The sequence below is a fragment of the Corynebacterium auriscanis genome, from assembly GCF_030408435.1.
GTDB lineage: Bacteria > Actinomycetota > Actinomycetes > Mycobacteriales > Mycobacteriaceae > Corynebacterium > Corynebacterium auriscanis.
The window spans coordinates 863869-921539 of sequence record NZ_CP047046.1; the positions used below are offsets into that span (position 1 = coordinate 863869).

General features: G+C 59.5%; 43 protein-coding genes and 2 pseudogenes (2 of these 45 only partly in view). 19 read left to right on the forward strand and 26 right to left on the reverse strand.

Going from position 1 to position 57671, the window contains the following annotated elements:
- A protein-coding gene (panB, locus tag CAURIC_RS03625) for a 3-methyl-2-oxobutanoate hydroxymethyltransferase (RefSeq protein WP_035113327.1) crosses the window boundary here: on the reverse strand, positions 1-110 show its 5' portion. The gene continues 727 nt to the left of window position 1, outside the view; only the first 110 of its 837 coding nucleotides appear in the window; the start codon lies at positions 108-110; its stop codon lies off the left edge, out of view.
- Between the two features lie 59 nt (positions 111-169).
- On the opposite strand from panB, the gene CAURIC_RS03630 reads away from it, so the two are divergent.
- From CAURIC_RS03630 to CAURIC_RS03640, 3 genes are read left to right on the forward strand one after another with little or no spacing between them, the layout of a single operon-like run.
- Entirely contained in the window at positions 170-1507 is a 1338-nt protein-coding gene (locus CAURIC_RS03630; RefSeq protein ID WP_070434163.1) for a glutamine synthetase family protein, read from the forward strand.
- 42 nt (positions 1508-1549) lie between these two features.
- Positions 1550-4720 (forward strand): bifunctional [glutamine synthetase] adenylyltransferase/[glutamine synthetase]-adenylyl-L-tyrosine phosphorylase, encoded by a 3171-nt coding sequence (locus tag CAURIC_RS03635; RefSeq protein WP_035113328.1) that lies wholly within the window; start codon positions 1550-1552, stop codon positions 4718-4720.
- A 34-nt stretch (positions 4721-4754) separates the two neighbouring features.
- Positions 4755-5390 (forward strand): hypothetical protein, encoded by a 636-nt coding sequence (locus CAURIC_RS03640; RefSeq protein ID WP_052094832.1) that lies wholly within the window; start codon positions 4755-4757, stop codon positions 5388-5390.
- Positions 5391-5405: 15 nt separating this feature from the next.
- Here the strand turns inward: CAURIC_RS03640 and CAURIC_RS03645 are convergent, their stop codons facing one another.
- The 7 genes and pseudogenes from CAURIC_RS03645 to CAURIC_RS03670 all read right to left on the reverse strand — a co-directional run bounded on the left by CAURIC_RS03645 (position 5406) and on the right by CAURIC_RS03670 (position 13080).
- The gene (locus CAURIC_RS03645) at positions 5406-6218 is read right to left on the reverse strand and encodes a sortase family protein (RefSeq protein WP_035113330.1); all 813 of its coding nucleotides are present in this window, start codon (positions 6216-6218) and stop codon (positions 5406-5408) included.
- A gap of 51 nt (positions 6219-6269) precedes the next feature.
- On the reverse strand, positions 6270-7505 hold the full coding sequence (locus CAURIC_RS03650; RefSeq protein ID WP_052094835.1) for a glycosyltransferase 87 family protein: 1236 nt from the start codon (positions 7503-7505) through the stop codon (positions 6270-6272).
- A complete protein-coding gene (locus tag CAURIC_RS03655) occupies positions 7495-8691 on the reverse strand; it encodes an aminotransferase class I/II-fold pyridoxal phosphate-dependent enzyme (protein ID WP_052094894.1) in 1197 nt (398 codons plus the stop codon). Before CAURIC_RS03655 ends, CAURIC_RS03650 begins: the two co-directional genes overlap by 11 nt.
- 114 nt (positions 8692-8805) lie before the next feature.
- Positions 8806-9063, reverse strand: a pseudogene (gene bsaP, locus CAURIC_RS11115) (biotin synthase auxiliary protein BsaP); the annotation flags it as partial.
- A 3-nt stretch (positions 9064-9066) separates the two neighbouring features.
- Positions 9067-10071: a biotin synthase BioB gene (gene bioB, locus CAURIC_RS03660; RefSeq protein ID WP_035113470.1), complete on the reverse strand. Its 1005-nt coding sequence runs from the start codon at positions 10069-10071 to the stop codon at positions 9067-9069.
- A gap of 96 nt (positions 10072-10167) precedes the next feature.
- On the reverse strand, positions 10168-12300 hold the full coding sequence (locus CAURIC_RS03665) for a YhgE/Pip domain-containing protein (protein WP_290183351.1): 2133 nt from the start codon (positions 12298-12300) through the stop codon (positions 10168-10170).
- Between the two features lie 3 nt (positions 12301-12303).
- Positions 12304-13080 carry an ATP-binding cassette domain-containing protein gene (locus CAURIC_RS03670; protein WP_265914462.1) on the reverse strand — a complete coding sequence of 259 codons (777 nt, stop codon included), beginning with the start codon at positions 13078-13080 and terminating at the stop codon, positions 12304-12306.
- 253 nt (positions 13081-13333) lie between these two features.
- Here CAURIC_RS03670 and thrC point away from each other — a divergent pair, with 253 nt between their 5' ends.
- The gene (thrC, locus tag CAURIC_RS03675; protein ID WP_035113331.1) at positions 13334-14803 is read left to right on the forward strand and encodes a threonine synthase; all 1470 of its coding nucleotides are present in this window, start codon (positions 13334-13336) and stop codon (positions 14801-14803) included.
- Between the two features lie 90 nt (positions 14804-14893).
- Here thrC and CAURIC_RS03680 read toward each other — a convergent pair whose 3' ends face one another.
- Both CAURIC_RS03680 and CAURIC_RS03685 read right to left on the reverse strand, forming a co-directional pair.
- Positions 14894-17227, reverse strand: coding sequence for a choice-of-anchor M domain-containing protein (locus tag CAURIC_RS03680; RefSeq protein WP_035113332.1), 2334 nt, complete (start codon positions 17225-17227; stop codon positions 14894-14896).
- 96 nt (positions 17228-17323) lie between these two features.
- Positions 17324-18802, reverse strand: a complete 1479-nt coding sequence (locus tag CAURIC_RS03685; protein ID WP_035113333.1) for an MFS transporter — start codon at positions 18800-18802, stop codon at positions 17324-17326.
- Between the two features lie 175 nt (positions 18803-18977).
- Here CAURIC_RS03685 and CAURIC_RS03690 point away from each other — a divergent pair, with 175 nt between their 5' ends.
- On the forward strand, positions 18978-20264 hold the full coding sequence (locus CAURIC_RS03690; protein ID WP_035113334.1) for an NRAMP family divalent metal transporter: 1287 nt from the start codon (positions 18978-18980) through the stop codon (positions 20262-20264).
- Positions 20265-20437: 173 nt separating this feature from the next.
- Here CAURIC_RS03690 and CAURIC_RS03695 read toward each other — a convergent pair whose 3' ends face one another.
- The 5 genes from CAURIC_RS03695 to glnA all read right to left on the reverse strand — a co-directional run bounded on the left by CAURIC_RS03695 (position 20438) and on the right by glnA (position 28665).
- Positions 20438-22237: an acetyl/propionyl/methylcrotonyl-CoA carboxylase subunit alpha gene (locus tag CAURIC_RS03695; protein ID WP_265914467.1), complete on the reverse strand. Its 1800-nt coding sequence runs from the start codon at positions 22235-22237 to the stop codon at positions 20438-20440.
- 16 nt (positions 22238-22253) lie between these two features.
- Positions 22254-23861 (reverse strand): 5-oxoprolinase subunit B/C family protein, encoded by a 1608-nt coding sequence (locus CAURIC_RS03700; protein WP_052094898.1) that lies wholly within the window; start codon positions 23859-23861, stop codon positions 22254-22256.
- An 11-nt stretch (positions 23862-23872) separates the two neighbouring features.
- The gene (locus CAURIC_RS03705) at positions 23873-24631 is read right to left on the reverse strand and encodes a LamB/YcsF family protein (protein WP_265914470.1); all 759 of its coding nucleotides are present in this window, start codon (positions 24629-24631) and stop codon (positions 23873-23875) included.
- A gap of 151 nt (positions 24632-24782) precedes the next feature.
- Positions 24783-26696: an FAD-dependent oxidoreductase gene (locus CAURIC_RS03710; protein WP_353959090.1), complete on the reverse strand. Its 1914-nt coding sequence runs from the start codon at positions 26694-26696 to the stop codon at positions 24783-24785.
- A 532-nt stretch (positions 26697-27228) separates the two neighbouring features.
- Entirely contained in the window at positions 27229-28665 is a 1437-nt protein-coding gene (glnA, locus tag CAURIC_RS03715; protein ID WP_035113335.1) for a type I glutamate--ammonia ligase, read from the reverse strand.
- A 342-nt stretch (positions 28666-29007) separates the two neighbouring features.
- Between glnA and CAURIC_RS03720 the strand changes: the two genes are divergently transcribed.
- A complete protein-coding gene (locus CAURIC_RS03720) occupies positions 29008-29484 on the forward strand; it encodes an RDD family protein (protein ID WP_035113336.1) in 477 nt (158 codons plus the stop codon).
- A gap of 235 nt (positions 29485-29719) precedes the next feature.
- Here CAURIC_RS03720 and CAURIC_RS03725 read toward each other — a convergent pair whose 3' ends face one another.
- From CAURIC_RS03725 to sucB, 5 genes are all read right to left on the reverse strand, one after another.
- Positions 29720-30355 (reverse strand): LysE family translocator, encoded by a 636-nt coding sequence (locus CAURIC_RS03725; protein WP_035113337.1) that lies wholly within the window; start codon positions 30353-30355, stop codon positions 29720-29722.
- Between the two features lie 267 nt (positions 30356-30622).
- Positions 30623-31396, reverse strand: coding sequence for a DUF4191 domain-containing protein (locus CAURIC_RS03730; protein WP_035113338.1), 774 nt, complete (start codon positions 31394-31396; stop codon positions 30623-30625).
- A gap of 204 nt (positions 31397-31600) precedes the next feature.
- Complete coding sequence (gene lipA, locus CAURIC_RS03735) at positions 31601-32647, reverse strand: lipoyl synthase (RefSeq protein ID WP_035113339.1); 1047 nt, start codon at positions 32645-32647, stop codon at positions 31601-31603.
- A gap of 71 nt (positions 32648-32718) precedes the next feature.
- Positions 32719-33429 (reverse strand): lipoyl(octanoyl) transferase LipB, encoded by a 711-nt coding sequence (gene lipB / locus CAURIC_RS03740; RefSeq protein WP_035113340.1) that lies wholly within the window; start codon positions 33427-33429, stop codon positions 32719-32721.
- Between the two features lie 342 nt (positions 33430-33771).
- Positions 33772-36027 (reverse strand): 2-oxoglutarate dehydrogenase, E2 component, dihydrolipoamide succinyltransferase, encoded by a 2256-nt coding sequence (gene sucB, locus CAURIC_RS03745; protein WP_035113341.1) that lies wholly within the window; start codon positions 36025-36027, stop codon positions 33772-33774.
- A 117-nt stretch (positions 36028-36144) separates the two neighbouring features.
- Here sucB and CAURIC_RS03750 point away from each other — a divergent pair, with 117 nt between their 5' ends.
- Positions 36145-36534 (forward strand): hypothetical protein, encoded by a 390-nt coding sequence (locus tag CAURIC_RS03750; protein WP_035113472.1) that lies wholly within the window; start codon positions 36145-36147, stop codon positions 36532-36534.
- Positions 36535-36658: 124 nt separating this feature from the next.
- Here CAURIC_RS03750 and CAURIC_RS03755 read toward each other — a convergent pair whose 3' ends face one another.
- Positions 36659-38434, reverse strand: coding sequence for a leucyl aminopeptidase (locus CAURIC_RS03755; protein WP_052094840.1), 1776 nt, complete (start codon positions 38432-38434; stop codon positions 36659-36661).
- A gap of 191 nt (positions 38435-38625) precedes the next feature.
- On the opposite strand from CAURIC_RS03755, the gene CAURIC_RS03760 reads away from it, so the two are divergent.
- The 3 genes and pseudogenes from CAURIC_RS03760 to CAURIC_RS03770 form a co-directional block, all read left to right on the forward strand.
- On the forward strand, positions 38626-39747 hold the full coding sequence (locus CAURIC_RS03760) for a branched-chain amino acid aminotransferase (RefSeq protein WP_290183359.1): 1122 nt from the start codon (positions 38626-38628) through the stop codon (positions 39745-39747).
- Positions 39748-39884: 137 nt separating this feature from the next.
- Positions 39885-40586, forward strand: coding sequence for a helix-turn-helix domain-containing protein (locus tag CAURIC_RS03765; protein WP_235700636.1), 702 nt, complete (start codon positions 39885-39887; stop codon positions 40584-40586).
- Positions 40587-40880: 294 nt separating this feature from the next.
- Positions 40881-41339 (forward strand): annotated as a pseudogene (locus CAURIC_RS03770) (IS30 family transposase); the annotation flags it as partial.
- Between the two features lie 158 nt (positions 41340-41497).
- On the opposite strand, the gene CAURIC_RS03775 reads toward CAURIC_RS03770, so the two are convergent.
- Together CAURIC_RS03775 and CAURIC_RS03780 are read right to left on the reverse strand one after the other, a co-directional pair.
- On the reverse strand, positions 41498-42502 hold the full coding sequence (locus tag CAURIC_RS03775; protein ID WP_035112991.1) for a nicotinate-nucleotide--dimethylbenzimidazole phosphoribosyltransferase: 1005 nt from the start codon (positions 42500-42502) through the stop codon (positions 41498-41500).
- 132 nt (positions 42503-42634) lie between these two features.
- Complete coding sequence (locus tag CAURIC_RS03780) at positions 42635-43429, reverse strand: DUF3043 domain-containing protein (protein ID WP_235700637.1); 795 nt, start codon at positions 43427-43429, stop codon at positions 42635-42637.
- Between the two features lie 211 nt (positions 43430-43640).
- On the opposite strand from CAURIC_RS03780, the gene CAURIC_RS03785 reads away from it, so the two are divergent.
- Positions 43641-43985 (forward strand): HesB/IscA family protein, encoded by a 345-nt coding sequence (locus CAURIC_RS03785; RefSeq protein WP_035112993.1) that lies wholly within the window; start codon positions 43641-43643, stop codon positions 43983-43985.
- Between the two features lie 189 nt (positions 43986-44174).
- Here CAURIC_RS03785 and CAURIC_RS03790 read toward each other — a convergent pair whose 3' ends face one another.
- The gene (locus tag CAURIC_RS03790) at positions 44175-45503 is read right to left on the reverse strand and encodes a PspC domain-containing protein (RefSeq protein WP_172644023.1); all 1329 of its coding nucleotides are present in this window, start codon (positions 45501-45503) and stop codon (positions 44175-44177) included.
- Between the two features lie 114 nt (positions 45504-45617).
- On the opposite strand from CAURIC_RS03790, the gene CAURIC_RS03795 reads away from it, so the two are divergent.
- Positions 45618-47045 carry an ATP-binding protein gene (locus CAURIC_RS03795; protein ID WP_052094699.1) on the forward strand — a complete coding sequence of 476 codons (1428 nt, stop codon included), beginning with the start codon at positions 45618-45620 and terminating at the stop codon, positions 47043-47045.
- A 40-nt stretch (positions 47046-47085) separates the two neighbouring features.
- Positions 47086-47778 carry a response regulator gene (locus CAURIC_RS03800; protein ID WP_035113101.1) on the forward strand — a complete coding sequence of 231 codons (693 nt, stop codon included), beginning with the start codon at positions 47086-47088 and terminating at the stop codon, positions 47776-47778.
- Between the two features lie 20 nt (positions 47779-47798).
- On the opposite strand, the gene asnB is transcribed toward CAURIC_RS03800, so the two are convergent.
- A complete protein-coding gene (gene asnB / locus CAURIC_RS03805; protein ID WP_290183360.1) occupies positions 47799-49736 on the reverse strand; it encodes an asparagine synthase (glutamine-hydrolyzing) in 1938 nt (645 codons plus the stop codon).
- A gap of 109 nt (positions 49737-49845) precedes the next feature.
- On the opposite strand from asnB, the gene CAURIC_RS03810 reads away from it, so the two are divergent.
- The 3 genes from CAURIC_RS03810 (at position 49846) to ctaF (ending at position 53414) form a co-directional block, all read left to right on the forward strand.
- Positions 49846-51609 (forward strand): pyruvate dehydrogenase, encoded by a 1764-nt coding sequence (locus tag CAURIC_RS03810; RefSeq protein ID WP_290183361.1) that lies wholly within the window; start codon positions 49846-49848, stop codon positions 51607-51609.
- Positions 51610-51829: 220 nt separating this feature from the next.
- Positions 51830-52948, forward strand: a complete 1119-nt coding sequence (ctaC, locus tag CAURIC_RS03815) for an aa3-type cytochrome oxidase subunit II (RefSeq protein ID WP_070434793.1) — start codon at positions 51830-51832, stop codon at positions 52946-52948.
- A gap of 34 nt (positions 52949-52982) precedes the next feature.
- Positions 52983-53414 carry an aa3-type cytochrome oxidase subunit IV gene (ctaF, locus tag CAURIC_RS03820; RefSeq protein WP_035112997.1) on the forward strand — a complete coding sequence of 144 codons (432 nt, stop codon included), beginning with the start codon at positions 52983-52985 and terminating at the stop codon, positions 53412-53414.
- A gap of 252 nt (positions 53415-53666) precedes the next feature.
- Here ctaF and trpD read toward each other — a convergent pair whose 3' ends face one another.
- Positions 53667-54821, reverse strand: a complete 1155-nt coding sequence (gene trpD / locus CAURIC_RS03825; protein ID WP_084588062.1) for an anthranilate phosphoribosyltransferase — start codon at positions 54819-54821, stop codon at positions 53667-53669.
- A 607-nt stretch (positions 54822-55428) separates the two neighbouring features.
- Here trpD and ctaE point away from each other — a divergent pair.
- From ctaE to qcrA, 3 genes are all read left to right on the forward strand, one after another.
- Entirely contained in the window at positions 55429-56040 is a 612-nt protein-coding gene (gene ctaE / locus CAURIC_RS03830) for an aa3-type cytochrome oxidase subunit III (protein ID WP_035113509.1), read from the forward strand.
- A 76-nt stretch (positions 56041-56116) separates the two neighbouring features.
- The gene (gene qcrC / locus CAURIC_RS03835; protein ID WP_035113419.1) at positions 56117-57013 is read left to right on the forward strand and encodes a cytochrome bc1 complex diheme cytochrome c subunit; all 897 of its coding nucleotides are present in this window, start codon (positions 56117-56119) and stop codon (positions 57011-57013) included.
- Positions 57010-57671: the 5' portion of a cytochrome bc1 complex Rieske iron-sulfur subunit gene (qcrA, locus tag CAURIC_RS03840; protein ID WP_035113418.1), read on the forward strand. The gene runs 544 nt beyond the window's last position; 662 of the gene's 1206 nt are visible here — the first part of the coding sequence; the start codon lies at positions 57010-57012; the stop codon falls past the right edge of the window. Before qcrC ends, qcrA begins: the two co-directional genes overlap by 4 nt.

Consider the following 57671-nt stretch of genomic DNA (forward strand, 5'->3'; position numbering starts at 1 on the left):
GCCGTCAGCATGGCGAATTTCTTGCCCTCGGCCTTGTAACGGTTGAAGTCGGAAATACGCAGTTGCTTGGTGGGGACCAAGTAACCGTTAGAACGTTCAAGGTTAGCCATGCTTGCAGATTGTGCCATAGCCACCGGCGATGTCCGATCAGTGCCCTACAATGGGCTGCATGAATCGCCAACAGGAATATGTCCTCAGCACGCTGGAAGAACGCGACATTCGTTTCGTTCGATTGTGGTTCACAGACATTCAGGGCTACCTCAAGTCTGTGGCGGTGGTTCCGGCGGAGCTTGAGGGGGCGTTTGAAGAGGGAATCGGGTTCGACGGGTCAGCGATCGAGGGATTCTCTCGCATCGCCGAATCGGATAACATCGCTCGCCCCGACCCATCCACCTTCCAAATCATGCCGTTTCCGGACTCGCCGGAGGGGCAGTTGTCCGCCCGCATGTTCTGCGACATCGTCATGCCAGATGGGCAACCGTCGTGGGCCGACCCCCGCCAGGTGCTGCGGCGCCAAATGAAGAAGGCCGCCGACCAGGGCTTTACCTGCTACGTTCACCCAGAAATCGAGTTTTTCCTGTTGAAGCAGAACTCAACCACCGAACACCCCGTGCCCGCGGACATGGGCGGATACTTCGATCAAGCCGTGTCTCAGGAAGCACCGGGGTTCCGCTCGCAGGCCATGAGCACCTTGGAGCGCATGGGGATCTCCGTGGAATTCTCCCACCACGAAACCGCGCCCGGCCAGCAGGAGATTGACCTGCGGTATGCCGATGCTCTGTCCATGGCCGATAACGTGATGACCTTCCGGTACCTCATCAAGCAGGTTGCGCGTCGCAACGGAGTGCGGGCAACTTTCATGCCCAAGCCCTTCGCCGAGTACGCCGGGTCCGCTATGCACACGCACATGTCCCTATTCGAGGGCGAAGAAAACGCGTTCCACGATCCCGATGATGAATTGCGCCTGTCCACCACCGCCAAATCTTTTATCGCGGGCATTTTGCATCACGCTTCGGAGCTCAGCGCGGTAACTAACCAGTGGGTCAACAGCTATAAGCGCATCACCTCGGGCGACGAGGCCCCGCGCGCTGCAGCGTGGGGTGCATCCAACCGCTCGGCGCTCATCCGCCTGCCGATGTATACGCAGAACAAGGCGGCCTCTCGTCGGGTGGAAATCCGCAGCCCAGATAGCGCGTGCAACCCGTATTTGGTGTACACAGTGTTGCTGGCCGCGGGGCTTAAGGGGATCAAGGAGGGTTACGAGCTCCCCAACCCTGCGGAAGAGGACGTCTCGCACATGACGCGCCGCGAGCGCATCGCCGCCGGGTACGCCGATCTGCCCAGTGACCTCAACCAGGCACTCCGTGAAATGGAGCGTTCGGAATTGGTGGCCGATGCTCTTGGCGAGCACGTTTTCGAATTCTTCCTGCGCAATAAGTGGCGCGAATGGCACGAGTACCAATCCCAAATCACCCCATGGGAGCTAGAGCACAATCTGCCCTTTTAACCCCCACCCACGTTTGGTCCGTTAGAGGAGTTGACCCCAGCAATGCACCGCCCTAAAACCTCACGCTCTGACGTTCCCTCCGCGCGTCAATTGGGCTTGAACCATCCCCGCGCCGCCGAGGACTTGGCGGAACTCGGATGGGACCACCCAGACAAAACACCGCTGCTGTGGGGCCTAGCCACTGCGGGCGATCCGGACTTGGCGTTGAACAACGTGATCCGGTTGGTCCACGCGCTCAACGAGGCCGAGGAAGAAGGTGCGGACCTCTCGTGGCACCCACCGGCCTGTACCGGCGGGGGTGTGGCGCAGATGCCGCAGGCGCATTCTATTACCGACGCCACCACGGCCTCCCTCATGACCGCTCTGGAGGGGGACCAGGTTTTTCGCAGCCGACTGCTGGGACTGTTCGGCGCATCCACTATGTTGGGTGACCACATCGTGGCCCACCCAACGACATGGCCTGAGCTGGCCCTCGAGATGCCTTCGGGTGACGACATGATGGAGATTATGTTGCGTTCGGTGGAAGCCGTGCCGGTGGACAGCGGGGCGTCGAAAAGAAAGAGGGTATACCGCTCCGGGCTGCAAGGGGCTGAGGCCGATAAGGCCATGCGGCAGGCCTACCGCAGTTTGTTGGCGCGGGTGGCAGCCATAGATTGTGCGGGGACGTTTGTGCTGCGCACCACGCGGGGTTCGGATGAGGAGAAACTTCCGTTCGAGCGCTTGGGGAGAGCGCTGGCGGATGCGGCCGATGCAGCATTGACCGCGGCACTGGCTGTAGCGTGTAGCTCAGTCTACGGTGGGCCCGATGACAAGGATGCCCAGCCACCCGCGGATCTGGCTGTTATCGCGATGGGTAAGTGCGGGGCACAGGAGCTGAATTATATTTCCGACGTAGACGTGGTGTTTGTAGCGGAACCCGCCGATGCCCGGGCAACGCGCTGGGCGGGAGAGTTCGTCAACATCGGCACGCGCGTGTTTTTTGAGGTGGATGCCGCTTTGCGCCCCGAGGGAAAACAGGGAGCGTTGGTCCGTACGCTGGATTCGCACCTCACGTACTACGACCGATGGGCGAAAACGTGGGAGTTCCAAGCCTTGCTGAAGGCTCGACCCATGACTGGCGACTTGGAACTGGGGCAGAAGTACATTGAGGGGATCGCTCCGAAGGTGTGGGCTTCGTCTGAGCGGGAAGACTTTGTACCCGATGTGCAGGCGATGCGCCGGCGAGTCATCGACAATGTGCCAGAAGAAATTCGCAACCGGGAATTAAAACTGGGACCCGGGGGGCTGCGCGACGTGGAGTTTGCGGTTCAGCTGCTGCAATTAGTCCACGGCCGCACCGATGAATCTCTGCGCGTGCGTTCTACCGTGCGGGCGCTACATGCCTTGATCCAAGCCGGTTATATTGGTCGTGAAGATGGGGCCAACCTCATAGAGAATTACGAGTTCATGCGGTTGCTGGAGCACCGCTTACAGTTGCAGCGCCTCAAGCGTACGCACACGCTGCCGGCGGAAGATGATGTGAAGCCGCTGCGGTGGCTCGCTAGGGCTGCCGGGTTTCGGGCAGACGCGACAGATAATGCAGTGGGGGTACTCCAGGCAGAGGTCAAGCGCACCTCCAAGCAGATTCAGCAATTACATGCGAAGCTGTTCTACCGCCCGCTGTTGTCCTCCGTGGTGGCGATGAGCGCCGATGCGGTGCGCCTTAGCCCGGATGCGGCCAAACGTCAGCTGGCATTTTTGGGTTATGCGTACCCAGACCGCGCGTTTGAGCACCTCACGGCCTTGGCCAGTGGCAGTACCCGAAAGCACAAGTTGCAGGCGATTATTTTGCCCACTCTGCTGGAATGGCTCGGGGGCACCGTTGATCCCGATTCGGGCTTATTGAACTACCGCAAACTCAGTGAGAAGGCGGAGGACCGCAGTTGGTTCCTGCGCTTGCTGCGCGATGAGAACATCGTGGGCAAACGACTGATGTACATCTTGGGGACCTCGCCTTATGCGGCGGAATTGTTGTTGAACTCTCTCGATTCCATCAAGCTGCTGTCCGATGGTGCTAGCGGGCCAAAATTCTTGGCGCAGGAACCCGAGGTTGTGACCAATTCGTTGGTGGCTGCGGTCGCCCGGCAGCGAGATCCCGATCGTGCTATTGGTATCGCCCGCAGCTTGCGGCGCGCGGAGCTGGCACGTGTGGCCAGCGCCGACTTGCTGGGATTCATGGACGTGGAGCAGGTGTGCCGCTCGCTGTCTCTGGTATGGGACGCGGTGCTGGAGGCCTCGTTGGCTGCTGAAATCCGCTGGTGGGCCGATGAACACGCGCAGAACCCGCCGGCGAGAATTGCCGTCATTGGAATGGGCCGGTTGGGTGGTGCAGAACTGGGATACGGCTCCGATGCCGATGTGATGTTTGTGACCGAGCCAGAAGACGGTGTGGAGGCCAACGAAGCCGTGAAGTGGGCGACCATGATATGCGAGTCGGTGCGGGCCCGGCTGGGCAAACCTTCCCAAGATCCTCCGCTGGAAGTAGATATTGACTTGCGACCAGAGGGAAAACAAGGCGCGGTCGTTCGCACGATGGAATCCTATCGGCGCTATTACTCCGAATGGGGCGAGGTATGGGAAATGCAGGCCTTGTTGCGGGCCACGTGGATTGCGGGCGATAAGGACTTGGGCATTAAATTCCTGCGCATGATCGATGAGTTTCGCTATCCCGACGGCGGCGCGGATCGTCAGACGGTGGCGGAAGTTCGTCGGATGAAAGCTCGCGTGGATTCCGAGCGTTTACCGCGCGGTGCGGACCGCAATACGCACACGAAGCTGGGCCGGGGTGCGTTGACCGATGTGGAGTGGACCGTGCAGTTGCTACAAATGGAACACGGATACAAATCCCGTCTGTTGCACAACACCTCCACATTGGAATCCCTCCGCGAATTGGCGGCCATGGAATTCATCAGTGAGGCCGATGCGCTCACCTTGCGCGAAGCGTGGATCTGTGCCACCAACGCGCGCAATGCGATCGTCTTAGTACGTGGTAAGCGCAAGGACCAGCTACCCGGTCCCAGTGAGGGCCTTCGGCACGTGGCGGCCGCCGCTCATTGGGCGCCGGAGCAAGCCCAGGAGTTCCTGGACGATTACCTCAAGAAAACCCGTAAGTCTCGTCGCGTGGTGGACCGGGTCTTCTGGGGCGAGGACGTGGGGCTGGAGTTCGCGGACTAGCGCCACGAGCCAGGGTTAGGATATGCTAACCCGCATGCACGTTCCCCACACCGTCACGGATTACCGCGATGTCCAACCGATGGTCGAATCGACCACGGACATGGTCGCGGCTGCGCTACAGCGCTCTCCGGTGTGGGAACGTATGCGCACGGCGAGCCTGCCACTGCACGCCCGTGCGGCTTATTTGGAACAGCACTGGGAAGGGCTCAAAGTTCTTAACGACGCCCTCGAGACCGCCGGCTGCGCCACTCAACTGGCGTGTGTGCTCCGCGACTACGCCGATGCCTTGGGGTGCGCGCTGGATCGCGCGCATGCCACGGCCAAGTGGCGCGAGCACCACGTGACCATGCCCAGCATGCTGGAGTTTCGTCGGCGCGTGGCGCAGTTGGTGGAGGCCCGCAACGCCGTGGGTATTGCCGCCCATGCGGTTGTTCGCCTCGCCGCAGCGGGGGCGTGCCCGATGCACGGTCACCCGCACATCTCACCGTGCCCCGCGGTGACCGTGGTGGCGACGGAAGAAGATGAGGAAGCGTTTGCCGAGGAGCTATCGGCTGCCACGCTCATGGTTCTCGCCCACGGTTCGGATGTCTGCCGGAGCTATCCCGTGGATCACGACCGGGATGCTTCCTGCGCGCTGACTGCGGCGAAGATTCGCAATGCCCTGCGCTAAGAGTCGGCTCTGTGATCAGGCCAGCGTGCCCTCAACAATCACGTTATAACCCAAGTCCTGTGCACCCGAGACCGCGCATGCGATGAGGATGATCCGCCCCGGTCGATGCTGCGCCATCACATCGGGATCCACGATTGCCTCGTTCTTATCGGCCAGCCAACTGTTCGTCACCCGCCACGTGCGGGCATGTCCGCTGTTATCCCGCATGGTGATGCGCGAGCCATTCAGTGTTCCCGTGGCGTACCGTTTTACCGGTTTATTGTCCGTGCCATTGATCATCCGTGGTGGCTTGTTCAGGTTCACGGCCGCTGTGACGGTTTCACTGATGGGGTTGAATACTAGGGGTGCGGAACCCCACGCGTGCCCCAGGACGTAGACGGTTCCTTGCCGAGCGCGTTGCGGGGACACGCCCAAGCCATCGACCCAGCGCACCATTGTGGCTTGGGGACCGGCGGGATTGAGAGGAAGCTGGTACGGCATCACGTCGTACGTCGCACCATGAATAGCAGCAGGCCCGGTCATGCTAAAAGCACCGGCCCCATGGGGAGCATCACCAGCATTATTGGTGGCCTGTGCGGAGCGGGTCCGGTTCTTGTGATCTTTCTTAGCGTTGTCCCGGTCGCTTTCGCTTTTGTCCTGCTTGTGGTGTTTTTCCTTAGTCGTGGACTGGTCTTTTTCGCTTTCCGTGGTGGTCGACCCAGTGCTGGCCTGCATATCGGGCTGCCGGAGGGCGGTGGAAAGAACCACTGCTGCCGTGAACAGTACAACCAGCAGCACTGTGAGCAGCACAGTGAACTTTCGACGTGATGTGGGTAGTGGTGGTGGCATGCCCCTTATCTTAAAATAATCCGAGCAAAGGCCAAGAGTTTTCGAGCAGGTTTAGGGTGCTGGCGTTGTAGTGGGGGAGCGTGAGGCGTCGGTAAAAAATAGCCAACCGACGGCTCCGGCCACGCCCAGCAGCACAACATTGCGGGCCACCAAGATCAGCGCAGCAAGCAGGGAGGGGCCTTCAGTGAGCTGCGTGTAGGTAGCGGGGTAGACCAGCAGGGTAAGGAACGTCGCTACCAAAAGCAGTACCGAAACGCGCCATACCGCCCGCGTGTAATGGGTCGCTAGCAACACCGCGACCAAGGGACCCAGCCAGATGAGGTATTGCGGGGACAACACTTTGTTGCCCACGATGAGAAGCATGATGAGAACGGCGCTGAGCCGCAACACATATGCGCCGGACCAGTCATCTTTAAGAAACCGCCAGCCAGCGAAACCGATGGCTACAAGCAGGACCATGACGGTCAGGGCGTTGGCGATAGCTATGCCAACTTCTACACCGGGGCCGGAGATCTCATAGGACTTGCTGGCGGCGTACTCAATCTGCCAAGTCGATGGGCGCAGCGCGGCGGCCAAGATGAATGGGGTGGCGGCCAAGGATTCGATCTGCAGGCCACGTACGTCCTGGTAGGACAGGGGAGAGGTCAGTCGCGCGGGGCCGGACAGCACGACCGTGACCAGGCCCAATGCCACCAAGGACAGCGCGAACCAGATTAAGCGCACCCACGTGCCGCGGGATTTCCAGTGACCCACGAATGTCGCGGCCAGCACACCTGGCCAGAGTTTCGACATGGTGGCGAGTCCCAGCAGGAATGCCGCCACCCGCGGGCGCGTGGCGCACCACAGGGCGGCCACGGCCACTAACACACCAGGGACGAGGTCTAGGCGGGTAAGAATCACCGGATAGGCAGCGCACGTGAATAACAGCCAGAAGATCGCGGGCCAGTGCTCGCGCCCCTCCGGGCGGGGATGGTGCTGGGATAACTGCAGGATAAGGTAGGTGAACAGTCCAGAGACTAGGGCCATCGTCGCCACGAACGCCACCCGGAAGAATGCCGGGTCGTCCGGAGTGAGGACATCGACGATGCGCAACGGCCACGTGCCGGCGTCGGGGTATTCCTGCAACGCGGCTGGGCCCCCTTTGAAGAAAATGTCCCGGTGTAGATACTGCCAAGGGTGCAGGCCCTTGTAGTAGTACGTGACATCTTCCGAGGTCTTGCCCCGCAGGGCCAGCACGGCAATGATCCCGTGGACCAAGCCCCAGGCTGCCCAAAATTTAGCTTTCATTCTTTGCTCCCAGCCAGTCGCACAGTCGGGTCATCGCCTCGTGCAGGGTATCCGGGGCTTTGCAGAACGTCCAGCGCACCAGCGTTTCCGTGGCGCGCTGACCGGCGTCTGTATGGGTAAAAGCGCTGATGGGGATAGCGGCGACTCCCGCCAGTTCCGGCAGAGCCTTGCACCAGGTTTCCGCGTTGTGATGCCCATTCGTTTTATCAGCACGAATCAGGGGTGCGATATCGCTGACTAGGAAGTATGTGCCCTGTGCGCGGTAGACGTCCATGCCTAGTCCGCGCAGGTTCTGTGCGAGCTCGTCACGGCGTTCGCGCAGCGCGCCACACCAGGAATCCGACCACTCGTCGGCGTTGTTGAGCGCCCACGTAATGGCAGGTTGGAACGGGGTGGCGCCGGTGAACGTGAGGTATTGCTTGATCGCCTCTAATTGTGCGATCAAGTGGGCCGGTCCCATCGCCCAGCCGACTTTCCAGCCGGTGACGTTAAATAGCTTGCCGGCACTGGCCACGCTCACCGTGCGTTCCCGCATCCCAGGCAGAGTTGCCAGAGGAATGTGTGAGGCGGCTTGGTCGGGAGAATCCGAGGCATCTGGATCCGGGAAGACGAGCCGTTCGTAGACCTCATCAGTAAGCACGATGAGGTCGTGCTGGATCGCCAGATCCGCAATGAACTGCAGGTCACTGCTACTTGCCACATACCCGGTGGGGTTGTGCGGGGTGTTCAGAATTAGCATCCGCGTTCGTTCGGTGACGGCGCGGGCAACGGCCTCCCTGTCCAGCTCCCAATCCCGGCTAGATTCCACCTTTCGCAGTGGAACTGCGCGCATCTCCGCCCCGGCCAGGGCAATGGCCGCCGGGTAGGAATCGTATGCCGGTTCGAGGACGATGACTTCATTGCCTGGGGAGGTGAGAGCCAAGATGGTGGAGGCCAGCGCTTCAGTGGCGCCCACCGTGATTGCGATGTCCGTTTCCGGATCTAGCTGATGGCCGTAGCGCTTCGCGCGGTCAGCCGCGATGGCCTCCCGCAAGCTGGCCATGCCCCGGGCAGGGCCGTATTGGTTGCACGTGTTTGCGCCGATGATGCCGTCGGCGGCGATGCGACGCATCTCTTCCGGCCCATCTTCATCGGGCGCCCCTTGCCCTAAATTGATGGCGTTGTGCTGGGCGGCCAGCGCCCCCATTACTGTGAAGATCGAGGTGGCCGGGGCAGCATGGTCCTCCTGCGGGTCTTCCAGCGGATCTTCGAGAAGAGCCTTTTGCCGGTCACGCTGCGCGGCTGCGTAGATATCGTCTGCGGTGAACTCACCATGCCGTGAGCATTCCGCACTCCAACCCATGGGGCTTACTTGGACTTTCATGCGACGACCGCACAATCCGCAGTAACGCGGGGGCTCCAAGCCCGCCAGCGCGCCCCGCGAGGGTGCAGGCAGGGCACCGCGGCGGGGGGAGAGCGTGGCGTCGAGGGATGAAAGAGGCTGGCCGGAGTGCATGTCAAAGGCCAGTGGCTCGCCTAAGAGTACGGCCTGGGCAAGAGAGTTGGGCGCAGATTCCATGAGCTACAGAGTAGCGTTGAGCGCCTTGATGGGAAGCTGCAGCTTGCCCAACATGTCGATGTCCTGTTCTGCGGGGCGGCCCAGGGTGGTGAGGTAGTTGCCCACGATGACCGCGTTGATGCCGCCGAGCATGCCTTTTTCTGCACCGAAATCGCCCAAGGTCAGCTCGCGACCACCGGCAAAGCGGAGGATGGTTTTGGGCAGTGCCAAACGGAACGCGCCGATGGTGCGGAATGCGTCGTTGACGGGCATGGGTTCGATGTTGGCGAAGGGGGTGCCGGGGCGGGGATCGAAGAAATTGAGGGGGACCTCCGTGGGATCCAGTTCCTGCAGATCCATGGCGAACTCTGCGCGCTGCTCGAGCGATTCACCCATCCCCACGATGCCGCCACAGCACACTTCCATGCCCGCATCGCGAACCATGGTCAGTGTGCTGATTCGCTCTTCCCAGGTGTGGGTGGTCACCACTTCGGGGAAGTAGCTGCGGGAGGTCTCCAAGTTGTGGTTGTAGCGGTGTACGCCGGCTGCGGCCAAGCGGTCGACCTGTTCTTGGGTGAGGATGCCGACAGAGGCTGCCACATTGATATCAACTTCGCGCTGAATCGCGTCCACCGCCTTTTCCAGCTGCTGCATGAGGTCCTCGGTGGGGCCCTTGACGGCGGCGACGATGCAGAATTCCGTCGCCCCCGTCTTCTGGGTCTGTTTCGCGGCCTCGATTAGCTGGGCGATATCCAGCTGCACATTGCGGACGGGGGATTCGAACAGGCCAGACTGAGCACAGAAGTGACAGTCTTCGGGGCAGCCGCCGGTTTTGAGGCTGATGATGCCTTCGACTTGCACGTCTTCGCCACACCAGGCTAGGCGTACTTCGTGAGCAAGGGCCAGCAGTTCATCGATGTGTTCGTCTTCGAGCTTGAGAACCTCGAGGGTCTCATCGAAGTTCAACCCGATGCCCTGGTCTAGTACTTTGTCCCGCGCGATGGAAAGAATTTCTGGGGTGGTGGTCACAGCGAACACGTCCTCTCGCTAGTTAAACACTGTTCAATATGTTGCTTTTCACCACGATAGCAGTTGCTTCCCGTGCGCAGGCCGGTACCGTGCACATTAGGCCGGCAGAGGCGGATGCAGGCGCTTCATCGTCCACGTGCGCTGCCTGCGCGCACTAATCGTAGTGAGCAACAGGGCACCCAAGCCGATGAATATCAGCAGCACAATGGCGGTAATCAACCGCTCATCATAGAAGCCATATGTGATCTGCCGGAAGCCGTTGACCGCATACGTCATCGGGTTGAACGGGTGGATCCACTGGTAGAACTTGTCCTGCGTTTCCACGGGGTATAAGCCACCGGAGGAGACCATCTGCAGCATGAGGAAGGCTAGCGCCAGCACCTTGCCTGGCCCGGAGCCGAAGATGGCGATGAACATCTGGTTGATTGCCATGTAGACGGCCGAAACCAACATCGCGAATCCGAAAAGACCCAGTAGGCTATCCGGCTTCAGGCCCACTGCCCAAACCGTGACCGCCACCATGATCAGCGCTTGGCCCATACCGATAAGGAACGCTGGCAAGTATCCGGCCAAGACAGCTCGCCATGCGTGTACGCCCGAGTTCACAGTTCGTGCCTGTAGGGGGCGTAGCGTGACGAACACAATGATGCCACCGATGTACAGCGCCAAGCTGAAGAAGAATGGTGCCAAACCGCCACCGAAGGTTTGCTGCCCCGAGTCGTTGAAGCTATCGAGCTCTACAGGGCCACCGATCGTGGAGGCAGCCTGCATCCGCCGGCCCGAATCCCACTTGGGCACCTGTTTGGAGCCCTCGGTGAGTTTGTCGTGAAGTTGGTTGGCTCCATCGTCTAGCTTCTTGGTGCCATCGACGGCCTGGGAGGTTCCGTCTTTCAAACGATTAGCACCGTCCAGTAGCTTCACGTTGCCGTCATCGAGTTCCTTGATGCCGTCGCGCAGCTTCACGGAACCGTCGTGGGCAGTGCCCAGGTTGTCGCGCAGCTTGATTGCACCGTCGTTGATCTGGTCCACGCCGTTTTTCAGCTGACTGAACTGCGCCGGCAGGCCGGCAATTTTATTGACGCCACTGCGCACGGGGGCGTTGGGATTATTGAGCTGGTAGTTCGCGTTGGCGCTGCCATCCGCCAGTTCATCGATCTTGTTCTTAACCACCGACTGCGGTCCCAAACCCTGGGTTTCCAGACCGCGGGCCACATTGTCCAGTTGAACCGCGGCTTGCGTGGCCGCAGGGATGTTCAGCGCACGCAAATCCTTGGCCTGTTTACGCAGGTTGCGAGCTTGCGCTGCTTGGTTTTGCGATGCTTTGGAGGCCTCGGCACGCAGGGTTTGCGCGTGCCCATCGAGTACCTTCACATCCGCGCCGAGGGTATCGGTGGCCTGTGAAAGCTTGTCGAGGTTGCCCTTTTGGGCGTCGATCTGCTTGCTGGCCTCACCCACTCGAGAGGCCAGTTGGCCGGTGCCATCGGTGAGTTGCCGTGACCCGTCGGAGAGTTTGCTGAGGCCGTCTTCCAGTTGCACGCTACCGTCTCGCAGCTTGGAGGATCCGTCTTTCGCCTTGCCCAAACCGTCTTGCAGCTGGCCGGCACCACCGTCGAGCTTCTGGGAACCATCCTTGAGTTGCCCGGCACCGTTGGCCAGCTGCCCTGCGCCAATGGCAGCGCGTTCCAGGCCGCTGCCGGCATCCATGACACCCAACAAAACCTTGTCCACAGCCTGCGCGCTGATCTTGTCACTCACTACGTTGAGTACTTCGCGCATGGCGTTTTGGCCGATGACCGTGGAAAGGTATCCGTTAGCATCGTTATAAGTGCTGATGAGGTGAGCTTTTTCCGGGTTTGCACTCGTGGGTGAACCGACTGCTTGGCTGAAGTTCTCCGGCAGTTCGAGGGAGAAATAGTACTTGCCGTTGGCCACGCCCTTGTGTGCGTCCTCGGCATCGGTGACGATCCAGTGGATCCGGTCGTTATCTTCCAGTCCTTGCATCACTTGCTCTCCGGCGCGGAGTTCTTTGCCTTGGACCTTTGTGCCCTTGTCGCTATTGACGAGCGCCACGGGCACCTGGTCGATCTTGTTGAATGGGTCCCAAAAAGCCGCGAGGTACAGCGCGGAGTACAGCAGCGGCATCAGGCATAGGAAAATCACGGCGACGCGCGTGAGCCGGTTGCGTTTAAGACGGAGGAATTCCGAATTCAGTTTCAATCCCGCGAGCATGGATTATTCCTTTCTTTCCGACGCCGCCACGCTGCTACCGTTCGCGTCATGGTCGGGGGAGTGGTGATCAGTGGAGGGGAGGCCGGTGTGCGTGGGAGTGAAGTGGCCAGCATTTGTGTTGAGTTCGATGACGGCCCGGGGATGAACGCAGTCGTCGATGGGATTGACGGAGTTGACGACGACGGTCATGTGCTGGGACAGGTCTTCCAACCTGTGTAGTAGGAAAATGCGATCGGCGAAGCGGTGAACTTGCTCCAGGTCGTCCATGATAAGCATGTCGATCTCGTGGCCGTGTGCTGGTTTGAGGGCGAGGGCTACGCGGAGTAGCAATTTGTCCAGGGCGGGCAACTGCGAGATGTAGCTGTCGAGTGGCGGTAGATCGCGTTCGCCGTAGAGGTCCTGACAGTAGTACTGCAGGTCTTCTTCGGTGGCGCGACGGAAGAATTGCCACCATGGGCGCTCCCATGAGCGATTCTCATTGAGTACATCGCGAACCGTCACGGAACGTTCGAGCAGATCGATCTGCTCGATTCCGGCCACGGCAACGCGCTTTTGGATGCGTGCGCGTTTTGTTTCGCCTACAACGGTGAGTTCACCGCCGGTGGGCTTCATTCGACCGGCGAGGACGAGGGCCAGTGCTGTGCGCCCCGATCCGCCCGCGCCGGTCAGATTGGTCAGTCCCCCTGCGGGGATGGTGCAGTTAAGTGGTCCAAATACCCGGCCTTCATCACCGATGAGGGAGAGGTCTTGGGCAACTACTGCGGGGGTCTCTTCGATCATCGTGGACCTTCCGTGTGGGAATGCGAGGGACTGCTGGCCCCGCCCCACAGCAAAGTAGTTATAAAAATGTCGTAAATTTGATCTGCAATAAGGCTACGCCTTCGCAATGCGTGGGTCGAATCTGGCGCACCGTTCCTTGCGGGCGTGCGCCGGATGCAATTGGAGAATACATTGGTCACCTAACAATGCGTTATTGCAACATTTCCGCGGGTCACGGCCTATGAAAATGAAGCACCAATTAATATGAACAACCGTGGACTTCATTTCAACGCGCGATGCAGCTAGAACCCCGGTAGCGTTCACCGACATCCTATTGTCAGGTTTGGCGCCAGATGGTGGTTTGTACCTTCCAGCGGAATACCCGCAATTGACCGATGAAACACTCACGCAATGGCGAGAATTACTGCAGGCGGGGAACACCACGGAGCGGACCTCTTACGCTGCCTTGGCAGCGGAGATTCTCAAACTCTTCGTCGACGATATTCCCCCACAAGATCTGGAGGCCATTGCCGCGCGTGCGTACACCACGGACAAGTTCTCCTCCGCGGATATCGTACCCTTGACTACCCTAGAAGACGGAATCCTGCTGGGTCACCTGTCCGAAGGGCCTACCGCCGCATTTAAAGACATGGCTATGCAGTTGCTGGGCGAGCTGTTCGAATACGAGCTGGCCCGCCGCGGGGAGACCCTCAATATTTTAGGTGCGACCAGTGGTGATACCGGAAGCTCCGCGGAGTACGCCATGCGCGGTCGCGATGGCATCCGCGTATTCATGCTCACCCCTGCCGGTCGCATGACACCATTTCAGCAAGCCCAGATGTTCAGCCTGGATGACCCGAATATCTTCAACATCGCCCTCGATGGAGTTTTCGACGACTGCCAAGACATCGTCAAGGAAGTCAGCTCGGATGCCAATTTCAAGCGCGACAATCGCATAGGAGCGGTGAACTCCATCAACTGGGCGCGCCTCATGGCGCAGATCGTGTACTACGTGGCCTGCTGGCTGCGTGCGACGGACTCCAATGATCAGAAGGTCAGCTTCTCCGTACCCACTGGCAATTTCGGAGACATCTGTGCAGGTCACATCGCCCGCCAAATGGGGCTGCCCATTGATCGCCTGATCGTCGCCACCAATGAAAACGACGTACTGGACGAGTTCTTCCGTACGGGTGATTACACGGTCCGGTCGGCGGCACAAACGCACGCCACATCAAGTCCTTCGATGGATATCAGCCGGGCGTCGAACTTTGAAAGGTTCATCTTCGACCTGCTGGGCCGAGATGCCAAGCGCACCGCCGACCTGTTCGGGGTACAGGTTAAACAGGGTGGCTTTAGCTTGGCCCAAGATCCGGTGTTCGCAGCCGCCGCGGAGCGTTATGGCTTCCTTTCTGCTTCCTCTACGCACGCCGATCGGGTGGCTTGTATTGCCGACGCCGCCACGCGGTTGAAGACGTTTATCGATCCGCACACCGCCGATGGCGTGAACGCTGCGCGTGCCGTCCGTGACCAGGTGGATACTCCCATCGTGGTGTTGGAGACAGCGCTGCCCGTGAAATTCTCCGAGACGATCGTGGAGGCCACAGGAAAGGAACCACAGGTACCCGCGCGTTTCGCAGACATCATGAACGGCGGACGTCATGTGAAGGATTTGCCGAATGATGCCACCGTGGTGAAACAGTACATCCTCGATTCCATCGCCCAGACAAAGGAAATCGAGAACTAACTGGGGAGTTCCCAGTCGGTTCTCGATTGGTCGTTCGGCTCAGCCCGTCGGGTGGGGTTTAGCTGTGTAACAGGACCGGCGTGGATCCCACTAGCGGATGAACTTGGAAATCATCGGCCACAGCGCCAGGCCAAGCCCGCCGAGGGCACCGAGGGCGATCAACACCCAGCCCCAGGACGGAACCTGGCTGGAACCGCTGGGCTGTGCCGGTGGCTTGGGGTTGTTGGAGTTACCGTTGTCGCCGTTGTTACCGTTATTGTCGTTGTTGTCGTTATCAGCTGAGCCCTTCGTTCCCTTGACATCAAAGGTGATGAACTCCCACGGTGTGGGCTGAGACAGCTCGGCTGGTGAGCCGGCCTTTGGTACCGCGCGTACCTTGACGGTGTACTTCCCCGGAGCGGTGAACACCCAGTTGATGTGGGAGTGACCTGGATCGGGGTACGTGAAGGTCTTGGTGTTGTCTGCGATGAAGTGCGGGGTTCTGTCTAAGCTGCTGGTCTTGAAGGCAAACCACTGTGCACCGGCGGGGCTCGTGCCAGGGGCAATTTCGAAGTCCACTCCCTTGGGGAACGTGGAACGATCGAGGTGCTCGGTCGAGAAACCGGGCCACACCAAATACTTGTTCTGGCTTTCTGGCAGCAACCAGTATTGCTCGCCGGGTTTACCCAGGAAATCCCACGCGGAACCCTCCGTGGCCTTGCCCTTGCGCACCTTTCGAGCTTGCTCCCGGACCTCCAAGGTCACGGCCTTGGGGTCGCGCACCACGGAGGTGGTGGAGTGTTGACGAGTGTCATCACCAATGGTTACTCGCAGTCCGTCTTTGGTGAGCGCTGGGGCAATGTCCACGTGGCCCTGCGACAGGGTGACGGGGGTTTTGTTCGGAACCGCTGCGGAATCCTCCGCCTTGGGCTCTTCGGCCGGGGCTGATGGGGCCGCGGATTGTGCGTTGCCCAGTTGGGCGGTGCCGTTGAGTGCGTATGGGGCGTTAGCCTTAGAATCCACCTTCACGGTTGTTGCACCTGGCTTCACCCAGGATTGTGGCACAACAGTTAAGCGCCACTCTAGGTCTTTACCTGCGCAATCGGCATCGTATTCACCCGTGCGGTCGGCCGGGGTGGAAACGAAATCCACTTCACAGCTCGGCGCGTGGGAACCGGGACGGTACAATCCGCCCACAACGTGCAGCGATAGGGAATCATCCTTTGGTTTAACCGTCAGGGAATCGAACTCGTCAAATGCGGATCCCTGCTTGTTGGAGATGTGCACATCATTGGATGTGGGCTGGTAGTCGTTGCGCGCCAGGGTAGGGCTGGCTGGACGGGTTGGGGCTGTGGGGAAGGTGCCAGCCTTGGTCGTTTCACCCGTGGTTGCAGCACCCATTGCGTCGTAGCTTAGAGGCGCGGACACCCAGGGTTTGCTTACGGATTGTGCGCTGGGGACGTACACAACTTGGTAGCTGGATGTGCCTGCTCCCAGCATTTCCTCCCATTCCGCCATACCGGCCTTGACCGGTACTTCCGCCAAGTAGTGACCGTCGATGTAGAACACGGCAGTCCCGTTATCGCCAGCATTTCCGGTGGCGAACGTCAACGTGCTCATGTGCTCACGCTGGGCCGGGGCGATGGAGAGCTTCGCACCGGTGGCGGTCTGAGAGCCGTGGGAGGCAGCGGCGTCGAAAGCCTTCTTGACATCCCCGATGTTCTTAGATGATGGTTTGGTGCCACCGACCTGCCACGTTACCGTTTGCGCAGGGCTTTGGATTAGCTTGCCGTCTTTACCTCGGGCCGACGCCGACATTTTCATCACGTACCGACCTGGCTTGGTGAACGTGGTGTCATTGTGGCTGTGGTCACCCGCGGTTAACCAGATGGAGCGGTTGGCCTTGCGCACGCTGCTGAGAAGGTTCGCCACGGGGAAGCCTTCGCCGCCACGGGAGAGCGTCATATCACCGGGACCTTGGAAATCCACCAAGTCCAGCTGGAAGCTACCATCGCGGAACCGCTCTACCGGGATGTTCGTATCTGCACCAAAACCTTGCCACAGCATGTTCTTCAGATCGGCTGGGACAGCCTGAGCCCAGAACAAAGGTTGTCCGGGCTTGCCCAGAATCTCTTCACCGGGTTCATCGGTCACGAGGCGAATGAACTGCTGTTGTTCGGACTTGTTCCTGCCGCGCTGTAGGTAGTAGTGCGGCAGCCAAGATACGGTCTCATCCACCGGAGAAGTATCACCGTAGCTGGACTTCAGGGTGAAGTTGTTCTGACCCTTATCCCAGAATGCCTTTGGGGAATCAACGTGGCCCTCGGACATGACGATTTTCTGGTCATCGGGGCCCGCAACGGCGGTGAGATGCTGGCCCGCAGGTGTGGACAGTGCGATCGCGACGGCTAGCACGCGACGCGGCCAGCGAGAGCTATGAGGCATTAACCAATCTCCTTATCGATAATTGTTATCGAATGCAAGATTAAGGGAAACTGGCGATTAAATGACAACTCATTTCAATAACGGGGGTAAGTGGGGTTAGTTGGGGTGACTGCGACGCTGTCGTAGATCGATACCACCAACCACAAACGCAGCTAGGCACACCGCCATGATCGCGCCATAACCCGCAGCAATACCTGCAGCTGGGGGGTTAGAAGCCATCACTGCGAAGGTGATTGCGGTGACCACCGTCAAGCCCACGGAGGTACCGATGCGCTGGCCAGTTTGCAACACCGCCCCAGACGAGCCGGCATAGGAGAGCGGAACATCGGCCAACGTAAGTGTCTGGTTAGGACTAATAACAGCACCTTGTCCCGCGCCAACGAGGGTCAAAGAGAGCACCAAGAACCATTCGGAGATGCCCCAGCGATCGACAGCCAAGACGATGCCGATGGTTAGCCCGAGCCCAATCAACACCATCACCATGCCAGCCATGACGATGGGCCGGCCCTTTGTAGTGACGTGTTTGCCGGCCCAGTTCGCCGAAAATGCGCTGGATATTGCGGCTGGAATGCCCACGACGCTGGCTACGAGTGCGGAGTGGCCTAGGACGTTCTGGAAATAAAGTGCCAACAGCACCCAGATGCTGGTGATTCCTGCAAACCAAAGGGCTGCCAGCAAGGCGCCATTGCGGAAGCTGGTGTGTGTGAAGATATCCAGATTCACCATGGGAGAATGCCCGGCATTTTCAACTCGACGTTCCCACTTCACCCACGCCAAAACCAAAATTATACCAATGGGCAGCAGGACCCAGACTGCGGGCGAAACTGCTGATTCTGCAAAAGGAATAAGCACTGCCAAAACGGCCGCACCCAAAAGTAGTGCACCCAGGGGGTCAAAAGATTTAATAGTGCGCCTCAGGCCGATGGGGTTGCCTGTGTGTGGATCGCGCACCCTAGCCAGCAGAGGGCGGGGGAACCACCGCAACCCTAGGATCACCGCGAGGATTCCGAAAGGTAGATTAACAAGGAATGTTAGGCGCCAGCCCAAGTCGGGGCCGCCCAGTTTGATGAGCAAACCACCCAGGACGGGGCCGACGGCCACGGCAATTCCCACGGTGGACCCGAAATAACCAAAAGCCCGGCCGCGCTCCTTGCCTTGGAAATACTGCTGAATCATGCCCACACCCTGCGGGTTGAGAAGGCCGGCCCCCACGCCTTGGGCGAATCGTGCAGCGTTCAGGGCGTCGGCATGGGGAGCAAAACCGGCGGCCATGGAACACGTGGTGTACACGATGATGCCCACCAAGAACATGCCCCCGCGCCCGAGTAAATCACCGGCGCGCCCCGCGGCGACCAGAACCACGCCAAAGGTCAACGCATAACCCGAAAGCACCCACTGGATCGCCGAGTTGTCGGCGCTCAAACCGGCCTTGATTGATGGTAAAGCCACGTTGACAATGGACACACTGATCAACGACATAAAGATCGCCGCGAGTACCACACTGAGGATCTTCCAACGATCTGGGTCTTGACCTACGGGGTATGTGGGGGTGTTCGCCTCGGACGTTTTCATCATTCCAGTATGGGCAGGTCCGAATAAGGTTTCAACTCAACTGGACTGCCCTTTCACCGAAAGATCAAGGCGCCGCGAAGGTCCGCGTCAAACTGCGTTGTGCTTGCGGATATTCAGCGTTTAGTATTAACCGAACATTTTTGAAGGCCTCACCTTTCTCTCACAGTAGGAGGAGAATATGGAGAATAACAGTTCTCCGGCGCGCCCCGTGTCCAACGACTCGCACCAGGTCGACGGGCAGGCAACCACCGCTGAGCAGACCCCCACTGCCAATGTGAAGGCGGCGGCGGGCCGCGCTTCCATCCTGGGCGCTATGTTCCTCATGGCTACCAGCGCGATCGGTCCGGGCTTTTTGACCCAGACATCCGTCTTCACCGTGAAGATGGGCGCTGCGTTCGCCTTCGCGATCGTGTTGTCGATCATTGTGGACATCGCCATTCAGCTGAACGTGTGGCGCGTATTGGCCGTGTCCGGCAAGCGCGCAAACGAACTGGGTAATACCGTTGTCCCATACCTCGGCTGGTTCCTCGGCGCGTTGGTTTTCATCGGAGGCCTCGTATTCAACATTGGTAACATCGCCGGTGCGGGCTTGGGCATGAATGCCATGTTCGGCATCGATGCCAAAATCGGTGGCTTGATTTCCGCCGTCATTGCCATTTTGATTTTCTCGTCCAAGAAAGCCGGAATGGCTCTTGACCGCTTGGTTGTTCTGCTGGGCGCTGTCATGATTCTGCTGATGCTGTACGTGGCAATCACTGCGCACCCGCCGGTCGGTGAGGCCCTTAAGCAGTCCGTCATGCCGGAAAAGGTCGACTTTTTGGTTATCACCACCCTCATTGGTGGCACCGTGGGCGGTTACATCACCTTCGCCGGCGCGCACCGCATGATTGATAGTGGACATGTGGGGCCAGAAGCCGTCAAGGACATCACTCGTGCTTCCGTCCTGGGCATCGTCATTACCGGTATCCTCCGCGTACTGCTGTTCCTAGCCATCCTGGGCGTGGTTGCAACCGGTGTAACCCTGGCCCAGCAGAACACAGCCGCGGATGCGTTCCGCCACGCAGCCGGTGACATCGGCTTACGTGCGTTTGGTGTGGTCCTGTGGTCTGCCGCTCTGACCTCCGTCATTGGTGCGGCTTATACCTCCATCACATTCGTGACCAAGCAAACCACCAACGTGAAGTACCGCAATATCGCCACTGCCGTATTCATCTTGGTGTGTACGGTTATCTACTTGGTGCTCAACCAGACTCCGCAGGGCCTGTTGGTTTTCGCTGGCGCGTTCAACGGACTGATCCTGCCGGTCGGTTTCGCCCTTGTACTGTGGGTTGCTGCGAAGCGCAAGGACTTGCTGCACGGGTATCAGTACCCTAAGTGGCTGCTGGTCATCGGTGCAGCGGCATGGTTGCTGACCATCTTCATGGGCGTGAAGTCCCTCACCGGCCTGTCGGCACTGTGGGGTTAGCCTTTGTATTGGGCTAGCCTCCTAGTCTGTGCGCTAGGTGCTGGAAGCACGCATTTTTAATTCTTTATCATTCGACGCCCCACTGGGATCCTTGAGCTAGGGAATCCGTGGGGCGTCGGTGTGTGTGGCACAGGTGTGTGAGGGACAGGTGTGTGGCACAGGTGCGTGAGGGATTAGTCCTCGATCACGGCCAGCACTGTTCCGCGGTCTACCTTCTCGCCAGCTTGGACCTTGATGCTCACGCGGCCAGTGGAGTTGGCGGTAATCGTGGATTCCATCTTCATCGCTTCGATGACGGCGATTGCGTCGCCCTTCTCCACGAAAGAGCCGTCGATGACTTTCCACGCCACCACGGAACCGGCGTAAGGGGAGGTCACTCCGCCTGCGACGTCTCCAGAGTCCCCTGTGGACCCCGGGGAACCGGCCGCACCAGCACCAGCGGCCTCACCGGCACCCGCGGCGCCCGCGCTGCCAGCCCCGCCCAGCAGGCCAACTGGAATGCCGATGCGGTGCAGTTCGCCGTCGATTTCCACCACGAGGGTCTGGCGTTCAGTGTAGGTGTCTTCGATGTCCACGCCGTGGCCCAAGGTGATGCCGGTGCCTGGCTTGTATTCCTTGTCCACCCAGTCGGTGTATACACCCAGCTGGCCGTCTGCGGCGGTCAGTGCTGGGTTACCAATCATATCGCGGTGGAATGGGATGACAGTGCGCACTCCGGCGATTTCAAACTCCGCCAGCGCACTGGCGGCGCGACGCAGTGCGATTTCGCGGGTTGGGCCCCACACGATCAGCTTAGCCAGCAGGGAATCGTAGAAACCGGGGATCTCCGATCCGGAGCGTACACCGGAATCCACGCGCACGCCGGGGCCGGTGGGGGCCTCGAACTTGGTGACTACACCGGGGCTGGGGACGAATCCGTGGGCCACGTCTTCGGCGTTGATGCGGAACTCGAAAGCGTGACCGTTGGACTGCGGATCGCCCTGGAAAGACAGCGGTAGGCCAGCGGCGATGCGGAACTGTTCGGCAATGATGTCCACGCTGGTCACAGCTTCCGTGACGGGGTGCTCCACCTGCACGCGGGTGTTGACCTCGAGGAAGGACACGGTGCCGTCCTCGGACACGATGAATTCAACCGTGCCGGCGCCACGGTACCCAGCGGTGCGGCAGATGCGGCGGGCGCCTTCGACGATGGAGGAACGCTGGGTCTCGGTGAGGAATGGGGCCGGAGCTTCCTCGATCAGCTTCTGGAAACGGCGCTGGGTGGAGCAATCGCGGGTGCCGATCACGGCGACATTGCCGTGATCGTCGGCCAAGACCTGCGCTTCCACGTGGCGGGGGCGCATGAGGAACTTCTCCACGTAGCACTCGGGGCGCCCGAAGGCCTCTTTAGCCTCGCGACCCGCAGAGACGAAGGCATCTTCGATGTCTTCCATGCGCTCCACGACTTTCAGGCCGCGGCCGCCGCCACCGAATGCTGCCTTGATGGCGATGGGCATGCCGTGTTCTTCGGCGAACTCGCGCGCCTCTTGCCAGTCGTGGATGGGATGGGAAGTACCGGGAGCTAGAGGTGCGCCGGCTTCGGTGGCCAGCTTGCGAGCGGAGACCTTGTCACCCAGCTGATCGATGGAATCAGGGGTGGGGCCAATCCACGTCAGGCCGGCAGCTTCCACGTCGCGCGCGAAGCTGGAGTTCTCCGAGAGAAAACCGTAGCCAGGATGCACGCAATCTGCACCTGCGCGGGCTGCGATGTCCAGCAGGGCGGGCACGTTCATGTAGGTCTCGGCAGAGGTGTTGCCGGGCAGGGCGTAGGCCTCGTCGGCGACGAGGGTGTGCAGCGCGCCGGCGTCGGCCTCAGAGTAAACGGCGATGGAGCGAATGCCCAGATCCCGAGCTACACGGGCGATGCGCACGGCGATTTCGCCACGGTTGGCAATCAGAACGCTGTGCAGGTTGAGGGTTGAATCGTTGGTCATGGTGAAAGTGTTGTCCTTATCCTTGCAGCGGCTGGAGGGTATCTGGGTCAACGGCGATGAAATTAATCAGGGCCTCGGGCGGAAGTTGGGCGAGAATGTCGAGGTCTTCGTGCACAACTGTGGCGATGACTGGGTAACCACCGGTGACCGCGTGATCGCGTAGGAACACCACTGGCAGGCCATTGGTCGGCACCTGGATGCTGCCCGCGACGATGCCTTCACTGGGCAGCTCGCCAGTGGTGGTTCGCTCGATGGGCACACCGTCGAGGCGCAGTCCAATGCGGTTCGACGCCGCCGTGACCACCCATTGTTGCGCTTCCAGTGGGGCCACGCCGTCGGCGAACCAGCTGTCCCGAGGGCCGGGAACCACGCGGATATCCACGCGGTGCTTGCGGTTGACCAGCAGCGGGTTTAACCGGGAGTTATCCACGAACGTGGTTGGCGCGAATTGGCTGCGCAATACGCGACCGGCCTGCAGCGGTTGCGGGCCTAATCCCGACAATAGGTCGGCGGAGGCAGAACCCAGGGTGAGTGGCTCGATAACGCCGCCACGAATCGCTAAGTAGGACCGCATGCCGACTGTGGCGGGTTGTACCTCGAGGGTTTTGCCCGCCGGTAGCATCACGGGCATGGCTAGGGGGATGGGGCGGTTACCGATGCGGGCCGGGGCTTCGGCACCGGTGAGGGCAACCACGGAATCGGCCAGGGCGGTGATCTGCATGCCACCGATGTTTTCCAGCACGGCAGCCGTGGCTTCGTTACCCACGGCGGCATTGGCTGCGCGGGCCGAGGCCTCATCGGCGGCGCCGGACGTGGTGACGCCCAGCCCGCCGTTGCCGGCGCGGCCGAGGTCCTGGATTAACGTCTGCATACCAGCCTCGTCCACGCGTAGCATTGGTCGAGATCGTGGCAGGTCAGTGGCTCCTGCCTCGGCTTGCTCGGGGCGCTCCTCGAGGGTCTCCACGGCACGGTAGTGCACGCGATCGCCGGGGGCGATGAGTGCTGGATTGTCCTTCGCGCTATCCCACATCGGATCGGCTGTGGTGCCGATGAGCTGCCAACCGCCGGGGGACTGGCGTGGGTACACTGCGCTGAACTCCCCAGCTAATCCGACCGCGCCCGCGGGCACCGAGGTGCGCGGAGTGGCTTTACGCGGCATGTCCAACGTCTGGGGGGAGCCGTCTTCTGGTACGCAGTACGTGAACCCCGGAGCGAATCCGCCGAACGCACCCACGAAGGTGGTGGAGGTGTGCCAGTCGATGAGTTCGTCGACGGTCATGCCTGCGGCCTCGGCGGCCTCCTGTAGATCCTCGCCGTCATAGCGCACGTTGATCGTGATGTCGCGTGGTGTGGCCTGAGTGGCGCTGGCGGGCGAAAAGTTCGCCAGCTTGGTCGCGGCATCTTTGGCTGAGCGTGGCGAATCCAAGACCACCAACACGGTGCGAGCTGCGGCGATGCAGTCGATTTGGCCGTGTAGCGGGGATGCCACGAGCGCTGAGTGCCACGCCATGACGGTGGTGAGGTCCGGCAAGTCAACGAGGATTGCACGGGTACCCACGCGGTGAATTACGGGTTCTGTGGTTCCAGGTGTGGTGGCCTTCGTTGTTTGGCCCTGCTGTGTCATTTCTTCTTGGCTCATAGAACGCTCTTAAACTCGACGCCCTCCGCTGCCAGCTGCTCGCGTACTGCGCGGGTCATCTGTACTGCGCCGGGGGAATCACCGTGGACACACACGGATTCGGCGTCTACCTGCACGGTAGAGCCGTCCGTGGCGGTGATAGAGCCCGATTGGGCGATCTGGCGAACTTGATCGACAACCTGGTCTACGCTGTGCAGCACCGCGTTCGGCTCCCGCCGGGATACCAAGGTTCCATCGGGGTTGTATGCGCGGTCGGCGAATGCCTCGCGGATCACGCGCAGGCCTGCGGCCTGCGCCTTGTCGATGGCCACGCCACCGGGGAGCAGCATCACGGCCAGGTCGGTGGAGAACGCCTTGATGCCATCGATGACGGCCTGGGCTTGAACCTCGTGGTGAACGATCGTGTTGTACAGCGCGCCGTGGGGCTTGACGTACCGCACGGTGGCCCCATGAGCGCGTGCTAGGGCATCGAGCGCGCCAATTTGGTACAGCACCTCATCTGCGAGCTCGCCGGGGGCATAATCCATGAAGCGACGACCGAAGCCCGCGGAGTCGCGGTAGCCCACGTGGGCTCCCACGGTCACGCCCGCGGTGGCCGCAGCTTTAACGGTCTTGGCGATATCGTGCGGATCACCAGCGTGGAAGCCGCAAGCGACATTCGCGCTGGTAATCAGCTCAATCATGGCAGCATCATCCGCGACGGGGTTACCCGCGGTGGTTTCGCCGAGGTCCGCATTGAAGTCAATGGTGGTCATCAACGCCTCTCGTTGGGGTTCGGTGGCATATATGTTCCAGATTTTACCGAAATCCCATGCGGGCCCCCGAATGGCGGCGGCACTCCACCCCTATTGTTGAACGAAGTGGGGGAGCAGGAGGGCGTCGAGATAAAGAAAAAGAGGCGATGGTCTAGCGAGTCGCGTGGCCGAAGCTCCAGGTGAGGTAACCGCCGTCCAAGTTGGCGACTTCAACGTTGTGAGCGCGCAGCAACTGGGTGGCAACGTTACCGCGCAACCCCACCTGGCACTGCGCGATGACTTTGGTGCCGGAGGGGATCTCCGCGATGCGATCGCGAAGCTCGTCGACCGGAATGTTGACGGCGCCTGGGATGGCACCGGCGGCGAACTCGCCAGCGGTGCGGACATCCATGACCAGCCAGCCATCCTGTTGGAGCTGTTCGACCTGGTGCCACTGCACCGACTGTTGCCCGTTGCGACGGTTGTCCACGATGAAACCAGCCAGGTTGACCGGGTCCTTGGCGGAGCCGACCTGTGGGGAATATGCCAGCTCCAGATCGGCCAACTGCCAGGCCTTGAGGCCTGCGTGCATGGCGGTGGCGATGACGTCGATGCGCTTATCCGCACCGTTTTCGCCGATGACCTGCGCACCCAGGATGCGGTAATCGTCGGTGCGGTAGATCAGCTTCATGTGCAAGGCGGTGGCGCCGGGGTAGTAGCCCGCGTGGTTCAAGGGGTGCAGGTGGACCACATCGAAGGGGCCGTCGCCGCCCAGTTCGGCGACCGTGCGCTTCTCGTTCCACCCCACGGCGGTGGCGGTGAGGCCGAACAATTGGACCACGGACGTGCCCTTGGTGGGGGCTGTGGCCATGCCATCCCCGGCGCGGCCCGTGATGATGTCCGCGACCAGGCGACCGTGGCGGTTGGCGGTTTGAGCAAGAGGGATCATTGTGTCCGCGCCGGTGTGGGTGTCTTTCTTCAAGGCCGCATCACCGAGGGCGAAGATGTGCGGATCGCTGGTGCGCAGTTGCTCGTCGACGACGATGCCGCCGCGCTCGCCGACGGTCAGGCCGGCCAGGCGGGCCAATTGGTCATTCGGGCGCACACCGACGGCGGAGATAACGATGTCCGCGGGTAGTTCCGTGCCCTGGGCAGTGCAGACGTGTGTTTCCGTGATGGTGTTGACCTGTTGGTCGGTGAGGACGTGCACGTTATTGCCCTCCAGGTGCTGTTGAACCACGCTGGCCATTTCGGGATCCAGCGGGGCCATGATCTGCGGGTTTGCCTCGATGACTGTGGTATTGATGCCGCGGTGAGCGAAGTTCTCCGCGACTTCGAGGCCGATGAAGCCGCCGCCGATGATGACGGCGGTGGACGGTTGGGTTTCCGCAAGGGCCGTCGTGATCGTGTCCGTATCTTCCACCGTGCGCAGGGTGTAGGCGCGCTCTATGCCAGGGATAGGTGGCACGAACGGGGACGCGCCGGGGGAGAGCACGAGGTAGTCATAGGTGAGGGTGTATTCGGTGTTGGTTGCTGCACCGTTTTCAGTACCGTTTTCTGCGCCGTTGCCGGGGCCACGTTCCGTGCCCGCGCCGGGGTATTGTCCTGCGCTGACACTGGGGTTTTGTTCTGCGCCGTTGCCGGGGCCACGTTCCGTGCCTGTGCTGGGGTACTGTCCTGCGCCGTCGACTGGGTATTGTCCTTCGCCGTCGCCGGGGCCTTGAACGCGAACGGTTTTGGCCTCCCGGTCGATGGCCACGGCCGTGGAATTCACCCGCACATCGATATTGAAACGAGTCTTGAGCGATTCCGGGGTCTGCAGCAGCAGTGCATCGCGGTCTTCGATGACCTGGCCTAAGTAATAGGGCAACCCGCAGTTGGCGAAGGAAACGTGGCCGGAGGATTCCAACACGGTGATCTGCATGTTTTCGTCCATGCGGCGTAGGCGGGCGGCGGTGGACATACCGCCCGCCACGCCCCCGATGATGACGGTGTGCTTGGGGTTGGTGTGCTGGGGGTTGGTGGGCTGCTGGTTCCCGGTGGGTCGGGTTTGAACGGGCTCGTTATTGGTGGCCTGTTGGTTCATGATGTGGGCTCGTTTCTGGTGAATCGGATTGGGGGTTATTTGCGACCAAACAGGCTCGCGAAGATGCCCCCGGAATTGCTGTCAGAGCGCTCACACGTGCACCACTGTCCAGCGGGGACGGTTGCCTTTACCTGAGCAACGTGCTGGCCGCAGCCGGCCCAGGTGGTCTTGCCGCACTTCTTGCATTCAACGGGACGACACATGGTGAGGATTCCTTTCGTAGGAGGACGAGGGTGGGGTTAATCCCTAACGCGATTAACGATACCCCTAGGGGTATCCGTAGGGCAAATGTGTGCCCAGGATGAGGCGCCCACCCATTGGGGGCTTGCGCGAGCGGGGCGAGGGGCGTCGGGTAAAAAAGAACCCCGGCCGAGGCTGATTCGGCCACGGGAGGGGGAGGTGCGGCGGCGAGGTGCGGAGGGGAGGGAGGAGAGGGAGGGAGGCGAGGTGCGGAAATTGCAAAACCCACGGCAACCGCAATGGCTACCGTGGGTTCAGCGTGCTCGGGGACGAGGGGGAGCGCCCCAACCAACTAGCAGTCGAAGTACATCTCGAACTCCTGCGGCGTTGGGCGCAGGCGCGTTGGCATGATCTCGTTGTCAACCTTGTAGTTGATGTAGGTTTCGATCAGATCCTCGGTGAACACTCCACCTTCGGTGAGGAACTCGTTGTCCTCTTCCAGAGCCTTGAGTGCAGCTTCCAGGGAAGTCGGAGCCTGTGGAATGCCCTTGGCTTCCTCCGGTGGAAGTTCGTACAGGTCCTTATCCACCGGCGCATGTGGCTCGATGCGGTTCTTGATGCCGTCAAGGCCGGCCATCATCATCGCTGCGAAGCCGAGGTATGGGTTACCGGATGGGTCCGGAGCGCGGAACTCGATGCGCTTGGCCTTCGGGTTGGAACCGGTGATCGGGATGCGGATCGCGGCGGAACGGTTACGCTGCGAGTATACGAGGTTGATTGGGGCCTCGAAGCCCGGAACCAGACGGTGGTAGGAGTTCAGCGTTGGGTTGGTGAAGGCCAACACAGCGCCGGCGTGCTCCAGGATGCCACCGATGTAGTAGCGCGCCAGGTCGGACAGGCCCGCGTAGCCGTTCTCGTCAAAGAACAGTGGCTTGCCGTCCTTCCACAGGGACTGGTGGGCGTGCATGCCGGAACCGTTGTCGCCAGCCAGTGGCTTAGGCATGAAGGTGGCTACCTTGCCGTTGTTCCACGCGGTGTTCTTCACGATGTATTTGAAAGACTGCAGGTCGTCGGCTGCGTGCAGCAACGTGTTGAACTTGTAGTTGATTTCCTGCTGGCCACCGGTGCCCACCTCGTGGTGGAAACGCTCTAGCTCAAAACCGGATTCCGCCAAGTTCAGCGCCATCTGATCGCGCAGTTCTTGGGTCTGGTCGTATGGAGCGACAGGGAAGTAGCCGCCCTTCATGCGGGTCTTGTTACCGCGGTTCAGGGAACCGTCTAGGTCAAACTCCTCGCCACGGTTCCACCAACCTTCGCTGGAGTCCACTTCGAAGAAGGCGTTGTTGGTGTCCACGGAGTAACGCGCGGAATCGAACAGGTAGAACTCGGCTTCAGCGCCGAAGAAACAGGTGTCCGCGATGCCAGTGGAAGTCAGGTACTCCTGCGCTTTGCGGGCCACGTTGCGTGGGTCGCGGCTGAAAGGCTCGCGGGTGAATGGGTCGTGGACGAAGAACTTCATGTTCAACGTCTTCGCGGTGCGGAAGGGGTCGATCTTCGCGGTGGCGAGATCCGGCAGCAGGTTCATGTCAGACTCTTCGATGGTGGTGAAACCACGGACGGAGGAACCGTCGAAAGCCAGACCCTCCTCTGCTGCTTCCTCGTCGAATGCGCTGGCCGGGATGGTGAAGTGCTGTTCGGTGCCCGGTACGTCGGTAAAACGAACGTCGACGAATTCCACATCGTTGTCCTTGATGTACTTCACAACATCGGCGGGAGTCTCAAAAGCCACTGTTAATCTTCTTCCGTTCTGTGCAGTTGCAAAACTTGCGTTCGATCTGCCTGGTTGTCCGCGGATTCTTCGCGGTACCGGCAACGTGCAAAAACCAGTGTAGACAAACTGTGTTGCTCGCCTGTCACCTTAGTGTTTCCGCGTTGTTAACTCTTTTGTCGATTCCTCCGGGCCACCAATCACGTTGCCTGCGGAGCGCCGTGGTTTTCTTTGTGTCGACGCCTCCCTTTGCCCGCGAACGGTCACCGCCGGGAATTACGTATATAAGCATACGCACATATGTCGGGGGTTCGTGTCGGTTTTAGTGCTTTTCGTTAGGAGGGGGATAGTCTAGGAACCATTATGAGCGAGAAAAGATCTTGGCTGGAAGGCCCGCAACTTCCCGGCGAAAATGACGCCACTGGGCAGGTAAGCACGTACCCCGGAGAATCGTTCGGCATCCCCAAGGAGGGGCCGGGGTCGCTGGCGACGTTATTTCCTCGCATGGCCGCGTTGCTCATCGACTGGTTCGTGTGCATGGGCTTGGCGTGGTTGATCACTCTGCAAACTGACGTGCTGGGGCACTACTCCACGCTGACGTGGCTGTTGTTCCTGGTGTGGCGCACGGTCTCTGTGTGGTTGTTCGCGCAATCCCCTGGACATGCTGTCGTTGGCATCGGGGTGGGGCGTATCGACAAGCCCAACGAGCGTGTGGGCTTCATTCGTGCATTCGTTCGTACCTTCTTCACGCTCTTCCTGTTCCCGCCGATTATTCAGGACACCGACGGCCGCGGCATGCACGACCGCGCCACGGGCACGGCAGTGGTGCGGGTGCGCTAACCACACGGGCACAGCCACCCGCCTCAGGATCCTCTCACTGGCCATTCGCTGGCCTCCGTTGTTCGCGAAGCAGAACGAGATGACCTAAGACGCGCGGTTTTTCGTCGTTTCGTTCTGCTTTTCGGGGCATTAGGGGATCTGCCCATGAGTAAACGCGCGGTTTTGGTCGTTTCGTTCTGCCTTTCGGACATTGGGAGAGGCCGCACACAAAGCGCGGTCATACCGAGACCCGGGTCTAACCCGAAAACGTCCGCGCCAGCAAGACCGTGGCGAAGATGACAAACAGGGTTGCGGAGATCGCGTCGATAATGGGGCCTGCTCCAAGCAACTTCCGGCGTACCCGAGCGGTCGACACGACAAACGCCACGAATCCAAATCCCAAAGCTGCCTCGACCACCAGTAAAGCTCCAAGAATGACGCTCCAATACCACGGAGTACCAGCCGGTAGGGCCGGAGCGATGATCGCGGTGAGATACAGGACGATCTTCGGATTGGATAGATTTGTCATCAGGCCCTGCCGGTAGCTGACTGAGAGGGTCCCGAGGATCTCCGCCATATCGATATCCTGCACCGGTTGATTCCACTGCTGCTTGGCCACACGGGCCAACCCAAAGGCCATGTATAGCAGGTAGGCTGCACCGGCCAGTTGGATGAGCGTGAGTAATCCCGGGTGCCGCGTGAGCAGAATTGCTGCACCGGCAATTGTGAGGGCGATCCAGAATGTGGCGCCGGTTACGATTCCTGCCACCGCGGCAAGAGCATGGGGGCGGGATTTGGCGCTCATGCGCAAAACCAATAACAAGTCGGGACCTGGGGTGAACACCCCAAGAGCATTGAGTACCAGGATGGTACCGAGCAATTCAATGCTCATGATTCAGTGATCTCTGCAGCGGGACTCATAAAAATGCTCTCGTGGATTGGCTACTGGAGCTGGCTTCTTCGGTAAGGGCCTTGGGCGATTGGCTACTGGAGCTGGCTTCATCGGTCAATGCTCGCGTGGATTGGCTACGGGGCCCGCCCTAACCTCCTGGAGGCCCCTAGCGAATCGCCATTGGATTGGGGCTAACGGCCAAGAGGACCGGCTTAACTCCTAGAGGCCCGGCATAACACCGTTGGGGCCGGACTCGTCAACCCAGTCCTAGCCCTTCTTGCCACGCTCTGCAGCGCGACGTGCACGGCGGTTCATACCCGCAACCTTGGCGCCCTTAGGCAGGGGACCCTTGGGCAACGCGCTCTGTGGAGAGTTCAACTTAGAGATGGATTCCACACGGCTGTTGAGGGCCTCAACCTCGTTCTTCTTGATGTTACGAGGCATGCGCATCATGTGGTTCTGCAATTTCTTGACCGGAACCTGGCCTTCACCGTCACCCACGATGACTTCGTAAATGGGGGTCTTGCCCACGATACGGGCCAGCTTCTTCTTCTCCTGGGCCATCATTGGCTTCAAGCGGTGAGGGGCACCCTCACCCACCAGCACCACACCAGGGGTTCCAACCACGCGGTGAACAGCATCCATGTGCGTGTTCGATGCAATGCCGGGTTCCGTAATCCACTTCATGCCTACGCCATCGCGCATATTCTGCAGCGCCCAAGCCGCGGCACCCGTTTCACCCTCAATTTGGTCATACACACCAGACTGCAGGCGACGGGAGAAAACCACCATGGCCAGCACAGCACCCAGCAAAATACCCAGAATGAGGTTCAGCCACCACCAGCCGAACACAATGCTGAGAAGCAGTAAGACGACGATCGGCACGAGGAACGCCACCAGCATCAACGGTACAAGTTTCTTATCCCGTTCGCGCTGGATCTTGAAGGCCTGCCACATCTGGGAGTACTGCTGCTTGCGCTGAGCCTTCTTCGCAGCCTTAGCTGCCTTTTGATTTTCCTTTTCGCGGATGTCCTTCGCCATGCTTCATAGGATAGAACATCGTTGCGACAACCGATAAACACCCCGGCTTCGGCTGAGCTCGGGGAAGTCGGGGAGGCGTCGATATAAAAAGAAAAGGCGCCAAGCGGCCCCTGCAAAAACCGGAAGCTAGCACCAACCGGAAGCTGGCGAACCCAAGCGGCAAAAGCACGCAGAAGAGCAGCCGCCGAGCCCGCCCATACAGCCCTAGCGCGCGGCAGACACCGGGGTTTCCTCGGACGCACCATACTTGTCCAGCAGCGTGGAGGCCTCTTGCGAGGTGGTGCCTTCCAGCTTGTCGGCGAGGTGCTTCAAGTTCTGGGGAAGTTCCTCTCCGCGAGCGGCCTTGGCCTGCGCGTACAGGCGCCCAGCGCGGTAGGAAGAGCGTACCAACGGGCCGGACATGACGGCCTTGATGCCCAAGTCGTATGCAGCCTCGGAGTGCTCCATGAATTCCTCCGGCTTCACCCAACGTTCAATGGGGTGGTGTAGCGGGGATGGGCGCAGGTATTGGGTGATCGTCAGAATGTCCGTTCCAGCATCCACTAGGTCCTTGATGGCATCTTGAACTTCTTCCTTCGTCTCGCCCATGCCTAGGATCAGGTTGGACTTCGTCACGAGGCCACGGTTGTGGGCGCGGTTGATGACCTCCAGGGAACGGTCGTACTTGAATGCCGGGCGGATGCGCTTGAAGATGCGCGGCACGGTCTCCAGGTTGTGGGCGAACACCTCGGGCTCGGCATCGAAGACAATGTCCAGCAGTTCTGGCTTGTTGGAGAAATCTGGGGTGAGGTTTTCTACGCCCGTATTGGGGTTAAGCTCGTGGATTTGGCGCACGACCTCGGCGTATAGCCAAGCACCTTCGTCGTCCAAGTCATCGCGAGTCACACCAGTGATGGTCGCGTAGCGCAGGCCCATCTCCTGAATGTTCTCGGCCACGCGACGTGGCTCATCGCGATCTAGGGGAGAGGGGCGACCGGACTTGATCTGGCAGAAGTCACAGCGTCGGGAGCAGGTATCGCCACCGATAAGGAAGGTCGCCTCGCGGTCCTCCCAGCATTCGTGGATGTTAGGGCAGCCGGCTTCTTGGCACACTGTGTGCAGAGATGCACCCGAGACGCGGTTTTTCATATCCCGGTACTCGGGGCCCATCTTTGCGCTAGTGCGGATCCAGCGTGGCTTGGACTCAATGGGTGTCTGAGAATTCTTCGCCTCAATGCGGAGCATGCGGCGTCCGTCTGCGGTCACAGTCATGGCGTCCACCCTACGCGCCTTTAAAAACGGTTGCTAACCCCGGGTTTGAGGAATGCACGCTATGGCCACGACTAACCCAATTCGTGCTCTTCTACCTGCAAATCCCCGTTCATGGCATCCACAATGTGTCGCGCCAAGATGTCCTTGGCCTCAGCCACGGTCACGTCGCGTCCCAGCTCGGCCGTCAGGGTGGTCACACCCGCATCCGCTAGGCCACACGGGACGATGTGGTCGTAGTACTCCATCGTGTTATCGCAGTTCAGGCTAACACCGTGCATCGTCACACCGCGCGTCACGCGAATGCCGATGGCGGCGATCTTACGTGCCGGCTTCAGCTCGCCGTCGACCAGCCCCGCGGGCAGCCACACTCCGGAACGCCCCTCGATGCGCCCCACGCCCTGCAGCCCGAGCTCGTTGCAGGTAGCAATGAGGGCCTCTTCCAGGCGGCGGACGTAATCCACAACATCCACCGGGTCATCCAGTTGAATGATCGGGTACGCCACTAACTGCCCAGGGCCGTGCCACGTGATCCTGCCACCGCGGTCGATATCCACCACGGGCAGCCCGTTGGTGGGCCGGTCGGAATCCTCGGTGCGCTTGCCGGCGGTGTATGTGGGAGGGTGTTCTAGCAGCAGGAGGGTATCCGTAATCTCACCCTCAGCGCGTTGCTTGGCCAGCCCCGCCTGCCGGTCCCATGTGGTTTGGTATTCCACGAACCCCAAATCTTGAATATCGATCGAAGAATCTGGAGACCTTCTGATACTGCCCTTTTGGTAACCCATGCGTCACATAGTACGCCTGTGCATCGTCGTAGCCCCTCGCCCTGTGCCTTTTAGTTGCGGGCTTCGCGGTTGTTTTTTTATCCGACGCCGCCCGCCGTCGCTTCCCTTCACAACTCAAAAACCCCGGTGCTGCGGTCTGCGTTCTGCTTCGGCGCCGACTGCTGACTCTCAGCGTCAAAAACCCCGGTGCTGCGGTTTGAGTGCAGCACCGGGGTTTGGTCCCGCTGTCCGTGTTGTCGAAACGCGGGAAATGCGGGAAACGCGGGAGCTGGTGGGGCCAAGCGAGAACTAGGTGATGAACATAGTTCGTGCCGGGCGGGGGAGCCCCGCCAGAACTTCAGACTAGAGCTCTAGGTCGGCCTCGAAGTCGCCGTTTTCCAGACGATCGCGAACGGTGGACATGAAGCGTCCTGCATCCGCGCCGTCGATGACCTGGTGATCGTAGGTCATTGGCAGCAGAACCATCGAGCGGATACCAATGGACTCGCCACCGTCCTCGGACAGGACGACCGGGCGACGAACGATAACGCCGGTACCGACCATTGCGGCCTGCGGTGGAACCAGGATCGGGGTATCGGTCAATGCGCCTTCGGAACCGATGTTGGTGATGGTAAAGGTGCCACCGGCCAGATCCTGCGGCTTGAGCTTGTTGTTGCGCGCGCGGTCAGCAATGTCAACGATAGCCTTTGCCAGTTCTGGCAGGCTCATGTCCTGTGCGTTGTGGATCACTGGGCTCAGCAGGCCAGCAGGAGTATCCACTGCAATGCCCAGATTAACCTGGCCGTGGTAGGTCATTTCCTTGGTCTGTGCGTTGTAGGACGCGTTGACGTTCGGGTGGGAAACCAGAGCCTCGACCATTGCCTTGGCGAAGAATGGCAGGTAGGTCAGGTTCACACCGTGCTTCTTCGCGAAGCTTTCCTTGACCTGCTTGCGCAGTTCTGCCACGTGGGTCATGTCGACTTCATGTACCTGAGTCAGCTGAGCAGCCGCATGCAGGGATTCGAGGGTCTTCTTCGCCGTGATTTCGCGGATGCGGCTGACCTTCTGGGTGGTGCCACGGAGATCCTGCTTGGACAGATCCACACGGTGAGTGGAAGCACGTGGACCAGCAGGGGACTGCTCGTCAGAGGAGGATGCCGTAGCAGCGCCACCACCGTTGGCAGCAGCAAGAACGTCCTGCTTACGGATACGGCCACCAACGCCGGTGCCCTCAATCTTGGACAAGTCAACGTCGTGCTTTTCAGCCAGCTTGCGAACCAGAGGGGTTACGTAAGGCAGGTTACCCTCGGCTGGTTCGGACTGGGAATCGCTGGACTGGGTTGCCCCGGACTGGGACTTGCTGGGCTCGTTCTTCTTGGAAGAGTCGCCTTCAGACGCGGTGTTGTCCTTGTCATCGCTGGTGGAAACACCCTTATCCTCGGCACGCTCAGCTGGCTTCTCAGCGGCAGCTTCCTTGGCCTCGGTATCCTTGTCCGACTTTGCGTCCTTCTCGGGCTCGTCAGATTTGTTGTCAGCCTTGTTCTTGTCTTCGCTGCTGTCGGACTTTTTGTCCGACTTGGAAGGCTTGGCGGAGCCGTCGCCCACGCGTGCGATGACCTCGCCTACGTCCACGGTGTCGTCTTCTTCAGCCAGGATTTCGACCAAGGTGCCGGCTACTGGGGATGGGACCTCGGTGTCGACCTTATCGGTGGATACCTCTAGCAGTGGCTCATCGACTTCGACCTTGTCGCCGACCTTCTTCAGCCACTGGGTGATGGTGCCTTCGGTGACGGATTCGCCGAGCTCCGGCATCTTCACGTCTTCGGTTTCACCCGAGCCGGCGCTGTCATCGTTGGAGGCTTCATCGGTAGCGGAATCCTCCGAGTCGTCTGATTTTGCGTCCTTCTCGGGCTCGTCAGACTTGTTGTCAGCCTGGTTCTTGTCTTCGCTGCTGTCGGACTTCTTGTCAGACTTGGAAGGCTTGGCGGAGCCGTCGCCCACGCGTGCGATGACCTCGCCTACGTCCACGGTGTCGTCTTCTTCAGCCAGGATTTCGACTAAGGTGCCGGCTACTGGGGATGGGACCTCGGTGTCGACCTTATCGGTGGATACCTCTAGCAGTGGCTCATCGACTTCGACCTTGTCGCCGACCTTCTTCAGCCACTGGGTGATGGTGCCTTCGGTGACGGATTCGCCGAGCTCCGGCATCTTCACGTCTTCGGTTTCACCGGAGCCGGCGCTGTCATCGCTGGAATCGGACTGCTCATCGTCATTATCGTCCGCGGACTCATTCGCAGCCGTGTCCTCGGATGGGGTTTCCTCCGTCTCACCATGGTCAGAGGATCCCTTGTCGGCGTCGTCACCAGAAGAGGCTTCTTCGCCCTCCTCACCGATTTCTGCAATAACGGTCCCAACGTCAACCGTGTCATCCTCATCGGCCAGGATCTTCAGCAGCACACCAGCGACTGGGGAAGGAATCTCAGTGTCGACCTTATCGGTAGATACCTCTAGCAAAGGCTCATCGACTTCGACCTTGTCGCCGACCTTCTTCAGCCACTGGGTAACAGTGCCTTCGGTTACGGATTCGCCCAACTCGGGCATTTCGACGGAGTGCGCCATGTTAGTGAAGCTCCTCAAGCTAAAACTCGTGGTCAATCAGCTGTGGTAATTCGCTGTAAATTCTACCCAAGTGTACGCCTGAGTTCACACGCGTGCCCGTTCGATATGATTAACCTCGTGTTCAACCTGTTTGGTCGTTCTAAGAACAGTAGTATTCGACCCCCGCGCGCTCCGGGGGAAACCGTGCGCGCAAAAGATCTGGATTACCTCCAGCGCTGGTCGGCCGGCCGTTCCGGCGTGGAAGGCTTTGTAGAGCCGGAAACTCTGGTCAACGAAATGTCGGTTGTTTTTGTCGACGCCACGGGGGAGTGGACTAGGCGCAAAATTGGGGGCCCCAAGGGGATCGACGCCGTGCATCGGGGGACCGGAGTGCCATTGTATTTCGCCGAAGAGACAGGCTACCCGCAGCGCATGCGCGACAAGATTGAACGCGACCGCTTGGTCGAAGAGCGACTAAAGCAGCGCGAACGGCGCGAGCGACTGCGGGAGCAACGCGGGGAAAGCTAAGCGGGGAAAGCTAGACGGGGCGCAGGCTAGCCGCGACCCGGTGGCCTGACTGAGCACCCAAGAGTGTTGGTGCTAGGTCCGGAGAGTCGGTGGGCTCAGCGGGGAAAGCTAGACGGAGCGCAGGCTAGCCACGGCCGATTCTTTCAATCGTCTCGACGATCGTGCGAACTGGCACGCCCGTTCCGCGCTTCGGGGTGTAACCGTGTGGCGCAGACGTGTTGTAGGCAGGGCCTGCAATATCGATGTGAACCCACTCCACGTCGTCGGGCACGAAGTGAGAAAGGTAGCAGCCCGCCACGGACATTCCACCCCAGCGCGTTGTGGAGATGTTCCGCAGGTCGGCGACATCGGACTTCAGGGCATCGTCCAATTCGGCTGGCAGTGGCATTGGCCACGCATTCTCTCCAACTTCCTGGGAGATCATGGCAACCCGATCACGGAAGTCGATGCTGCCCATCACGCCTGGCGTGCGGTTGCCCAGGGCCACCATCTGCGCGCCGGTGAGGGTGGCGGTTTCGATTAGGTAATCTGGCTTGTCCTCACATGCGCGCACAATGGCATCGGCCAGAACCAGGCGGCCTTCAGCATCCGTGTTCAAAACCTCGGTGGTGATGCCACCGTAGTGGCGCAGGATATCGCCCGGGCGGGTGGCGCGATCACTAGGCATATTCTCTGCCATTGGGACCGTGGCGGTGACCTTGACGGGCACGCCCAATCGCGCGACAGCGTAGATGGAAGCGATGACGGCAGCGGAACCGCCCATATCGGAAATCATGTCCCACATGTTGGCGCCTGGCTTCAAGGAGATTCCGCCGGTATCGAAGGTAATTCCCTTACCGACCAAAGCGACGAAAGGAGCGCCGTCCTTCGTCTCCGCTGGCGTGTAGGTCAGGCGGAGCAGACGAGGTGCGCGGGCGGAACCCTTGCCCACACCGATGATTCCCCCAAAACCCTGTTCCTCCAGCTGTTTTTCATCCAGAATCTCGGCTTTGATCCCAAACTCCTCGGCCTGGTGCGCAGCGATGGCTGCGTAGCTTTCGGGGTACAGTTCGTTGGCCGGCGCATTGACCAGATCACGGGCGAAGCAGACGGATTCCACCACAATCCGTGCGCGCTTGACGGTGTCTTCTGGCGCGGACGCGTTGCCATCGGAACCGTGGGTCAAAACGGTAATGCGGTCGATAGCGGCCGTGCCCGCCCGCTGGCCGAAGTAGGAGTAAGCACCCAAGCCGTGGCCAACCAGCGCGGCTTCCGTGCCGAACATTCCCAGCGTGCTGACCACGTGGGCACCGCGGTTGGCGGAGTTGGTGCTGGCGGAGTTGGTGTCCACATCCTGGGATGCACCATCCGCACCGGCACCATCCGCACTTGTACCCGCACTATCGGCACTGGCGTTAGCCCCCTCGGCCTGCGCTTGCGGACGTTTCACGTTCCGGGAGGCCACGCCAGCGGCCTCACGAATGGTTTCATCCGTCACTTCTTCGATATCGCCCAAGCCCACAGCCAGGATGCGCTCCACGGCAGGGCCAGCTGGAGCGGCCTCGTCCGAGGCTGACTCTGCGTTCACAGCGCCGGCACCGGCAAGGACCTCACCGGGAACGGTGGTGACTTCGCCCTTAGAACCGACTGCTCCCACGGCCGTGAGGAGCTTCCATAGAGCGATTTCCTGATGAGACGTGAGAACCTCGCCGGGCCCGCCCGCCAGTTCCAACCCGTTGGCACCCTTGAAAACGGCAACGACGAGAGTATCGATCGGCTCATCTGGGGCGAACGACTTCAACCCATCGGTGCGAATGTCCAGAGCGGGAACATACCCGCGGGCGCTGAGGCTGGCGGCGTCGGAAAAAGAAGCATTGGAGCTAGAAGCACTGGAACCAGAGGTGCTTGCGCTGGTGGACACGAAAAGCCACTCCCTTTCAAAAATATCTCTAAAACGGTTGTCTTTAACGACTCTACCTATCCCCGCCGAGTGGTCGGGCGGAAGGTTAAGCTGAGTATTTATTGAGGTGATAAGCCTTTGAGAGGCCGTCAGAAAAGTTTTAACCCGATTCCCCGGTTAACCGTGATAAACCGTGGTCTAGCATTGGGATCATGACTAAAACGCCAGCGACTCCAACATCTTTCACCATCGAGCCACACCCGAATCCGGTTTCAGACCAACAGGTTGCAGAGATCCTAGCCAACCCAGGCTTCGGTTCTCACTTCACCGACCACATGGTTGTCATCGACTGGGATGTCGAATCCGGTTGGCACAACGCGCGAGTGCAGCCCTACCAGCCATTCGAAATGGACCCCGCCACCAGCGTGCTGCACTACGGCCAAGCCATCTTCGAAGGTATCAAGGCCTACCGCCAACCCGACGGCTCGATCGCAACGTTCCGTCCCGATCGTAATGCCCGTCGCCTTCAGGAATCCGCGGCCCGCATGGCTATGCCGGAGTTGCCGGAGGAGTTGTTCCTCGAGTCGTTGCGCCAAATCGTCAAGGCCGATGCGCGCTGGGTACCCGCGGCCGGTGGCGAAGAAGCCCTGTACCTGCGCCCATTCATGATTTCCCGTGAACCAACCCTGGGCGTTAAGCCCTCCGATTCCTACACCTACGCGGTCATCGCTTCCCCTGCCGGCGCGTATTTCTCCAAGGGCATCAAGCCCGTCACCGTGTGGCTGTCCAGCGAATATGTGCGTGCGGCACCCGGTGGTACCGGCGCGGCGAAGTTCGCGGGTAATTACGCCGCGTCGCTGGTTGCGCAGGCACAGGCAGAAACCCAGGGCTGCGATCAGGTTGTTTGGCTCGACGCCCACGAGCATAAATGGGTTGAGGAAATGGGTGGGATGAATCTGGCATTTATCTACGGGGTAGGGGATAAGGCCCAGGTCGTTACGCCTGCCCTCTCGGGCTCCCTGTTGCCGGGGGTGACCCGTAGCTCTCTGCTGGATGTGGCCCGCGACCTTGGGTACGAGGTCGAGGAGCGCCGCATCTCCACGACCGAATGGGAGCAAACCGCTAAGTCGGGTGAGCTGACGGAAGTTTTTGCCTGTGGCACCGCTGCGGTCGTTACACCTGTCGGCACCGTGAAGCATGCGGGTGGTGAATTCCAGGTCAGCGGTGGGCAAACCGGACCGATCACCATGCAGCTGCGCGAGCATCTCACGGGTATCCAGCGCGGCAGCGTGGCGGACAAACACGGCTGGATGGTCACGTTGCTCGAGGCTTAGGGGGCTGGTTCTCTCGCCGAACCGCGTTTGGGGGCTGGTTCTCTCGCCGAACGACGAATGTGCAGCAGAAGTCCGACAAAAACGTACGGTGGGGTCTAGTGGTGAATGCAACACCCTGATTTGTTCATGAGGTGTTGATGATGTCCTACACTCCCGATCCTGCTGTTGTTGCTGCTTTCGACCTGATCGCGAACCACCGCTACAGCGCACTGCACGCAGCCCAAGCCACCGGCTGTACCGACCGTGCGTTGCGGGACTACATCACAAGCCAAGGTGCGCGCCTTGCGCGGGGACGTGGTGGTGGTCTTGCCACCCACAAGACAACCACCCAGATGATGGTCATGTTCTTAGCATGTGCTGGGCGAAGTGATCACGATATTGCCGCCAGAACTGGTGTCCACCCAGTTACCGTGTACCGGTGGGTACATAATTCTGTCATGCCTGTGTCCCGCCCGTCGGTATCGTCGACAAGTAACCGTGATCAACCCATTGTGTTGTCAGTAGACCCCGTGGTGGTGAATTATCAGCCAGCGACAGTCAAAGTCGGCCGGGGTATGCGCTTAACCGCGTTCGACAGGGTCTACATCAAGTTTTGCCTAGATCAGAGTTATTCCATCCGCCGCACCGCCCGACAACTCGGCAGGCATCCCAGCGTGATCAGCCGCGAGGTAACCCGCAACAGTATCGACGGGGTGTATCACCCACTGATAGCCCAGCAACGCAGCATCGATGCAGCCAAACGCCCGAAACCGCGAAAACTTGATGCTCATACCACGTTACGACGTATCGTCATTCGACTGCTTGAACCGGCAGGTCTCACCGAAACGTATTGTAGCTAGGCTGAAACGTTTATCCGGCATTCATCAGGAGTTGACCTTGTCACACGAAACGATGTACCAAGCCCTCTACGTCCAAGCAGCTGGTGGGCTACGCCATGAGTTAACCGTCGACTACGCCCTTTCGATCAGGTCGCACAGGACGACGACCCCGCTCGAAGCTACCGACTCGCGGGCGCGGGGCGAAACCATGGGTTCATGGCGCGACAATATTCCACCCGCCCACCACACGCTGCTGACCGGGCGGTGCCAGGGCATTGGGAAGGTGATCTCGTGTGAGGCGCTCAGGGTGGAAAGCACGCGATCATCACCTTGATAGAACGGCATAGCCGGTTGTTCATGGCCAGGTTGTTAACCACCGATCACACGTCCCAGACCGTGGTCACCGCGTTGAAAGACATGCTCGGGCAGATCAACCAGATGGCTATCGCCCCAGACCGTCGCGTCCAGACCCTGACCTGGGATCAGGGCGCGGAAATGGCTGCCAGTGGTCAGCTGGCCGAACATTTTGAGGGGTTGAAGCTCTACTTCTGCGATCCGCACTCCCCATGGCAGCGGCCGAGTAACGAGAATATTAATGCCGAGCTACGCCGATTCATTCCGAAAGGCACCGATCTTGCCACGGTGACCCATGAGCAACTCCAGGAATATGAAGACCTGATCAACGACACTCCACGGGTGGTGCTAGATGGGCTGACCCCGAGGGAAGTATTCTTTAACCTCGATCCATCCGAAGATGTTGCATTCACCGCCTGACCCTTCCCGGGATTTTGTTGGAGTTCTGCTGCACATTGTGTGCATTAGTGCGTGGGGCGGCGGGGCAGAGACGGTGGCAGAGGTGGAAGTTGAACCCCACACGCAAACCATTAGACAGTCCCACCGGCAGAGGCAGGGATCGCGAGCCGGGGGCCGGCCTAGGCCCCCGGCTCGCGGTCATCGACCAAAGCGACTGCTTGTGCGACGGTCGAGTAAGCCATGACTGCGCCGAGCCCCAGGCCGGTTCCAATGCCCCAATTCGTGAGGGGCTCGAGCATGAGTCCACGCAAGGCAACCTCACTGGCGGGTTCCGCCGACTGGCTAGCTGCTCGCCACCACTGGGAAGCCCCCGGAGCCAACATCTCCGCGCACAACGCAGCCGCAGCCACCCCAAGCCCGTCGAAAATTACCGGCGTTCGCCGCGCCGCGCATTGCGCAAGCAACCCGGCGGAGTACGCCATATCCGCTCCACCCAGGCGGTACAATATCCTTTCTGCGACAGCACGGTCATCGCGGACGCGGAACATCGCATCACGGATGACGCGAACCTTCACCCTCCACGCTTCATCGCCAATGCCCGATCCGCGTCCGATGATCTTAACAGGCTCTACGCCGCAAATTGAACCGATCATGGCACTTGCAACGGTTGTCACTCCGCGTCCTAGATCTCCGATAAGCACCAAGCCCGTGCCCGCATCGGCCAGTGCGTCGGCTTTCGCTGCTCCCGCAGCAAGGAAATCATTCATAATGTCGGCTGGCAGTGCATCCTCCGCATCGATAGCGGCGGCCGGGGATCCCAGCGGGGCGTCGATAAGATCTAGAGCAATACCAGCCTGTCGACAAGCCACGGCAATCGGCGAGTCCCCCGATAGCAAGAGGTCCACGGCGGACTGCGTGAAATTCGCTGGTAGTGCGGAGATTTCCGGGGCGGTTTCGGAAATGCCGTGGGTGCCGGGGACGATAACCAATGTCACATTCTGCGGCTGCTGTGCGGGCGCGTGACCTTGGCACGAAGCCAACCACGTCACCGCGTTTTCGAGCTCCCCCAAACTCCCCGTGGGCAGGCCTGCAGCACTGGGCAACGCGGCCCGCAATTGAGTTGCGCGCTGGGCTACGGCTTCGTCGGGTGTGGGAATCTCGGGGAACGTGACAGTCTCAGCCATGCCTATAGCTTAGACGGGTGCCGGGTGGCGTCCGCAGAAGAGTTAAACGGAGCGGGCGCCCACCGCGCCCACCGCGCCCACCTCATCAACCGCGCCCACCACATCAACGGCGCCCATTACGCCCACCGAGACCTAAACCTTGTCTCCTGGCTGTTTTTGCGGAGCTGGCGTGCGCAGGCGGCGAATCATGGTCGCGCGTGTGAAGGCGTACAAGCCCAAGCCAAAGCCACCTTGCGTGGTGTGGGTGAAGCGCTCGCGCACCATGCGGTTGATTTTGCGGCCTAGCCACACGCCCTCGCCGATCATGATGAGGAAGATAACCATCATCACGATCGAAGCCAAGTTTGCGACCTGCGGATTCCTCACGCCGATGATCATCAATAGAATCACGATCAACGTCATGGGTAAGAACAAGTTCATCAGGTAACGGTGGGAATCCACCCAATCGCGGACGAACTTGCGTTCGGGCCCTTGGTCGCGTGCCATGAGGTACTTCTCATCGCCCGCCATCATGCGTTCGTTGACGCGCCGGCGCTCACGTGCAGCCTGATCGCGTTCCCGTTGCTTCATGGCCTTGTATTCTTCCTTGGACATGGAAGCCTTGAGTTCCTTGCGTCGTTTGCGCGCCTCCGCAGGGGTGGTCGGGGCTTCGAACGCCTCGCGGCGAATGCCCTGCTCGCGCTCGACCTCGTTGCGCTTCGGGGTCGGGCGGCCCTTCTTTGGCGTGAACGCGCTGCCCTTGGTCGAACGCAAATCATCCGTGGATGCTTTCTGGCCCTGGTCGTGCTCGTCGGTCACCACGGGGGCCTTGGGCTCGGCGGTGGTCTCTTTTTTATCCGACGCCACATCGGATTCAGAGACGCGGCGGGCAGTACCCGGCTGGGTCTCGGACGAGGTGCTTTGAGTCTTCTTCCACGGCGTTTTCACGACAATAAGGCTAATGGAGGGGTAGTGATTTGAGCAAAAGTGATTTAGGTTACGCCCCGCTTGTGGAATAAAGTACCTGTCCCTAGTAGTTTGTGAATGAGTAAGTGGATAGAAGTGTCCATCGTCCTTAGGGCTCTGTCTTCAGGATTGTGTCTTCAGGACTCTGTCCACAGCCCCTACGACTCCTAGGCTGCCTAATCAAGGAGGAAACATGACAGCTCCAGAAAAGACCACCGGCGTTGAGCTCACGTCCGCCGCTGTGGAAAAAGCATCGACCCTGCTGGCGCAGGAAGGTCGCACCGATCTTTCCCTGCGCATTGCAGTTCAGCCAGGTGGCTGTGCTGGCTTGCGGTACCAGCTGTTCTTCGACGACCGCGAGCTCGACGGCGATCTTATCGATGAATACGATGGTGTGAACTTGGTTGTTGACCGTATGTCTGCTCCTTACCTGATGGGTGCCAAGATTGATTTTGCGGACACCATCGAGTCCCAGGGCTTCACGATCGATAACCCCAACGCATCCGGCTCCTGCGCATGTGGAGATTCTTTCTCCTAAACCGCGCTAGGGCTGCAGCAAAGAAGCTACGCTAGGGCTGTAGCAACTGGCTACGCTAGGGCTGCAGCAAAGAAGCTACGCTAGGGCTCCAGCAAACCGTAAGTCGGTACGAAGCCACGCGGTCGTGCTAGACTCCAAAACTCCGCATGATTTCTCTCCGTAGAGGCCATGCGGAGTTTTGCTTTGGCCTTACTTCCCAGTCTGCACGTTCACGCTGGAAAACACCGATTTGATATGCAGTCGCAGCATGGGCAGCCGACCAGTGTCCGATGCTAGCTCGGGGGTCCAGTCGTTGCCTTTGACCACGTGGTCTCGGGCGTCCGCGCAGTTCGCTACTGCGCCGAAGATCGCTTCGCATTCCGTCCTGATCCGGTAGCTGGGTCCGGTGGTTTGAGAGGGCAGCTCGATCGTCACAGCAGAGGAGTACGTATTGATGTCGTGTGTGCTGTCACCGTTTATGGTCAAGTCATCGAGCAAAACGGTGGTGCTAGAAATGGAGATATCCGTTTTTCCTGCTTCGCTATCGAGCAGATAGACCGCACCGGTACTCCCAATGGTGGAGCTGCTGGAATCGCGTTCTCCGAAAACTAGGCCCGCGGCAACGAACGCGGACATGACCAGCGCGATGCCCAGAGCCACACCGAGAACGCCCATTACAAATTTCCGCAACCCCGAACGTTTCTTCTTAGTGGAATCTGTCGTGCTGGAGGAAGAATCTACGGATTGAGCACCCAATACCTGGTCTGGATCAGGTAAATCCCACGCGAACGGCGCGGCCCCCAGGGGATCCCACGATGGGGGAGTCTGTCGCTTGGGCTCGAACCCTTCGACTGGGGTAAACACCGGATCGGCTTGGTCAATTTGTGGTTCGCCTATGGGAAGGTTGGACTCGGAAGCCTTGGGGGCGTCTTTATTCACATCAACCGTTGAATTAGGGTAGGGGTGCCAATGAAGCGCAGGTGGAACCCCGGGCTGGCGCTGGTGCAACAACCACAGCAGCAAAGCCCCAACTGAAAGGCCAACCAACCCCCAGCCGTCGGTGAGCCACCCGGCACCGAACATGGTGATGGCGATGATCACAATTAGCGCATACGCCCAATCTTTTTCTTCCGAATAGCGCGGGTCCTTGGTGTTGTTCAGTACCGCTTCCAAGGGAGAAAGCGGTACGGAGTACTTGGGCATGAGCAGGATGCAGAGTCCGTACAGCAGGAACCCGCCACCACCGGTGATGGCGAGAATTGCGAAAAACAGGCGGACTAAGTTGGCATCGATGTTGTAGCGCACACCGATGCCCTCGGCCACGCCGAATACCCAAGCATCAGAGTTTTGCTCACTGGGGAGGCGAACCGGGCGAGTTGACCAGATGGTGCGGATGAGGGCGCTGGGGTCATGCGCGGAACCGGCAGAGGTTCTGGAATCCTGCCACTGGTGGGAACCCGTTTGTGGTGCTCCATATGGGTTGGACTCGGAAGGTCGTACCTTATAGGGGTTATGTGGGGAGTTCATTGAATTCGTCATGATTTCATTCTGGTTCAGTGACCAGTGGTTATACATCAGGGATGCCCCCTGATTCCTAGAATTCAGGGTAGTCCCTGATGTCCCTGATGGTGTGGCACTGGCATTCTCTTAACTATGTATCCCCGTTATGTTCGCGTGCGCCAAGGGCGTGTGCTCGCTGGGGTGTGCACCGGATTGGCTGCGCACCTCGGAATTGATGTGCGTTGGGTGCGCTGTATCTTTGCGGTCCTAGCAGCAATCCCGCTAGTGGGTTTGCTGGCTTACGGTGCTTTGGCTACTCTGACCGACGCCGTCGATAACCCAGCGCAAGCCCTCAATCCGGTGAGCGCGAAGCGCTTCTCTAGTCGTGACCAAGCAGCTCGGAAGGGGTTTGAAGGGCTATCTGAAGATCCTGACCTCGTGGATTGGGTTCTTCTCCTGATCGCAGTGGGGTTAACCCTGGCTGCAAATATCGCCAGCTCGAAATTTGTTCCCGCCACCATTGGTATCTCGATCGCGGTGATGGGTGCGCTGTTGGTGTGGCGTAACTCCAAGGCGCCCACCAATCTGCGTTCACAGCACCCAGTCAGTGAAGGAAAACCGGGTGGTACCCCAGCCGCCAGGCACCAGACACGTGGGATGGTGGTGCGCTGGGCCAGCGCGGTGGGGGGAGTGGTGCTTCTGGCCATCGGAGCCGGAGTGGCCGTCTATCTTCTCAATAGCAACGTGGCGGACGGTTCCGCTGCGGGGCAGATCACAGAAGATGGTAAAAGCGCGCACCTGACCATCGGTGCTCTTGGATGGTCCATGGTGGCAGGCGGAGCCGTTCTGATTGGTTTGCTAGTTGTATGCATCCCCTTGTGGTTACGCTTGTGGAACACCGCTGCAGCCGCGGCGGAGGAGCGTGCCCGCGAACGTGAGCGTGCGATTATCGCATCCCGCATTCACGACAGTGTTCTGCAAACTCTTGCGCTAATACAAAAGCAATCTGCAGACCAAAAGATCACCTCATTGGCGCGATCCCAGGAGCGCCAGCTCCGCCAGTGGCTGTTCGGAACCGAAGAATCCGTGAAAACTCAAACAGTCTTCGGCGCCATGCGCGTGGCCAGCGGGGAAGTCGAAGACATGTACGGCGTGCGGATTCAACCTGTGTTCGTGGGCGCTGATCGTCCAGCTACGAACGCTACTCAAGAGGTGGTATTCGCGGCCCGGGAAGCTATGGTGAACGCCGCCAAACACTCCGGCTGCACTGAGGTCAACGCGTTTGTAGAAAGTAGCAGCGACCTGCTTGAAATCTTTGTGCGGGACCGTGGCAAGGGATTCGATCCCGCCAGCATTCCAATCGATCGGCACGGGATACGCGATTCCATCGTCGCCCGCATGCAGCGCGTCGGGGGAGAGGTAGATATCGACTCAGGTAGTTTTGGAACTGAGTTGAGTTTCCGTCTCCCCCTAAGCCACCCTGCCAGAGAAGAGACCCAAATGGCCTCAGAGTTCCCTGAGCAGCCCAGCCCCCGCTATTTGCAAGGTGATTTGCAAGGTGAGGAAGCAATCGATGATTAACCCGCACCCCTTAGCCGAACCACAATCCCCGACTACTCCAATCCGAGTGTTCCTCGTGGACGATCATTCCATCTTCCGCGCCGGGTTGCGAGCAGAGCTGGGATCGGCAGGTGTGGGCCAACTAGACATCGTCGGGGAATCGGATGGCGTGCGAGACGCAATCGAGAAAATTGCCCAGCTGGAGCCCGATGTGGTTTTGCTCGATGTGCACATGCCCGATGGAGGTGGCTTAGCGATCGTCCAGCAGTGCATGGCAGCTGGTCAGCGAACTCGTTTTCTGTGTCTTTCCGTTTCCGATGCCGCAGAGGACGTCATCGCACTCATTCGCGCTGGCGCTCGCGGGTATGTGACGAAAACTATCGAATCCTGTGAGTTGGTCTCCGCCGTTTCCCGCGTGCACTCGGGTGACGCGGTTTTTTCGCCGAAGTTGGCAGGCTATGTCCTCGATGCATTTTCGACACCCACCGCGGTGCAATCGAACAGAACCCCAGCAGGGGCTGGGGAGCAGGTGGCGGCGTCGAAAATAGATGAAGAAAAACAGCTGATGCTCGACGAGCTAACGCGCCGAGAAAAAGAAGTGCTCCGCCTGCTCGCGCGGGGATACACGTACAAGGAAATGGCCGAGCGGTTGTTCATTTCCGTGAAGACCGTGGAAACGCACGTGTCGAATATTTTGCGCAAGACACAGCAGAGCAATCGGCATGCGCTAACGCGGTGGGTGGGGGACTGGTAGCACCCGAGCGGGGCAGTTTTTTAGAGCTCGACTGGGTAATCGCGCTGGTCGATCTTGGGGTCGATGCGCTTTTCCACGAAAATCCCGTGCCACACCATGAATGCCAAAACGGTCCACAGGCGGCGGGAGTGATCGGGGCCGGAACCGGAATTCATGGCCTCGCGGTGTTCGTCCAGCATCTGCAACACTTCCTGCTTGTTGTAGATGTGGTCCGTCTCGGATTCCACGATGGTGCCCTTTGCCCAGTCGTACAGTTCGTCGCCGGCCAGCCAGTGGCGGATAGGAACGGGGAAGCCCAACTTCTTGCGGTTGAGGACGTGAGCCGGAACGATGCGTTCCATTGCTTGGCGAAGCGCGTACTTGGTGGTGCCGTTTGAGATTTTGAGATCGTGGGGCAAAGTCTCTGCTGCTTCGAAAACGACCTTGTCCAAGAACGGCACGCGCAGCTCCAACGAGTTAGCCATGGTGATCTTGTCCGCCTTGACCAAAATATCGCCACGCATCCACGTAAAGAGGTCCAAGTGCTGCATCCGCGCTACTGGGTCCATGTCCTTGGACTTGGCGTAGATTGGCGCAGTGACTTCGCGGTGATCCCACTCTGGGCGCACCTCACGTAGAACCCGCTCGAGCTGGTGGTAGTTGAAGGAGCGAGCGTTGCCGTAGTAACGCTCTTCCATGGGAGTGGTGCCACGTTGCAATAGCGACTTACCGCGCATGCCCTCAGGAAGCGCATCCCCCAGCTTGCCCAACACGCGGTTGATTGGGGATGGGATCTTCTCGAATGCAGCCAGGCTTAGCGGTTCCTTGTAGATGGTGTATCCACCGAAGAGCTCGTCAGCACCCTCGCCGGAGAGAACAACTTTGACGTGCTTGCGGGCTTCGGCAGCCACGAAGTACAGCGGAACCAGGGCCGGATCGGCAACGGGATCGTCCAAGTACCACATGATCTTCGGGATGGCATCGGCGAATTCTTCAGGTGAGACGACCTTGACGATATGTTCGGCGCCGATGGCTGCGGCGGATTCTGCGGCTACGTCGACTTCCGAGTAACCCTGGCGTTCAAAGCCCGTGGTGAACGTCAGGAGGTTTGGATTGTGGCGCTTGGCGAGGGTCGCTATGGCCGTGGAATCGATACCGCCGGACAGGAAGGATCCCACCGTCACATCAGCACGCATGTGCTTAGCAACGGAATCCTCTAGTGCTTCGGCGATTTTCTGGAAAACGGCTTCTTCGCTGCCTGTCGCGACTTTCTTGACGGGGAAGCGGGGCTCAAACCATCGAGTTTCGGCGAGCGTTCCACCGGGGGTGACGGTGGCGTAGGAACCCGACTCCAGCCGACGAATACCCTCGTGCAGACTCTCTGGTTCCGGCACGTACTGCAAATCGGTGTAGTGTGCAATCGCTCGTACATCCAGATCCTCGTTCAAACCGATAGCCTCGGCCATGGAAAGGATGCACTTCTTTTCCGAGCTGAACACCGTGCCTGCTGGGGTGGTGGCGTAATACATCGGCTTTATGCCAAACTGATCCCGAGCTAGGAAGAGGTTCTGCTCTACCGTATCCCAGATCGCAAAGGCGAACATGCCACGCAGGTGGTTGACGACATCCGCACCCCAGTGGTGGTAGCCCACGACGATGGTTTCGCTGTCGCCTTCGGTATTAAAGGTATAACCCGCAGCTTGGAGCTCTGCGCGCAACTCAATGTAGTTGTAGATCTCGCCATTGAATGTCAGCGCATACCGGTCGGTTTGGCCCTCCGGACCCCACTGCAAAGGCTGGTGCGAGTGGGCGATGTCAATGATGGAAAGCCGGTTGAATCCGAACACGACCGTGTCGTCATGCCATGTGCCACTGTCATCTGGTCCCCGGTGATGCATACAGGGTAGGGCGGTGGCTACCGCGTCTACGTACTTTTCCGCAGCCGATTCGGCCGCAATCAAACCAAGCAATCCACACATGTGCCCTGACTTTACGCCGGGTAGGGGACTGTGGTCGACATCGGCACGCGGCAACAGGCTTGCAGCTTACATAGCGAGAGCCTTATTGAGAGGCGTAAAGTCGAGAATTATGGCTAAGAATTTCGCAGAACAGCTAGTTCAAAACCTTGAAAAACAAGGTGTACAGAGAATTTTCGGGCTGGTTGGCGACAGCTTGAACCCGATCGTCGACGCAGTTCGCCGTTCTAGCATTGAATGGATTCACGTCCGCAATGAAGAAGCCGCGGCGTTTGCAGCTGGGGCCGAATCCCTCGTCACCGGGAAGCTCGCAGTGTGTGCGGGCTCCTGTGGTCCGGGAAATACTCACCTCATCCAAGGCCTATATGATTCCCACCGCAATGGGGCCAAGGTGCTCGCCCTAGCATCGCACATCCCAAGCATGCAGATTGGCTCCAAATTCTTCCAAGAAACCCACCCGGAGGCGATCTTCCAGGAGTGCTCGGGCTACTGCGAGATGGTGAACTCCACCGAGCAGGGCACGCGACTGATTCACAATGCCATTCAGTCGACCATGGCGGGCTACGGCGTGTCCGTCCTAGTCATCCCCGGTGATATCTCCTCACAAAAGTGCGAGGACGAAAGGTTCCTCCGTTCCGAGATCGCCACAGGGCGCCCTACGGTTTACCCCGATTCCCGTGAAGCAGCGGCACTGGCGCAGGCCATCAATAAAGCAGAAACAGTGACGTTGTTCTGCGGTGCAGGCGCCAACGATGCCCGTGAACAAGTGCTGAAGCTAGCGGAAAAGATCAAGTCTCCGGTCGGGCACGCTTTCGGTGGAAAGATGCACATCCAGTATGACAACCCATTTGACGTAGGTATGTCTGGATTGCTGGGATATGGCGCCGCCTGCGATGCTATGCACGACGCTGAATTGCTGATTCTGTTGGGTACGGACTTCCCCTACTCGGAGTTCCTGCCCAGCGAGAACGTGGCCCAAGTGGATGTCGACGCGCGCGCAATTGGGCGTCGAACCACAGTAAAATACCCAGTCGTTGGTGACGTAGCCGCGACCATTGAGACGATCCTCGACCATGTAGAAGAGAAGACGGATCGGTCGTTCCTCGACAAGCAACTGCGTAACCATGCCAAGGCTTTGGAACACGTGGTGGGGGCTTACACCGACAAGGCAAAGAAGTCCTCCGGACCGATCCACCCCGAGTTTTTGGCGGATACCATCGACCGTCTAGCTGATGAGGATGCCGTGTTCACTGTTGATACCGGCATGTGCAACGTGTGGGGTGCGCGCTACATCACGCCTAACGGCAAGCGCGAAGAAATTGGGTCCTTCCGCCACGGCACCATGGCCAACGCTCTGCCTCACGCCATCGGTGTGCAAGCAGCTGATCGAAACCGCCAAGTGATCACGTTTTCCGGTGACGGCGGACTGGGCATGCTCATGGGAGAATTGCTGACAGTCAAGCTTCACAACTTGCCGGTGAAGACGATTGTCTTCAATAACTCCTCGCTGGGCATGGTGAAGCTGGAGATGTTGGTGGAAGGACTGCCGGATTTCCAGACCGACCACGAGGCCGTCAACTTCCACGACATCGCCCAGGCCGCAGGCATCAAGGCCTACCGCATAGAAAAGAAGGAAGACGTCGAGCCCGTGTTGCGTGAGGCCCTCGCATACGACGGTCCGGTGTTGGTCGACGTGGTAACGGATCCAAACGCCCTGTCCCTGCCACCGGAGATTACATGGGAGATGATGATGGGATTCTCCAAGGCGGCTGCACGCACCGTTTTTGGTGGTGGAGTAGGTCGAATGGTGGATCTGGCGCGGTCCAATCTACGCAATATCGGGGCCGCGGGACAGATCGAAGCTAATAAGTTCTAACCCTTGCTTGGGTGAGTACACCCGAATAGGTAAATGTGACCCGCCAGATAGTGGCTTTAATGGCTATATGGTCTAAGGTCATTGTTTGAAGCAGTCTCCTGCCTCGTGGCTCAGAATCGTTTACTGCAGGCGATTGAGCAGGTAAAACCTAGAAACTTAGGGTGTGCCGCGGTGCGGAGTAGGGGACGAAGTGACGTGTGATTGAGGAAGGCAAACTCGCGTGGAACAGCGAAAAGTACACGGTTTGACTCGCCGTATCGGTTTGGCTGGATTGCTCGGTGGCGCTGGCCTGTTGCTCACGGGCTGCAACGTTGCACCCCCGGACAACGGATTTTTCCGTGCCCTGCGTATGGGCTGGCCAACTGGTGTAACTCCAGAAGCCAAAGAAATGGGCAACTTCTGGGTGTGGGTCTGGGTGACCGCATGGATCGTCGGCATCATCATGTGGGTGCTGATGTTCTACGTGCTGGGTCGTTATAACGATAAGGCCCGCAGTAAGCGCGGTGATAATGAAGAATTCCCACGCCAGACCGCCTACAACGTTCCTCTGGAACTTGTGCTGACCACGCTGCCTGTCCTTATCGTCATGGGTCTGTTCTTCTTCAATGTGCAGACCCAGGATGTGGCGACCGCACTGAACAAGAACCCGAAGGTGACCGTGGACGTCACCGCCTACCAGTGGAACTGGAAGTTCGGTTACGCCGAGGTTGACGGTGAGTTGACTAAGGATGGCCAGAAGTACATCGGTAAGGACGACGAAGCCCAGAAGCGTGCGGAGTTCTCCCGCTACGAGGGTGCGGAGCCTAACGGTGACGAGCACTACCCAACCGGCCCCATCCACGGCAAGTCCAAGGATGACTACAGCTACCTGAACTTCAACAAGATCGAGACCGTGGGTACTACCGATGAGGTTCCAGTTCTGGTTCTCCCATCCCGTACCCCAATCGAGTTCCGTTTGGCTTCGGCTGACGTTTCTCACGCATTCTGGGTTCCGGAGTTCCTGTTCAAGCGCGATGCTTACAACCACCCAGAGCAGAACCAGTCTGAGCGTCGTTTCCAGATTAAGGAAATCAGCGAGGATGGCGCATACGTAGGCCGCTGTGCCGAAATGTGTGGTACCTACCACGCAATGATGAACTTTGAGGTTCGGGTTGTGTCCCCGGAGAAGTTCAGTCAGTACCTCGAGTACCGCAAGAGCAACCCGAAGGCACCGAACTCTGAGGCTCTGAAGTCCATCGGTGAAGAGGGCTACTCCGTCTCCACCCACCCATTTGTCTCTGACCGCACCGGTACCCGTAGCGTGACGGACAACAACTACGTCGACCGCAACCAGGGCTAAGCCTCACAGCTCAAGGTAGAAAGAGAGACTTAAAATGACTTCAGGCGCAAAGCTCTTCTACGGCATTGCAATGTTTTTCGCCGCAATGGATGTGTTCTACATCCTCGCCACGATCTACTTGAAGGACTCGGCTAGCTTGATCGGTCTGGAGTGGGCGGGTGCCACCGGGTTGACGATGGCTTTCTTGCTGGCACTGATGCTGGCAGCCTACCTGCACCTCACCGATAACAAGACCGATATCGGTCCTGCGGACTGGGAAGAGGCAGAGATCGAGGATGGTGCTGGCGTGCTGGGCTTCTTCTCCGCCAGCTCGATCTGGCCATTCGCTATGACCGTCGCTATCGTCCTGATGGCTTACGGCATTGCCTTCTGGCACTTCTGGCTTATTGCCTTCGGTGCGGTTGTGCTGATCTGGGCCGGCACCATGTTGAACCTGCAGTACGGTCTACCTCCGGAGAAGCACTAGTCCCCAAGGAATATCTTCCTCCTGTCACTGAGGGGGCTTGGGCGGGGACCTACTTGGGAGGCCCTGCACATTAACCCTAAAGGCAACGGAGTCACACTTCTTTTTCACGCGGGGAGTGTGGCTCCGTTTTGTGTTCTCCGCGTTGTTTCCGCGTGGTACCCCGTGCATTCGAAAACGCCCCGTCAATTGACGGGGCGTTAGCCGTTCAGCTTGCGAGTGCCAAAGGTCGAGGCCCGGTAAAGACTCGAGCTGTTAATCTATCGAGCGACCAAGTACCGCTTGCAAGGTGTCACGTGCCGCGCCGGATCCCAGCGCACGCCGTGCAACCTCGATCTGCTCGCGCATGACTTCGCGAACAGCGTCGTTGACGGTGTAACCGTTATCCGGGGTGATTCGATCTGTCCACCCGCGTACCGCGGTTAGTGCACCAGCGGCGTTGATCAAGACAGCATCCTTGATCGCGCCTTCCAATTTGCCGTTCATGAGGTCGACGGCTACCTGCGCGTTGTAGGCTGCGTCACCTCCGGTTAAAGCTCCTTCTTCGTGGTAGCTCAAGCCCAGGGCGGCAGGGTTGATGGTGGCCTCGCTCGTCTGGCCTGTTTCGTCTACGGTCACTACTTCGGTGGGTGCGCACACGGATATTTCGTCCATGCCGTCCATACCGCGTACCACGAGTACTCGGGCCCCTTGGTGAGCAAAAGCGCCGCCCATGATGGGCATCATGTCACGGAATGCGCACCCGATAAGGCCGTACCTAGGGCTGGCGGGGTTGGTCATAGGGCCTAAGAGGTTGAACATAGTTGGCACCGCTAGCTCGCTACGCACGGGCGCGGCGAACCGCATCGCCGGGTGGTAGGTCTTGGAGTACATAAACGCGAAGTTTGTCTTCGCTGCGTCTTCACGGATACCTTGGGGATCGCGCTCGATATCCATCCCCAGTGCCTCCAGCATGTCCGCACCGCCACACTTGGAACTAGCTGCGCGGTTGCCGTGCTTGACTACTGGAACACCGCTAGCGGCAATGACGATGGCTGCCATCGTCGAAATGTTGACAGTGTGGTGACCATCACCGCCGGTGCCCACGATGTCTACGCGGTCCGGCTGATCACTAAAGTCGACTTTGGCCGCAAAACTGCGCATCGTTTCGGCGGCCGCGGCTAGTTCAGCTGCGCTTAGTCCCTTGACCCTTAGGCCGAAACTAAAGGCCGCAATGACTGCAGGGCCTGCGTTGCCATCCATGATCTCCCGCATTGCCCAGGACACTTGGGATTCACTGAGTTCCTCCCGCCGTCCCAGCCGATCGAGCACGCCTGGCCATGTGAAATAGGAATCGGGGAGTTGTTCCTTATTGAGGGCTTTCGTGATGGGGTCTGTTGAGTGGGAAGATGCGCTCACAGAAGCCACCATCCTTTCTTTCTGCTCGATGGGTTTGTGTGTTGGCTGTCGCAGGCGGCAGCACGCAATGTAGCGCATCTCTCAGCTTAGGTCACCGGTTTTGTTACGACGCCCCAAGTCCCCAGTTATCTTGTTACCCAGCGGGGGATAGGCTCCAGCAGGCAGACGCAGCGAGTGGGGGTCGTGGGGCGTCGGAATGGAGAGAGCCCCGGCGGGGTGTTGGAGTGAGCCCCAGAGGAAAGGTGCCGCGGGTGGGGGCGTGAGGGTTCCGGAATGGAGTGAGCCCCGGCGGGGTGTTGGAGTGAGCCCCAGAGGAAAGGTGCCGCGGGTGGGGGCGTGGGGGGCGTCGGAATGAAGGGAGCCGTAGCGTGCAGACGGGGGTACCGGTGGCTACAAGTACCCCCGGAACGGAACAATTGGGCAAAAGTGCTTGACAAGTTCGGCGCGTGACCTCCCCTTTTAGGGATCGTCGTATGAAGCGGGGCAAAAGTTCCCAATAGCCCTAAACGGGGGAGACTCACAGGTTAGTCCAATGTTTTACCTGCGTTTTTCCAGAATCTAGTTTGAATCGGTGGGTTGTGAATCGACTATCCGTTTCAAACAGTCCATACTATTAGGCGTGACGAGCGCAGTTGAAAACCCAGGTATGGCAGCACCACAGCGTGTTGCGACACTGAACCGGCCAAATATGGTCAGTGTCGGCACGATTGTGTTCCTGTCTCAAGAATTGATGTTTTTTGCTGGCCTGTTCGCGATGTACTTCGTGTCCAAGGCCAACTCCGGAGGCGAATGGCCTTCTCACCCGACTGAACTGAACGTGCCTTTTGCGGCGACGATCACCATCATCCTGGTGTCGTCTTCGTTCACGGCACAGTGGGGTGTCTTCGCAGCAGAGCGCGGTGACGTGTTCGCGTTGCGCCGGTGGTACGCACTTTCGGCTCTTCTCGGTACGATCTTCCTGATCGGTCAGGGCTACGAGTACTTCCACCTAGTGCAACACGGGACGACGATTCCGGGCTCGGTTTACGGTTCGGTGTTCTTTATCACCACCGGCTTCCACGGTGCACACGTTTTGGCCGGTGTGCTTGCATTCGTGGTCGTGCTGTTGAGGACGTTCAAATCCAAGTTCACTCCCGCCCAGGCTACGGCGGCCGTAGTGGTTTCTTACTACTGGCACTTCGTGGATGTGGTGTGGATCGGACTTTGGATCACCATTTACTTCATTCAGTAGGCCGTAACGGCCGGCTACGGTATCCGACCGGCCTACAGCCATCAAATTTCCATTGACGAACACTTAAGGGAACAAGATGGATAACAAATCCACTAACGCAGGCGCCGCAACCGGTGCTCGCGGATCGAAGACAGCAGCGCAGATGCGCCGGCGTCGCAAGATCCGTAAGAGCTTCGCGGGCGCGCTGGCGCTGGTCTTGGCGTTGACCGGCGCGGGCTTCATCGCTAACGCTTTGACCCCAGATCCGCAGACCGCAGTGGCTGACCAAGACCAGGTCGCCATGGTGCAAGAAGGTAAGCAGATCTACGAGACAGCATGTATCACCTGCCACGGCACGAACTTGCAGGGAGTAAAGGACCGCGGTCCTTCCCTCATCGGTGTTGGTGAAGGTGCTGTGTACTTCCAGGTTCACAGTGGTCGCATGCCAATGCTGCGTAACGAGGCACAGGCTTCTCGTAAGCCACCCCGTTACTCCGAGTCCCAGGCTCTGGCTCTGGCCGCATACGTTCACGCAAGTGGCGGTGGCCCAGAAATCGTCCGCGATAAGGATGGATCCATCGCGATGGATTCCTTGCGCGGTAAGAACAACGACGGTGGCCAAATCGATCCTGCGGACGTAGCCCGCGGTTCTGACCTGTTCCGCCTGAACTGTGCATCCTGCCACAACTTCACCGGTCGAGGTGGTGCGCTGTCTGGCGGTAAGTACGCCCCAGTTTTGGATCCTGCGAATGAGCAGGAGATTTACCAGGCTATGTTGACTGGTCCTCAAAACATGCCGAAGTTCTCTGATCGCCAGCTGACTGCTGACGAGAAGAAGGACATCATCGCCTACATCAAGTCCGCTAAGGAAACTCCTGAGCATGGTGGCTTCGGTCTCGGCGGTATCGGTCCGGTTACCGAAGGCATGCTGATGTGGTTTGTAGGCATCATCGTCATGATTGCCTTCGCGATGTGGATTGGATCCCGCCAATGAGTGAAATCAAGCGAAATTACACCCGGGAAGAACTCGACCGGATGAGCGACGATGAGCTCGCTCGTCTGGGTACCGAGCTCGATGACGTTACGGTCGCATACCGTAAGGAACGCTTCCCACTGACTAACGATCCTGCGGAGAAGCGCGCTTCCCGCCGAGTAGGTACCTTGTTCGCCCTGTCCGTTATTTTCGGCCTCGCGTTCATCGCTGTGTACCTGTTCTGGCCATGGGAGTACAAGCACCTCGGTGAGGACGGCCTGTGGTTCCACACGCTGTACACCCCACTGTTGGGCATCACCTCCGGTCTGTCGATCATCTGCCTTGGTGCCGGTGCTATTGCGTACACCAAGAACTTTGTTCCCGAGGAGATCTCGGTTCAGACCCGCCACGATGGTCCTTCCGACGAGGTAGATAGCCGTACGCTGGTTGCTCTGCTGAACGACTCCTGGAAGACCTCCACCCTGGGACGTCGTCCTGTTATCCAGGGCCTCGCCGGCGCCGGTGCTGTGCTGGCCGGTCTTGCCGTAGTGCTGCCAATGGGCGGCATCGTCAAAAACCCATGGAAGGCTAAAGCCATGGGTATTCAGGGTGACGGTACCCTATGGACTACCGGCTGGACCCTGACCGAGAAGGGCGAGAAAGTCTACCTCGGTCGCGA

What these genes read in the sequence shown, in the direction of transcription:
- CAURIC_RS03630 (WP_070434163.1), top strand. Translation starts at nt 170, where the DNA reads ATGAATCGCCAACAGGAATATGTCCTCAGCACGCTGGAAGAACGCGAC.
- CAURIC_RS03635 (WP_035113328.1), top strand. Translation starts at nt 1,550, where the DNA reads ATGCACCGCCCTAAAACCTCACGCTCTGACGTTCCCTCCGCGCGTCAA.
- CAURIC_RS03640 (WP_052094832.1), top strand. Translation starts at nt 4,755, where the DNA reads ATGCACGTTCCCCACACCGTCACGGATTACCGCGATGTCCAACCGATG.
- CAURIC_RS03645 (WP_035113330.1), bottom strand. Translation starts at nt 6,218, where the DNA reads ATGCCACCACCACTACCCACATCACGTCGAAAGTTCACTGTGCTGCTC.
- CAURIC_RS03650 (WP_052094835.1), bottom strand. Translation starts at nt 7,505, where the DNA reads ATGAAAGCTAAATTTTGGGCAGCCTGGGGCTTGGTCCACGGGATCATT.
- CAURIC_RS03655 (WP_052094894.1), bottom strand. Translation starts at nt 8,691, where the DNA reads ATGGGGGCGCTGGCCGCCCAGCACAACGCCATCAATTTAGGGCAAGGG.
- CAURIC_RS03665 (WP_290183351.1), bottom strand. Translation starts at nt 12,300, where the DNA reads ATGCTCGCGGGATTGAAACTGAATTCGGAATTCCTCCGTCTTAAACGC.
- CAURIC_RS03670 (WP_265914462.1), bottom strand. Translation starts at nt 13,080, where the DNA reads ATGATCGAAGAGACCCCCGCAGTAGTTGCCCAAGACCTCTCCCTCATC.
- CAURIC_RS03680 (WP_035113332.1), bottom strand. Translation starts at nt 17,227, where the DNA reads ATGCCTCATAGCTCTCGCTGGCCGCGTCGCGTGCTAGCCGTCGCGATC.
- CAURIC_RS03685 (WP_035113333.1), bottom strand. Translation starts at nt 18,802, where the DNA reads ATGATGAAAACGTCCGAGGCGAACACCCCCACATACCCCGTAGGTCAA.
- CAURIC_RS03690 (WP_035113334.1), top strand. Translation starts at nt 18,978, where the DNA reads ATGGAGAATAACAGTTCTCCGGCGCGCCCCGTGTCCAACGACTCGCAC.
- CAURIC_RS03695 (WP_265914467.1), bottom strand. Translation starts at nt 22,237, where the DNA reads ATGACCAACGATTCAACCCTCAACCTGCACAGCGTTCTGATTGCCAAC.
- CAURIC_RS03700 (WP_052094898.1), bottom strand. Translation starts at nt 23,861, where the DNA reads ATGACACAGCAGGGCCAAACAACGAAGGCCACCACACCTGGAACCACA.
- CAURIC_RS03705 (WP_265914470.1), bottom strand. Translation starts at nt 24,631, where the DNA reads ATGACCACCATTGACTTCAATGCGGACCTCGGCGAAACCACCGCGGGT.
- CAURIC_RS03710 (WP_353959090.1), bottom strand. Translation starts at nt 26,696, where the DNA reads ATGAACCAACAGGCCACCAATAACGAGCCCGTTCAAACCCGACCCACC.
- CAURIC_RS03720 (WP_035113336.1), top strand. Translation starts at nt 29,008, where the DNA reads ATGAGCGAGAAAAGATCTTGGCTGGAAGGCCCGCAACTTCCCGGCGAA.
- CAURIC_RS03725 (WP_035113337.1), bottom strand. Translation starts at nt 30,355, where the DNA reads ATGAGCATTGAATTGCTCGGTACCATCCTGGTACTCAATGCTCTTGGG.
- CAURIC_RS03730 (WP_035113338.1), bottom strand. Translation starts at nt 31,396, where the DNA reads ATGGCGAAGGACATCCGCGAAAAGGAAAATCAAAAGGCAGCTAAGGCT.
- lipA (WP_035113339.1), bottom strand. Translation starts at nt 32,647, where the DNA reads ATGACTGTGACCGCAGACGGACGCCGCATGCTCCGCATTGAGGCGAAG.
- lipB (WP_035113340.1), bottom strand. Translation starts at nt 33,429, where the DNA reads ATGGGTTACCAAAAGGGCAGTATCAGAAGGTCTCCAGATTCTTCGATC.
- sucB (WP_035113341.1), bottom strand. Translation starts at nt 36,027, where the DNA reads ATGGCGCACTCCGTCGAAATGCCCGAGTTGGGCGAATCCGTAACCGAA.
- CAURIC_RS03760 (WP_290183359.1), top strand. Translation starts at nt 38,626, where the DNA reads ATGACTAAAACGCCAGCGACTCCAACATCTTTCACCATCGAGCCACAC.
- CAURIC_RS03765 (WP_235700636.1), top strand. Translation starts at nt 39,885, where the DNA reads ATGATGTCCTACACTCCCGATCCTGCTGTTGTTGCTGCTTTCGACCTG.
- CAURIC_RS03775 (WP_035112991.1), bottom strand. Translation starts at nt 42,502, where the DNA reads ATGGCTGAGACTGTCACGTTCCCCGAGATTCCCACACCCGACGAAGCC.
- CAURIC_RS03785 (WP_035112993.1), top strand. Translation starts at nt 43,641, where the DNA reads ATGACAGCTCCAGAAAAGACCACCGGCGTTGAGCTCACGTCCGCCGCT.
- CAURIC_RS03790 (WP_172644023.1), bottom strand. Translation starts at nt 45,503, where the DNA reads ATGACGAATTCAATGAACTCCCCACATAACCCCTATAAGGTACGACCT.
- CAURIC_RS03795 (WP_052094699.1), top strand. Translation starts at nt 45,618, where the DNA reads ATGTATCCCCGTTATGTTCGCGTGCGCCAAGGGCGTGTGCTCGCTGGG.
- asnB (WP_290183360.1), bottom strand. Translation starts at nt 49,736, where the DNA reads ATGTGTGGATTGCTTGGTTTGATTGCGGCCGAATCGGCTGCGGAAAAG.
- CAURIC_RS03810 (WP_290183361.1), top strand. Translation starts at nt 49,846, where the DNA reads ATGGCTAAGAATTTCGCAGAACAGCTAGTTCAAAACCTTGAAAAACAA.
- ctaF (WP_035112997.1), top strand. Translation starts at nt 52,983, where the DNA reads ATGACTTCAGGCGCAAAGCTCTTCTACGGCATTGCAATGTTTTTCGCC.
- trpD (WP_084588062.1), bottom strand. Translation starts at nt 54,821, where the DNA reads ATGGTGGCTTCTGTGAGCGCATCTTCCCACTCAACAGACCCCATCACG.
- qcrC (WP_035113419.1), top strand. Translation starts at nt 56,117, where the DNA reads ATGGATAACAAATCCACTAACGCAGGCGCCGCAACCGGTGCTCGCGGA.